Origin of the sequence: Actinomadura sp. NPDC023710, assembly GCF_040639875.1 — a bacterium.
GTDB lineage: Bacteria > Actinomycetota > Actinomycetes > Streptosporangiales > Streptosporangiaceae > Spirillospora > Spirillospora citrea.
In genome coordinates, this window is the sequence record NZ_JBFAGB010000002.1 from 280505 (window position 1) to 336144 (window position 55640).

The 55640-nt window shown below is 70.6% G+C and carries 55 protein-coding genes and 1 riboswitch (2 of these 56 running past the window's edge); of the genes, 18 read left to right on the forward strand and 37 right to left on the reverse strand.

From position 1 onward, the window contains the following. The 6 genes in view from AB0H37_RS03375 to AB0H37_RS03400 are tightly spaced (each overlapping or abutting the next) and all read right to left on the reverse strand, a layout consistent with a single transcriptional unit that may run on beyond the window. A protein-coding gene (locus tag AB0H37_RS03375) for an MCE family protein (RefSeq protein ID WP_329086414.1) crosses the window boundary here: on the reverse strand, nucleotides 1–281 show its 5' end (the start). It extends 793 nt beyond the left edge of the window; the window shows 281 of its 1074 coding nt (coding positions 1–281); it begins with the start codon at nucleotides 279–281; the stop codon falls past the left edge of the window. Continuing rightward, entirely contained in the window at nucleotides 281–1303 is a 1023-nt protein-coding gene (locus tag AB0H37_RS03380; protein ID WP_329086412.1) for an MlaD family protein, read from the reverse strand. The genes AB0H37_RS03375 and AB0H37_RS03380 overlap by 1 nt, the downstream gene beginning before the upstream one ends. Continuing rightward, entirely contained in the window at nucleotides 1303–2382 is a 1080-nt protein-coding gene (locus tag AB0H37_RS03385; protein ID WP_329086411.1) for an MlaD family protein, read from the reverse strand. Before AB0H37_RS03385 ends, AB0H37_RS03380 begins: the two co-directional genes overlap by 1 nt. After that, on the reverse strand, nucleotides 2379–3482 hold the full coding sequence (locus AB0H37_RS03390) for an MCE family protein (RefSeq protein WP_179837143.1): 1104 nt from the start codon (nucleotides 3480–3482) through the stop codon (nucleotides 2379–2381). The genes AB0H37_RS03385 and AB0H37_RS03390 overlap by 4 nt, the downstream gene beginning before the upstream one ends. Continuing rightward, a complete protein-coding gene (locus AB0H37_RS03395; protein WP_179837144.1) occupies nucleotides 3479–4333 on the reverse strand; it encodes an ABC transporter permease in 855 nt (284 codons plus the stop codon). The genes AB0H37_RS03390 and AB0H37_RS03395 overlap by 4 nt, the downstream gene beginning before the upstream one ends. Continuing rightward, nucleotides 4333–5136, reverse strand: a complete 804-nt coding sequence (locus AB0H37_RS03400) for an ABC transporter permease (RefSeq protein WP_179837145.1) — start codon at nucleotides 5134–5136, stop codon at nucleotides 4333–4335. The genes AB0H37_RS03395 and AB0H37_RS03400 overlap by 1 nt, the downstream gene beginning before the upstream one ends. A gap of 323 nt (nucleotides 5137–5459) precedes the next feature. On the opposite strand from AB0H37_RS03400, the gene AB0H37_RS03405 reads away from it, so the two are divergent. The 3 genes from AB0H37_RS03405 (at nucleotide 5460) to AB0H37_RS03415 (ending at nucleotide 7679) form a co-directional block, all read left to right on the forward strand. Then, entirely contained in the window at nucleotides 5460–6002 is a 543-nt protein-coding gene (locus tag AB0H37_RS03405; RefSeq protein ID WP_360611070.1) for a MarR family transcriptional regulator, read from the forward strand. Between the two features lie 72 nt (nucleotides 6003–6074). Next, entirely contained in the window at nucleotides 6075–6971 is an 897-nt protein-coding gene (locus AB0H37_RS03410) for a lytic transglycosylase domain-containing protein (RefSeq protein WP_360611072.1), read from the forward strand. A 36-nt stretch (nucleotides 6972–7007) separates the two neighbouring features. Further along, a complete protein-coding gene (locus AB0H37_RS03415; protein WP_179837148.1) occupies nucleotides 7008–7679 on the forward strand; it encodes a TetR/AcrR family transcriptional regulator in 672 nt (223 codons plus the stop codon). 69 nt (nucleotides 7680–7748) lie between these two features. Here the strand turns inward: AB0H37_RS03415 and AB0H37_RS03420 are convergent, their stop codons facing one another. The 21 genes from AB0H37_RS03420 to AB0H37_RS03520 form a co-directional block, all read right to left on the reverse strand. After that, nucleotides 7749–8531 carry a hypothetical protein gene (locus AB0H37_RS03420; protein ID WP_360611074.1) on the reverse strand — a complete coding sequence of 261 codons (783 nt, stop codon included), beginning with the start codon at nucleotides 8529–8531 and terminating at the stop codon, nucleotides 7749–7751. Nucleotides 8532–9080: 549 nt separating this feature from the next. Next, nucleotides 9081–10322 carry a helix-turn-helix domain-containing protein gene (locus AB0H37_RS03425; RefSeq protein WP_329086401.1) on the reverse strand — a complete coding sequence of 414 codons (1242 nt, stop codon included), beginning with the start codon at nucleotides 10320–10322 and terminating at the stop codon, nucleotides 9081–9083. Between the two features lie 251 nt (nucleotides 10323–10573). Beyond that, nucleotides 10574–11773 (reverse strand): helix-turn-helix domain-containing protein, encoded by a 1200-nt coding sequence (locus AB0H37_RS03430; protein WP_360611076.1) that lies wholly within the window; start codon nucleotides 11771–11773, stop codon nucleotides 10574–10576. A 454-nt stretch (nucleotides 11774–12227) separates the two neighbouring features. Beyond that, entirely contained in the window at nucleotides 12228–12374 is a 147-nt protein-coding gene (locus AB0H37_RS03435; protein ID WP_329086397.1) for a hypothetical protein, read from the reverse strand. Nucleotides 12375–12431: 57 nt separating this feature from the next. Further along, nucleotides 12432–13232, reverse strand: coding sequence for a hypothetical protein (locus tag AB0H37_RS03440; protein ID WP_329086395.1), 801 nt, complete (start codon nucleotides 13230–13232; stop codon nucleotides 12432–12434). 495 nt (nucleotides 13233–13727) lie between these two features. Then, nucleotides 13728–15839, reverse strand: a complete 2112-nt coding sequence (locus AB0H37_RS03445) for a DUF6801 domain-containing protein (RefSeq protein WP_360611079.1) — start codon at nucleotides 15837–15839, stop codon at nucleotides 13728–13730. An 80-nt stretch (nucleotides 15840–15919) separates the two neighbouring features. Next, on the reverse strand, nucleotides 15920–16603 hold the full coding sequence (locus tag AB0H37_RS03450) for a hypothetical protein (protein WP_329086392.1): 684 nt from the start codon (nucleotides 16601–16603) through the stop codon (nucleotides 15920–15922). 448 nt (nucleotides 16604–17051) lie between these two features. Then, on the reverse strand, nucleotides 17052–17729 hold the full coding sequence (locus tag AB0H37_RS03455) for a hypothetical protein (protein ID WP_360611082.1): 678 nt from the start codon (nucleotides 17727–17729) through the stop codon (nucleotides 17052–17054). 80 nt (nucleotides 17730–17809) lie between these two features. Beyond that, complete coding sequence (locus AB0H37_RS03460; protein WP_360611084.1) at nucleotides 17810–18361, reverse strand: hypothetical protein; 552 nt, start codon at nucleotides 18359–18361, stop codon at nucleotides 17810–17812. 19 nt (nucleotides 18362–18380) lie between these two features. After that, entirely contained in the window at nucleotides 18381–19139 is a 759-nt protein-coding gene (locus tag AB0H37_RS03465) for a hypothetical protein (RefSeq protein WP_329086388.1), read from the reverse strand. 19 nt (nucleotides 19140–19158) lie between these two features. Next, nucleotides 19159–19752: a hypothetical protein gene (locus tag AB0H37_RS03470; protein WP_360611086.1), complete on the reverse strand. Its 594-nt coding sequence runs from the start codon at nucleotides 19750–19752 to the stop codon at nucleotides 19159–19161. Continuing rightward, nucleotides 19749–20306, reverse strand: a complete 558-nt coding sequence (locus AB0H37_RS03475; RefSeq protein WP_329086382.1) for a hypothetical protein — start codon at nucleotides 20304–20306, stop codon at nucleotides 19749–19751. The genes AB0H37_RS03470 and AB0H37_RS03475 overlap by 4 nt, the downstream gene beginning before the upstream one ends. Then, a complete protein-coding gene (locus tag AB0H37_RS03480) occupies nucleotides 20303–21553 on the reverse strand; it encodes an MlaD family protein (RefSeq protein ID WP_329086380.1) in 1251 nt (416 codons plus the stop codon). The genes AB0H37_RS03475 and AB0H37_RS03480 overlap by 4 nt, the downstream gene beginning before the upstream one ends. Nucleotide 21554: 1 nt before the next feature. Further along, a complete protein-coding gene (locus AB0H37_RS03485; protein WP_329086378.1) occupies nucleotides 21555–22859 on the reverse strand; it encodes an MCE family protein in 1305 nt (434 codons plus the stop codon). Further along, a complete protein-coding gene (locus tag AB0H37_RS03490; protein WP_360611089.1) occupies nucleotides 22859–24097 on the reverse strand; it encodes an MCE family protein in 1239 nt (412 codons plus the stop codon). Before AB0H37_RS03490 ends, AB0H37_RS03485 begins: the two co-directional genes overlap by 1 nt. Before the next feature lies 1 nt (nucleotide 24098). Continuing rightward, nucleotides 24099–25259 carry an MCE family protein gene (locus tag AB0H37_RS03495; RefSeq protein WP_360611091.1) on the reverse strand — a complete coding sequence of 387 codons (1161 nt, stop codon included), beginning with the start codon at nucleotides 25257–25259 and terminating at the stop codon, nucleotides 24099–24101. After that, on the reverse strand, nucleotides 25256–26314 hold the full coding sequence (locus AB0H37_RS03500) for an MCE family protein (protein WP_329086373.1): 1059 nt from the start codon (nucleotides 26312–26314) through the stop codon (nucleotides 25256–25258). Before AB0H37_RS03500 ends, AB0H37_RS03495 begins: the two co-directional genes overlap by 4 nt. Then, nucleotides 26311–27588, reverse strand: a complete 1278-nt coding sequence (locus AB0H37_RS03505; RefSeq protein ID WP_329086372.1) for an MCE family protein — start codon at nucleotides 27586–27588, stop codon at nucleotides 26311–26313. Before AB0H37_RS03505 ends, AB0H37_RS03500 begins: the two co-directional genes overlap by 4 nt. 48 nt (nucleotides 27589–27636) lie before the next feature. Continuing rightward, complete coding sequence (locus AB0H37_RS03510) at nucleotides 27637–28473, reverse strand: ABC transporter permease (protein ID WP_329086370.1); 837 nt, start codon at nucleotides 28471–28473, stop codon at nucleotides 27637–27639. 1 nt (nucleotide 28474) lies between these two features. Continuing rightward, the gene (locus AB0H37_RS03515) at nucleotides 28475–29263 is read right to left on the reverse strand and encodes an ABC transporter permease (protein WP_329086369.1); all 789 of its coding nucleotides are present in this window, start codon (nucleotides 29261–29263) and stop codon (nucleotides 28475–28477) included. 68 nt (nucleotides 29264–29331) lie between these two features. Further along, entirely contained in the window at nucleotides 29332–30321 is a 990-nt protein-coding gene (locus AB0H37_RS03520; protein ID WP_360611095.1) for an ATP-binding cassette domain-containing protein, read from the reverse strand. Nucleotides 30322–30796: 475 nt separating this feature from the next. On the opposite strand from AB0H37_RS03520, the gene AB0H37_RS03525 reads away from it, so the two are divergent. Beyond that, nucleotides 30797–32005 carry a helix-turn-helix domain-containing protein gene (locus AB0H37_RS03525; RefSeq protein ID WP_329086365.1) on the forward strand — a complete coding sequence of 403 codons (1209 nt, stop codon included), beginning with the start codon at nucleotides 30797–30799 and terminating at the stop codon, nucleotides 32003–32005. Between the two features lie 106 nt (nucleotides 32006–32111). After that, entirely contained in the window at nucleotides 32112–32759 is a 648-nt protein-coding gene (locus AB0H37_RS03530; protein ID WP_179837169.1) for a TetR/AcrR family transcriptional regulator, read from the forward strand. A gap of 49 nt (nucleotides 32760–32808) precedes the next feature. On the opposite strand, the gene AB0H37_RS03535 is transcribed toward AB0H37_RS03530, so the two are convergent. Together AB0H37_RS03535 and AB0H37_RS03540 are read right to left on the reverse strand one after the other, a co-directional pair. Further along, nucleotides 32809–33189 carry a nitroreductase family deazaflavin-dependent oxidoreductase gene (locus AB0H37_RS03535; RefSeq protein WP_329086363.1) on the reverse strand — a complete coding sequence of 127 codons (381 nt, stop codon included), beginning with the start codon at nucleotides 33187–33189 and terminating at the stop codon, nucleotides 32809–32811. Nucleotides 33190–33275: 86 nt separating this feature from the next. After that, nucleotides 33276–34739, reverse strand: coding sequence for an NAD(P)/FAD-dependent oxidoreductase (locus AB0H37_RS03540; protein WP_179837170.1), 1464 nt, complete (start codon nucleotides 34737–34739; stop codon nucleotides 33276–33278). Nucleotides 34740–34821: 82 nt separating this feature from the next. Between AB0H37_RS03540 and AB0H37_RS03545 the strand changes: the two genes are divergently transcribed. After that, nucleotides 34822–35463 carry a TetR/AcrR family transcriptional regulator gene (locus tag AB0H37_RS03545; protein ID WP_360611098.1) on the forward strand — a complete coding sequence of 214 codons (642 nt, stop codon included), beginning with the start codon at nucleotides 34822–34824 and terminating at the stop codon, nucleotides 35461–35463. On the opposite strand, the gene AB0H37_RS03550 is transcribed toward AB0H37_RS03545, so the two are convergent. Then, nucleotides 35414–36088 (reverse strand): TetR/AcrR family transcriptional regulator C-terminal domain-containing protein, encoded by a 675-nt coding sequence (locus AB0H37_RS03550; RefSeq protein ID WP_179837171.1) that lies wholly within the window; start codon nucleotides 36086–36088, stop codon nucleotides 35414–35416. The genes AB0H37_RS03545 and AB0H37_RS03550 overlap by 50 nt on opposite strands. A gap of 124 nt (nucleotides 36089–36212) precedes the next feature. Here AB0H37_RS03550 and AB0H37_RS03555 point away from each other — a divergent pair, with 124 nt between their 5' ends. The 3 genes from AB0H37_RS03555 to AB0H37_RS03565 are packed head-to-tail and all read left to right on the forward strand — an operon-like array spanning nucleotide 36213 to nucleotide 39256. After that, entirely contained in the window at nucleotides 36213–37322 is a 1110-nt protein-coding gene (locus AB0H37_RS03555) for a ferritin-like domain-containing protein (protein WP_329086359.1), read from the forward strand. Nucleotides 37323–37367: 45 nt separating this feature from the next. Next, complete coding sequence (locus AB0H37_RS03560; protein WP_179837173.1) at nucleotides 37368–38228, forward strand: SDR family NAD(P)-dependent oxidoreductase; 861 nt, start codon at nucleotides 37368–37370, stop codon at nucleotides 38226–38228. 56 nt (nucleotides 38229–38284) lie between these two features. Further along, on the forward strand, nucleotides 38285–39256 hold the full coding sequence (locus tag AB0H37_RS03565; RefSeq protein ID WP_360611101.1) for a diiron oxygenase: 972 nt from the start codon (nucleotides 38285–38287) through the stop codon (nucleotides 39254–39256). Between the two features lie 338 nt (nucleotides 39257–39594). Here the strand turns inward: AB0H37_RS03565 and AB0H37_RS03570 are convergent, their stop codons facing one another. Beyond that, nucleotides 39595–40344 carry a hypothetical protein gene (locus tag AB0H37_RS03570; RefSeq protein WP_360611103.1) on the reverse strand — a complete coding sequence of 250 codons (750 nt, stop codon included), beginning with the start codon at nucleotides 40342–40344 and terminating at the stop codon, nucleotides 39595–39597. 123 nt (nucleotides 40345–40467) lie between these two features. On the opposite strand from AB0H37_RS03570, the gene AB0H37_RS03575 reads away from it, so the two are divergent. Continuing rightward, the gene (locus tag AB0H37_RS03575; RefSeq protein ID WP_360611105.1) at nucleotides 40468–42027 is read left to right on the forward strand and encodes an ATP-dependent DNA ligase; all 1560 of its coding nucleotides are present in this window, start codon (nucleotides 40468–40470) and stop codon (nucleotides 42025–42027) included. A gap of 23 nt (nucleotides 42028–42050) precedes the next feature. Here the strand turns inward: AB0H37_RS03575 and AB0H37_RS03580 are convergent, their stop codons facing one another. Beyond that, nucleotides 42051–43184: a hypothetical protein gene (locus AB0H37_RS03580; protein ID WP_229809968.1), complete on the reverse strand. Its 1134-nt coding sequence runs from the start codon at nucleotides 43182–43184 to the stop codon at nucleotides 42051–42053. Nucleotides 43185–43265: 81 nt separating this feature from the next. Between AB0H37_RS03580 and AB0H37_RS03585 the strand changes: the two genes are divergently transcribed. Next, nucleotides 43266–44366 (forward strand): PLP-dependent cysteine synthase family protein, encoded by a 1101-nt coding sequence (locus AB0H37_RS03585; protein ID WP_179837179.1) that lies wholly within the window; start codon nucleotides 43266–43268, stop codon nucleotides 44364–44366. On the opposite strand, the gene AB0H37_RS03590 is transcribed toward AB0H37_RS03585, so the two are convergent. The 4 genes from AB0H37_RS03590 to AB0H37_RS03605 form a co-directional block, all read right to left on the reverse strand. Continuing rightward, a complete protein-coding gene (locus AB0H37_RS03590; protein ID WP_329086347.1) occupies nucleotides 44356–45654 on the reverse strand; it encodes a site-2 protease family protein in 1299 nt (432 codons plus the stop codon). The two genes, AB0H37_RS03585 and AB0H37_RS03590, sit on opposite strands and share 11 nt — an antisense overlap. Before the next feature lie 417 nt (nucleotides 45655–46071). Further along, nucleotides 46072–46644 carry a dihydrofolate reductase family protein gene (locus AB0H37_RS03595; protein WP_329086345.1) on the reverse strand — a complete coding sequence of 191 codons (573 nt, stop codon included), beginning with the start codon at nucleotides 46642–46644 and terminating at the stop codon, nucleotides 46072–46074. Nucleotides 46645–46799: 155 nt separating this feature from the next. Then, complete coding sequence (locus tag AB0H37_RS03600; protein WP_360611108.1) at nucleotides 46800–47537, reverse strand: SRPBCC domain-containing protein; 738 nt, start codon at nucleotides 47535–47537, stop codon at nucleotides 46800–46802. Next, entirely contained in the window at nucleotides 47534–48205 is a 672-nt protein-coding gene (locus tag AB0H37_RS03605) for a helix-turn-helix domain-containing protein (RefSeq protein ID WP_360611110.1), read from the reverse strand. The genes AB0H37_RS03600 and AB0H37_RS03605 overlap by 4 nt, the downstream gene beginning before the upstream one ends. A 277-nt stretch (nucleotides 48206–48482) precedes the next feature. On the opposite strand from AB0H37_RS03605, the gene AB0H37_RS03610 reads away from it, so the two are divergent. From AB0H37_RS03610 to AB0H37_RS03630, 5 genes are all read left to right on the forward strand, one after another. Continuing rightward, a complete protein-coding gene (locus AB0H37_RS03610) occupies nucleotides 48483–48830 on the forward strand; it encodes a hypothetical protein (RefSeq protein ID WP_360611112.1) in 348 nt (115 codons plus the stop codon). Nucleotides 48831–49277: 447 nt separating this feature from the next. After that, nucleotides 49278–49373: riboswitch (glycine riboswitch) on the forward strand. Nucleotides 49374–49540: 167 nt separating this feature from the next. Continuing rightward, entirely contained in the window at nucleotides 49541–50635 is a 1095-nt protein-coding gene (gcvT, locus tag AB0H37_RS03615; protein WP_329086340.1) for a glycine cleavage system aminomethyltransferase GcvT, read from the forward strand. A gap of 58 nt (nucleotides 50636–50693) precedes the next feature. Continuing rightward, on the forward strand, nucleotides 50694–51083 hold the full coding sequence (gene gcvH, locus AB0H37_RS03620; RefSeq protein ID WP_179837186.1) for a glycine cleavage system protein GcvH: 390 nt from the start codon (nucleotides 50694–50696) through the stop codon (nucleotides 51081–51083). Then, nucleotides 51080–52336 carry a serine hydroxymethyltransferase gene (gene glyA / locus AB0H37_RS03625; protein WP_329086338.1) on the forward strand — a complete coding sequence of 419 codons (1257 nt, stop codon included), beginning with the start codon at nucleotides 51080–51082 and terminating at the stop codon, nucleotides 52334–52336. The genes gcvH and glyA overlap by 4 nt, the downstream gene beginning before the upstream one ends. Nucleotides 52337–52391: 55 nt before the next feature. Continuing rightward, entirely contained in the window at nucleotides 52392–53765 is a 1374-nt protein-coding gene (locus tag AB0H37_RS03630; protein ID WP_360611115.1) for an L-serine ammonia-lyase, read from the forward strand. Between the two features lie 9 nt (nucleotides 53766–53774). Here AB0H37_RS03630 and AB0H37_RS03635 read toward each other — a convergent pair whose 3' ends face one another. Then, the gene (locus tag AB0H37_RS03635) at nucleotides 53775–54236 is read right to left on the reverse strand and encodes a nuclear transport factor 2 family protein (protein ID WP_179837189.1); all 462 of its coding nucleotides are present in this window, start codon (nucleotides 54234–54236) and stop codon (nucleotides 53775–53777) included. 89 nt (nucleotides 54237–54325) lie between these two features. Here AB0H37_RS03635 and AB0H37_RS03640 point away from each other — a divergent pair, with 89 nt between their 5' ends. Together AB0H37_RS03640 and AB0H37_RS03645 are read left to right on the forward strand one after the other, a co-directional pair. Next, complete coding sequence (locus AB0H37_RS03640) at nucleotides 54326–54901, forward strand: TetR/AcrR family transcriptional regulator (RefSeq protein WP_360611117.1); 576 nt, start codon at nucleotides 54326–54328, stop codon at nucleotides 54899–54901. 36 nt (nucleotides 54902–54937) lie between these two features. Next, a protein-coding gene (locus AB0H37_RS03645; protein ID WP_360611119.1) for an SDR family oxidoreductase crosses the window boundary here: on the forward strand, nucleotides 54938–55640 show its 5' portion. 47 nt of this gene lie beyond the right edge of the window; only the first 703 of its 750 coding nucleotides appear in the window; its start codon is at nucleotides 54938–54940; the stop codon falls past the right edge of the window.

Genomic DNA, 55640 nt, shown 5'->3' on the forward strand with positions numbered 1-55640 from the left:
TCCCGGCGCAGATGGAAGGTGACCTTCACCCGGTCGCCCTGGTTCTCGACCTTGTCGACGAGCCCCACGTCGGCGCCCATCACCTTGACCTTCGACTCCTCGTAGAAGGAGCGGGCCTTCGGGACGTAGACGACCATGGTGCGCTCGCCGCCCGCGGACGGGGCGAGCGAGCAGCCGCCGAGCGAGGCCGTCAGGGCGAGGCCGAGCGCGACGGCCACGCCGCGCAGCCGGCCGCCGCCGGGACCTCCGGGGGGCCGTCCCCCCGTGCCGTCGCCGCTCATCAGTTGCCTCCCTGCGGTCGCCGCGTGGAGATCGGACCGGCCGGCTGCAGCGGGCCGAGCCCGGTGAGCAGGCCCTCGATGTACTGGCCGTTGCCCTTGAGGTTGGCCACCTGCTGGAACGTCGGGCCGAGCAGCGAGAAGTCGGTGTTCAGCGCGTCCATGTTGGGCGCGAGCCGGGTCGTCAGCAGGTGCAGGTTGTCCAGCAGGGTGTCGAGCTCCTTCTGGTTCCTGGAGATCACGTTGGACAGCGTCCGGACGGTCTCACTGCCCTGCCCGATCGCCGCCGCCAGTTCGTTGCGGCGCCGGACGAGCGACTGCAGCAGCACCTGGCTGGCGTCGATGATCTGGCGCAGCTCCTGGTCCTTGCCCGCCAGCGTGCCGGTGATCGTCTTGCTGTTCTCGATCAGCCGCTGGATCTCGGGATAGGAGTCGTTCAGCGTCCGGGACAGCTCCTGGATGTTGACCAGGATGCGGCGCAGCTTCACCGCCCCCGGCGACCTGATCTTGTTGATCTCGGTGAGCAGCTTGTCGACGCTGCGCTGGTCGAGCTTGCCCACGATGTTCTGCGCGCTCTCCAGGGCCTCCGGCACGGTGAACGGGACGCTGGTGCGCGACAGCGGGATCCGCCGCCGCGACTCCGGCACGTCCGCCAGGTAGGGCTTGGAGACCGGGCCGGACAGCCGCAGGTACCGGCCGCCGAGCAGGGTCGTCGTCTGGATCTCGGCACGGGTCTTCGGACCGAGGTCGATCCCGGCGTTCACGTGCCAGGAGACGATGACCCTGCCGTGGGCGAAGTCGGGCTCCACGGCGGTGATCCGGCCGGACTTCACCCCGGCGACCCGCACGTCCTGGCCCTTCTTCAGCCCGGCGGTGTCGCTGAACTCCCCGCTCATCGTGTAGCCGCGGTCGAGCAGGTGCAGCTGGCCGAGGGCGAACGCGAACACGCAGCCCGCGCCGAGCGCGGCCAGGGTGACGATCGCGACGATCTTGTGGTTGACGTCGCGCAGCGACTTCAGCGCCATCAGCCGCCACCCCCCAGCAGCATCTTCCTGAGCTTGGTGAGGTCGTCCTTGCTGGGCTGTCCCGCACCGGGCGACTTCGGCAGCTCCATCGGGAACGGGCAGGGGCCCTGGACGACGTTCAGGCAGAGCGCGTTGGTGCGCAGGTAGTGGCCGCCGTTCGCGGACGCGAACAGCTGCCGGAGGGTCAGCGGGAGCTGCTGCACCATCTTCTCCAGCTGGTCGACGTTCAGCCGGAACGTCTCGCTGAACCTGCCGAGGTTGGTGATGATGCGGGCGAGCTGCGCGTCGTTGCCCCCGAGCACCTGGTTGAGGTTGGTGGTCACGCCCGAGATCTCCACGACCGCGCTCTCCAGCAGCTTGCGGTTGTTGGCGAAGACCCTGGTCAGCGACTCCAGGTTGTCGGCGCTGGCGGCGATCTGCCGGTCCCGGGTGGCGATCGCGTCGCTCACCGTCTCGTAGTCGTCGATCATCCCCTTGATCGTCTTCTTCCGGGCCGCGAACGTCTGCAGCAGCATGTCCAGGTTGTCGGTCAGCAGCGAGATGCTCTGCTCGTTGCCGTCCAGCGCCTGGGAGAAGGCGAAAAGGATCTTGTTGAGCTGGTTCGGGTCCAGGTTGCGGGTGAGCGGGCCGAGGCTGTTGACGATGTCGCCGAGGTCCACCACCGACCTGGTGTGCGGGACGCGGTCGCCGTCGCCCAGCCTGCCCTGGCTCGACCCGGGCTCCAGGTAGACGACCCGCTGCCCCATCACGTTGCGCCAGCGGATCGCGGCGGTGGAGTCGGAGGGCAGCCGGACCTCCTTGTCGACGGCCATCTTCACCACGGCCTTGCCGCGCACCACCTTGATGCCCGCGACCTGGCCGACGGGTGTGCCCGCCACCTTCACGTCGTCGCCCTCCAGCAGGCCGGTGACGTCGTCGAACGTGGCGGACAGCCGGTAGCGGGACTTGAAGCTCGTGCCGAGGATCTGCTGGCCGATGTAGAACGTGAGCAGCCCGGTCAACGCCACGAACACCAGGAACTTCAGGATCGTGGAGTACTCGGGCCCGCGCGCGGTCTTGCCGCGCAGCAGCGGGCTCACGGCCGCGTCCCCGTCGCCGTGCGGCCCTGCCCGCCCCGCCCGCCGCCCGTGCCGGGGAGCGGCACGTCGAACGCGGTCGCCTTGGGCTTGACCGCGCAGACGTCGATGAGGATCTGGCAGATGTCCAGCGGGAGGTCGTCGCGTGCCTGGGCGATCAGGGTGCCCTCCGGTCCGGGGATGCGGATGATCTGCGCCAGCAGGCCGAAGAACCCGGTCAGGCTGTCGAGCAGCACCGGGACGTTGCGGCGCTGCCCGTTGAACACCCGCACGACCTGGCCGCCCGAGTCGATGATCCTGCCGAGGTTGCGGCCGTGCTGCTCCAGGTTCGTGCCGACGGTCTGGCCGAGCCGGGTCGACTCGTCCAGCAACTGGGTGACCTTGTCGGGTCGCTCGTTGACGACCTGGGAGAGCCGGTTGAAGTCCCCGGCGAACCGGGTGAGGGTGTCGCCGCGCGACTCCAGCGTCCCGGACAGGCCGTTGATGTCGTTCAGCAGCGACTGGATCGCGGCGCGGTCCTTGTAGGTCGCGTCGACGACGATCGCGCCGTTGTCGATCGTCCGGCGCAGCGCCGGCCCCTGCCCGGAGAGCCCGGCGCCGAACGTGTGCAGGAGGGTCGCCACGTCGTCGGGGTTGATCGCCCGCGTGAGCCGGTAGGTGGGCCAGGCCGTGTCCGACAGCTCCTTCGGGTCGTTGGTCTTCGCGATCCGCCCGCCGTCCTTCAGGTAGGGGCCGGTCAGCTCGTGCGCGCCGAGGTCGAGGGCGAGGTCCTTCGGGCCGAACACCGAGACCGGCTCGACCGTCGCGACGGCCGTGTCGGCCACCCTGACGCCCTTGTCGACCCGGAGCCGGACGGTGACCCTGCCGTTGCGGTCGAGCTTGACCTCCTCGACCGCGCCGACCGCGATCCCGCGGACCTTCACATCGGACTTGCCGGGGTCGAGGCCCTGCCCGGCGCGGCCGAACGTCGCGTCGTAGTAGGTGGAGCCCGCGTGGGACGGCGTGGAACCGATCGCGACGAACGCCGCGGCCGCCGCGATGACGCCGGCGCCGACCAGCCCGAAGACCGTCCGGGACCGGCTGGACAGTGATTCGTCGCTCATCCGGTCAGCCTCACCGTGCTGCCGTGGCCCCAGAAGATGTACGACAGGACCAGGTTCATCAGGATCATCAGGATGGTCGACTCCCGGATGGCGCGGCCGGCGGCGACGCCGACGCCGACCGGACCGCCCGCCGCGTAGTAGCCGCGGTAGCAGTGGATGAACATGATGATGAAGGCGAACACCGCGACCTTGATGACGCTGTAGAACACGTCGATCGGCGGCAGGTAGAGGTGGAAGTAGTAGTCGTAGATGCCGGGTGAGAGGCCGAAGTACTGGATCGTGATGAACCTCGTGGCGAAGAACGCCATGAACAGCGAGACCAGGTACAGCGGCACCAGCGCGATGACGCCCGCGGCGACCCGGGTGCACACCAGGTAGGCCAGGGAGTTGATGCCCATGACCTCCAGCGCGTCGATCTCCTCGGAGATCCGCATCGCGCCGATCTCGGCGGTGAACCCGGTGCCGACCTGCGCGACCAGCGCGACGCCCGCGATGATCGGGGTGACCTCGCGGACGTTGGAGTAGCTCGCGACCAGTCCGGTGAACGCCTCGGCGCCGATGCGCTCCAGCCCGGGGTAGCCCTGGAGGCCGACCATGGCGCCGGTGGCGAGCGACATCGTCGCGATCACGAAGATCATGCCGCCGCCGATGACGAGCGCGCCCACGCCGACGGTGATGTCGCTGACCTGCTTGGCGAGGGTCTTGCCGTACTTGCGGCGGATGATGATGTCGACCAGGAGGTGGTACAGGACACGGCCGAGGAACACCGGCAGGTCGGCCGACGCGGCGAGGCCCGCGGTGCGGCCCCTGACGGCGCGGCCCAGCTTGCGGACGGGGAATATGGCGACCATCAGAACCTCGGGGGGAAGAGGACCTGGTAGATCATGGTGAGGATGTAGTTCGTCGCGAACACCACGATCGAGGTGACGACCACGGCCCGGTTCACCGCGCGGCCGACGCCGACGGGTCCGTAGTCGCAGTTCATGCCCATGTAGCAGGCGACCGCGGCGGCGATGAATCCGAACACCCACGCCTTGAACAGCGTGATCATCAGGTCCGAGAACTGCAGCAGGGTGGTGGCGCCGTCGAAGAACGCGCCGGGGCTGACGCCCTGCTGGATGACGTTGAAGTAGTACCCGCCGATGACGCCCGCGAGGATCACCACCGAGCAGAGCAGTCCGGACACCATGCTCGCCGCCCACAGCCTGGGGGTGACCAGGCGGTGGATCGGGTTGATGCCCATGACCTCCATCGCCGCGAGTTCGTCGCGGATGTTGCGGGCCCCCATGTCGGCGGTGATGGCCGACCCGCCCACGCCGGAGACCAGCAGCGCCGCGGCCAGCGGCGCCACCTGCTGGATCATCGCCGCGGTGAGCAGCGCCCCGGTGCCCGACTGCGCGCCGAGCTGCCGGGCGATGTCGCCTACCTGAAGCGAGATGGTCGCGCCGAGCGGCACGGCGATGAGCATGACCGGCACGCTCGTGACGCGTGCGAGGAACCAGCACTGCTCGACGAATTCGCCCCACCACTGGCGCAGGTCCCAGGTGCGGCGCAGCCCTTCGAGAAGGGTCACGCACAGCAGTCCGGTCTCGTCGAGTGCTCTCCCGACGCGTCTGCGTGCCAGGTCCGGGGCCTTGTTCAGGCTCAGGGCCATCAGCCGGTGCCCTCCCCCGGGGCGGGGATGAGAAGGGTCACTCCAGCCTCCTTCGTGCTCGGACGTCGGCGCCCATCCGAAACACCGGATCCTGCCGGTACCGCGGGGGCGCCCTCGTCATGCTCGTTCGCGCGCCACAGCGGTCTCGGCCGAGACCGGTTACCACACGCGACTCCGCGCACCCTCAAGAGCACACGGGCTCCGCCTGTGATTTGAGGCACTCTATTGGAAGAAGGTCTAAGAAGCGAGTACTTACATCTGGTTTTGTCCGAAGCTACGATCAGCCGGTGCAGACCGAGGCGCGACGAGGCGTAGAAGACGAGATGGACGACGGCGTGGACCCGCTGGTCATGGGCGTGCGCGACCGCTGGGAGGGCCAGGGGCTGCTCGGCGATCCGTGGCCGTTCCTGGCGATCTGTTCGGTCGGGCGGCTCAACCAGTTGCTCAAGAAGGCCCTGGACGTGGAGCTGAAGAGGCTGGATCTCACCCAGACCGGCTACTTCCTGCTGACCACGCTCGCGCTCACCGTCCACGGCCGGGCACGGCTGAGCACGCTCGGCCGGATCCTGATGATGCACCCGACCACGGTGAAGCTCACCGTGGACCAGCTGGAGGCGGCCGGGCTCGTCGGCCGGACCCCGCATCCCCGCGACCGGCGCGCCACGCTCGTCGAGATCACCGCGGCGGGACGGGAGCGGGCCAACCAGGTGAGCCAGGCGCTGGAGGCGCCCGGCGGCGCGCTCGCGGCGTTCGACGGGATGCACCGCGACCTCTTCGAGGCGCTGCAACCCGCGCGTCTGGCCGCCGGCGACGTGGAACTGCTGAACCCCGGCGGGGGGCGCGGCCGTGGACGACAGGCCGGGTGAACCGGGTATCGTCCGGCCTGCGTACTTGCTCTTCGAGAGCACCACACCCGGGCGATAAGGCAGTCTTCTCCTATGCCACAGAGTCACGGCACGCGCAGACGTCCCGCGGAGGAAGCCGGAGGCGCTCAAGGGAGCGCCGGGGGGCGTCGCGGCTCCAGGAGGGCCGGCACCAGGCGCGCCACGCGCGTTCCGGAACCCCGCACGTCGCCTGACGGCCGCGACGCGGGGGGACCCTACGGACCGGAGTTCCTGGAGTCGGACGGCTCCCGCGACCCGTACGAGGAGCCGGAGGCGCCCCGGGAGCGCGAGGGCGGGCGGCGCGTCCGGCGGGTGCTCACCAGCAACGTCACCATCACGATCGCGGCGATCGGCGTGCTCGGCGGTGCGTTGACGGTGGTCGACCTCGGCAGCTTCGTCGACGACGCGAGCGAGCCGCCCAAGGCCGCGAGCGCGGGCCTGTCCACCAACGACATGCTCGCGAAGCTGACCTCGGCGTCCGACATGGACAAAGTCGCGGCCGACGCGGTCGCGGTCGCCAAGAAGCGCGCCTACGAGGAGCACCAGCGGGAGCTGAAGCGGCTCAAGGAGAAGGCCAAGCGGGACGCGGCGGCGCGGGCGAAGCTCAAGGCCGAGCAGGAGCGCGAGCGGCTCGCCAAGTCGAACCCGAGCGCCGGTCAGAACAAGGCGTTCGGCAAGAAGATGAACGCGATCAAGGGATGGGACCGCTGCTGGCCGTCCCTGCTGACGCTGTGGAACCACGAGAGCGGCTGGAACGAGCGGGCCGAGAACCCCTCCAGCGGCGCGTACGGCATCCCGCAGGCACTGCCCGGCTCCAAGCTGGCGAGCGCGGGCGCCGACTGGCGCACCAGCTCCCCCACCCAGATCGCGTGGGGCCTCGGCTACATCAAGGCGCGCTACAAGGACCCCTGCGGCGCCTGGGCCTGGTGGCAGGCGCACAACTGGTACTGAGCCCAACCGGGCGGCCCGGCCTGGCACCATGGTGTGATGCGGACGAGCAGGGCGCGCCGCGCCGGCGACGAGCGGGCGAACGGCACGGGTGAGGGCGCCGGAGCCGAGGGCGGCGGGGGCCGTCAGTGGGCCCGCGCCGACGCGACCCGCCAGGCGCTGCTGACCGCGGCGCTGCGGGTCTTCGCCGACCGCGGCTACGCCGACGCGGGCATCGCCGAGATCGTGGAGCGGTCCGGTATCAGCGTCGGCAGCCTCTACCACCACTACGGCGGCAAGGCCGGCCTCTACGTGGCGCTGTGGGAGGACCTCACCGAGGAGCAGGAGGCGAGCGCCGCGCAGGCGGTGTCCGCCGCCCGCAAGGACGGCGAGTCCGACCCGATCGCGCTGTTCATCGCGGGCGCCCGCGCCTACCTTCGGGTGTGCTGGGAGCGGCGCGAGGCGGCCCGGCTCTTCCTCGCCGGCGAGGGCCCGTCCGGGTCGTCGCTGATGCGCCGCAGCCGCGCCCAGCACTGGATCGCGCAGAACACCAAGCTGCTGCGCGGCCCGTCCGGCGACGCGCCCGCCGGACGTCCCGAGCAGGTGCTGAGCCTCGTGCTGACGACGGTGATCGGCGAGGCCGGGCGGGAGATCGCCACCGCCGAGGACGAGGCGGAGGCCGCCGAGATCATCGACGAGGTGTGCCGCATCCTGATCCGGCTGGCCCGCTGACCTCCGGGCGCAGGGCCTCCGCCGGCGCCGTGGCGGACTCCGGAAGCCGTTTCCCGGCGGACGCGGTGGTCAGGAGCGGGCGGTGTGGACCCGGCGGACGGAGAGCCGGATCGGGGGGGCCGGCTGGAGCGGGCGCGGATTCCGGGCGCGGGCAGGCTGCGGCGGGAGCGTGCGGAGCCGGGCCGCGGTGGGGCGCTTGTCCGCGACTCGCGAGCCGGCGGCGCGCAGGCGGCGGCGCACGGCGAGCGGGACGCGGCCGTCGGAGCGCCGGATCAGCCGCATCCGGAGCAGCAGGAGCACCACCCCGGCCCCCAAGGCGGCGAGGAACCCCGCCTGGAGCGCGGTCAACTCCTCGATGGTGAACGGCTGGGGGGGCAGCCTGCGCAGGTTCGACACCGGGACGAGGGGCCCGGAGGCGGGCGCGATCTGCGGGGACTCGGCGGACACGATCGGCGGCAGCGCCACCTGCGGCCCGGCCATGCCGGCCAGGGGGTCGAAGTCGGGCGGGGTCAGCGGCGGGACGCCGGGCGTCGTCGGGCTGATCCCCGGCGGCAGCGCCCCGGACGCGGATGTGATGATCAGCTTGTAGCTGCGGGACACGCTCCTGGCACTGGCCGCCGAGACGGCCGCACGCAGGGTGATCACGCCGGGCTCCGCATCGGACGGGGCCCGCACGGTCGCGATCGCGGAGGCGCCGCCGGATCCGACACTGCCGAGGGACTGCGTTCGGGGACCGACCGTGGCGCCCGAGGCCGACATCCGCAGGACGATCCCGTTCGCGGTGGCGTTCGCCGACGCCACCCGCACGGTCGCGGTGACCGAGCCGCCGGGCCGCATCGTCGCCGCCGACACCGTCAGCCCCAGGGACAGTACCGGCGTCTTGGGCTTGCCCGGGCCGGCCGGCGGACTCGTCGGCGGATGAGTGGGCGGGTCCGTGGGGGGATTGGTCGGCGGATCGGTGGGCGGATCGGTCGGCGGATCGGTCGGCGGATCGGTGGGCGGATCGGTGGGCGGATCCGTTGGCGGATCGGTCGGCGGATCGGTGGGCGGATCCGTCGGCGGATCGGTCGGCGGATCGGTGGGCGGATCGGTGGGCGGATCCGTTGGCGGATCGGTCGGCGTTTCGGTGACGGTGGTGGTCGGCGTGGGGGCCGGCTCGTCCGCGAGAACCGGATGGACGCCCACCATGCCGATGAGCGTCACCGCTCCGAATCCGGCCAGGAGCGAAGCCGATCGTGAACGCACCCCGAACGCACCTCCACCGCATTGCGATTATTCCGCCGAATTGCACTGGATTGGATGGAAGCATGCGACGATTCAGGGAATCAACCCCGCAGGTCAAGGTTCGTTTCAGGTGCTCAAATCGCGCCGATCGGATATTGGGCGATTATCAGCCGGTGCTCATTCCCGCGCGGCGGCGCCATCCCATGCGGCACTCGTGCCGGGCGGCCGGGCGGCGCGTTCGCGCAACCGCATCGCACGCAGCACGGCCTCGATCGCGAAGCGCGCCTCGCGGTCGGTCAGCCGGTCGCCCAGGACTCCTTCGACCTGCCGCATCCGGTAGCGGACGGTCTGCGGGTGGATGCCGAGCTCCCTGGCGATGTCGTTGGCGGTGCCGCGGGTCACCAGCCAGGCGTGCAGGGTCTCCAGCAGACGGTCACGCTGCCGGGGGCTGAAGCCGTCCATCTCACCGAGGTGGCGGTGCGCGAGCTGGTCGATGAGGGCCTGGTCGGAGAACAGCCAGAGGGTGATGAGGTGCTCCTCGCAGTCGGTCACCGGGGCGTCCTCCAGCACACCCGTCTCCACCAGGCCGAGGGCGCACCGCGCCCAGCGCAGCGAGTCGGCGACGCCCGCGATCGGCACGGTGAGTCCGATGACGAGCTGCCTGTCGGGCAGGACGCGGAGCAGGGATCGCCGGCGCTCCGGGGTCGGCCTTCCGGGAACGACCAGGAACGGCTGGGTGGCGGTGAGGTCGGCGAGCACGTCCTTGTCCAGGACGGCCCGGACGTACCGGGCGCCGGGCGGGGCCACGACGGCGGTCGCCTCGTCCGGCAGCGTCCATCCGGCCCGTTCGGCGGCCTCGGCCAGGACGCGGGACGACACGTCGCGGCGGAGCAGGAGCTCCAGCAGGCGGCGGCGGTGCGCCTCAGCCTCGCCGTCCGGGCGGGCGTCCAGGTAACCCTCCAGCGCGAGCGCGGCCAGTTCGTCGATGTAGGCGAACAGCGCGTCGGCGAGCTGGGCCATCACCTCGGGCGACAATCGCCGGCGCGGCCCGACCTTCATGATGCGCCGCCACGCGACCTGGACGCCGATGCGCAGCGCGGCCTGGAGGGTGTCGAGCGTCCGGCCCTCCTGGGCCTCGAAGCGGCCGAGCCTGCGGTAGGTCTCCTGATGGCGCGCGCTCGGTTCCAGCGGGTTGGCGACCCGGTCGACGAAGTCCGTCAGGGCACGGTCGACCCCGATGCGCAGTGCCTCGACGTAGGGACCCTTGAGGGGCCGCCCGTACTCGGGGATCGACCGGCGCACCTCGTCGATGATCTCCCCAGCGAGGCTGGGCAGTTCCGGGCGCATCAGCAGGGCGAGCCGGCGCGGCAGCCGGCTCGGGCGACTCGCCGCCTCCCGCGTCAACGTCTGCTGTGCCATGGGGTCGGCAAACCTCCAGACACCGCCATCCCGAACGAGGGGAATTCCGGGCGGGGCACCCGGTCGTCCGGATGATCGGCCATATGGCGTCTACGCCGAGGGGGCGCCGAGCGGGGACCCTGCGCACCCTCCGCATTCTGTGAGCTGAAACACGTCGAACTTAGATCATAGGAAATCCAGCAAGGTAAAGGGAAGGTAAATTCAGCAGGCTGTGGCCCTGTAGTTACATTCAGCGTCCAATAGGGGCGGTCTCATTCCAGTGCGGGGCCGCGCTCCCGCAACCGGTACGCGCGCAGCACCGCGTCAAGCACGAAACGTGCCGCCGGGTCGGCGAGCTGCCGGTCGAATTCCGCGCTGATCTGCCGCATCCGGTACCGGACGGTCTGCGGGTGCAGCCGGAGCCTCTGCGCCGCCTCCACCGCGTTTCCTTGCGCGTCCAGCCACGCGCACAGGGTTTCGGTCACGCGCTTACGCCGGGTACGCGGCATTTCCGCCAACGCGCCCAGTTCCCGGCGGGCGAGCTGGTCGAGCAGCGGTCCGTCCGAGAGCAGCCACAGCTCCAGCAGGTGCCGCTCGCACAGTGTGGGGCCGCCATCCTCCAGAAAGCCCGCCTCCACCAGCGCCAGCGCCCGCCGCGCCCAGCGCAGCGAGTCGGCCGCCTCCCCCAGCGGGACGGTCAGCCCCACCGCGGAGCGGCGTTCGGGCAGGGCGCGGCTCAGCATCTCCGCGCGCTCGGCGCCGTATCCGCCGGGGATGAGCAGATGGGGCTCGTTGTCCGCGAGGTTGACGAGCACGTCGCGGTCCATCGCCTCCCGGACGCACCGCGCGCGCGCCGGCATCGCGACCATCGTCACCGTGTGGGGCACCGCCCAGCCGGCGGCCTTGGCGGCCTCGGCGAGCGCGCCGCTCGCCGCGCCGGGCCCGAGCACCATGCGCAGCAGTCGCCGGTGGTCGCCGGGCAGCTCGTCGGCCGACGACCGGACCTCCAGGTAGCCCTCGACCGACAGGGAGGCCAGCTCGTCGATATAGGCGAACAGTGCCTCGGCCAACCGCGTCGTCACCTCCGCGGGCAGCCGCCGCGTCCGCGCCACGGCCGCCACCCGCCGCCACGCGACCTGCACCCCGACCCGGTAAGCCGCCTGCAGCGCGTCCAGCGTGCGCCCCTGGTAGGCCTCGCTGCGACCGAGTTCCCGGCACAGCTCGTCGCGCCGCTCGTAGCCGTCGCCGCCGCCGGAGACCTGGTCGACGAAGGCCGCCATGGCCTGCTCGACGGTGATCCGGTACGCGGCCGGTTCCGGCATCCCCTCGTGCCGCGCGTACTCGGGCACCGACCGCTGGACCTCCTCGAGGATCTCTTCGGCCAGCGAGGGCAGCTCAGCACTCAGAATGGCGATGACCTGTGGCGGGAGAGCTCCGGGACGCCTCCCTCCCCCAACGAGGGCCCTCGTCATTCACTCCTCCCTCGCACCGTTTTCAAGAAATCCTCGACAAAATGTAACCCACACCACGGCCACCGCACATCATTACGGAAGAGATCTCGCTCCTGAATGGCCGCGATACTCACCGGCCGACAAAAATGGCCGGATTGAATGATCAATCGGAGACAATCCGGAGAAGCACCGCGCCCCGGCCGTTGCCGCCCGGCCGCCCCCCAGGCCGCCAATCGCATCCGCATGTCGGCCGGAACTATCGACACAATTCTTTCGTTACGCCACGTAACGACTATCCCTCACCGTAGTCATGTGAACACTTCTGGCGTCCATCTCGTGCCCGCGTCAAACCCCCCGAATACGAATACATCTCGCTTGGATCGGAGTGCTTCAACGACGGGACGACCCTCGCGGCGAACTCGGACGCGGTCTTCCGATCCTGTCGATGCTCGCCAAGTCGTGGGAGTTCGAGCACTCAGTCGGTCGTTGACCGCTCGCCTTCCACGAGGCTCGTCCGCCAGCGGTCCATGGCGATGAGGGCGAGGCCCGCCAGGAGGAGCAGGACGGCGTAAGGCCAGAGGTAACCGGGTTCGCCGGAACAGTTCCGCCGCGCGCTCGTCACGGCGGTCCCGTGCCCGCGGGGTCGCCGCGGGCACGGGCCGGTCGAACGGGCTCAGCTTCAGAGCTGGCTGTAGTTCTTCGACACGAGGTACTCGTTCTGGATCATCGTGTTCTTGCCGGCCGCCGAGGGGAATCCACCCACCTGGTTGACCAGCCAGTCGGCGACGCCGCCGCCGAACAGGCACCCCTTGGCGCCGGGCACCGCGAACGAGTTGCCGACGTGCTTGGCCTGCAGCACCGGCGGCTGCGGGTCCGGCCGCGCGATCGAGAGGCCCTCGCCGGTGATGGGCGTGTTGGGGGCCGGAGGGCTGGTGGTCCCGGTGGTGAGGCTCACCCTGATCGGGTTGCTGTTGGTGCCGACCGTGCAGTTGCTTCCGAGGAACGGGTTGATGAGCCGGACCTTCAGCCCGATGTTGATCTCGAAGCTGCTGCTGACCGGCATCTCGAAGACGCCGGCGTACTCGACCTTGGCGTACACGGCCGACAGGAGCGGGTCACCGAACAGGCCGGGCTGGACGAGCATCTTCGGGGCGTTGATCCCGCCGAAGACCGTCTTGGTCTCGAAGGTGCTGGTGTTGAAGGTGTTCGCCCACGTGATCCTGATCGGCTGCTCGATCTTCTGGTCGAAGTTGCCGACCTTGAAGGTACCGCTGGTGACCACACCCACCCAGCACTGCGAGTAGTCCGGCGAAGCACCGTCCGGGAGGGGCGGGCAGTCGGAGAAGCTGAAGCTCGCCGGGATCGGGTCCGGGTTGGCCGCCGAAGCGGGGGAAGCCAGGCCGACGGTGAGCAGCGCAGCACCGAGCACGGCGGGAAGCGCCAGCCGGGAACTGCTTCTCCGGAAACGAATGGACTTCACCAGTTCGTCCTTTCTTCTTGCCGGGAGAAACGGACACAGAGCGCCGGACAGCCACAGCGTGATCCCAGCCGACGCGGAACCGTGAAGCGGATCCTCAACGAGAGAGATCCTCGATTCCCAATCGGAGAGTAATACTGAAACAATGCCGTTTCAATACGCCGCAAGGCGTAAGCATGGAGATTTTCTCACCTTGTAAGCGAATATCAATGACGGCGGCCCAGGAGAAGCCGGTATTGTCATCGACCGCATATCACTTCGGTTGCCGGGCCCCCTCCGCCCGGCCCCGTTCGCCCAGTCTGCTTCATATGGCGGGGAGCGAGGGGAGCTACCGTACTCGCCGCAGGCCGGCGACGGCCTGCAGCGAGCCGGCCTGGCCCTGCCGTCGCCCGGGGTGGTGCAGGCAACGATGCGGCCAGTCCTGGAGGGCCCGGGGGGACTTCCGGCACGAAATCAGATCGTGCCGGAACGAGAGGCCCATGGCGATGGGAGGTCTGGTCAGGGCGAGGTGATCCGCTGAGTCGGCCGGAAGACGAAATCGCCCTTGTACGAATTGAAGACGCTGGTGAAGTCCGTGAACCCGGGGATTTCGCACGTCGAGTTCCCCGACGGCATCAACGTATGTGAATTCATGGAGAAGGTTCCGTTGTCATAGGAGCCTTCGAGGAGCCCAGGAGCCTCTCGCTGCCCCGGAAGGAAGATTCTTCCCAGGTTGTGGGATATCCGCAGCGTGCACCGACTCCCTCCGCCGACGTCCACGGTCGCGTCGAGCAGCACACCGTTGATCTTCATCGCCGGCCGGCCGGTCGCCACATCGATGGTCATGTTCAGCCACAACGATCCGTCCTGCGTGACCTCGTCCTTCACCTGGTATACGGTGCCGTCCGACGCCTCCACCTCGCAGCCGTCGAGGGACATGTCGCCCTTGCCCAGCCTGAAGCGCGACTGCCAATGCCCCCGGTCGAGATCGAGCCGCATGGTCGCCGACCGGCACCTGAACTCCGCGTTGTCCCCGGCGTACCCCAGGGTGAACGGTTTCGCGACTGCGGTGACGACCCCGCCCGGTTCCACGGTGAAGGTCTGAGGAAGTGCACCGGCGCCGTCCACGCAACGGTTACCAGTGGTGACCTCGCACCAGAGTCCCGATTCGAGATTCGCATAGTTTCCCGCCCCGGAGACGCTCGCGGTAAGGATCGGGCTGAGATCTTCGGTCACTCCGCAACCGGAGAAGGAAGGGATCGTGACGTTCTGGGCGATAAGCGGCTGCCCGCTTTCGTATTGAGTCGTCCCGGTTCTCAGCGTCCCCATGAATCCAGTCGCAGAGAGCGCGGTGGGGCTTGTCATGCATTTGGTACCGAGATCGAGGGGAACTCCGTTGACCTCGGCCTTACCCGCTTTGATGCGCACATAGGCACTGGCTTTGAGTTGTTGCCTGTCGACGGTCGGACCCGAAATATCGAGTTCGGTCGACAACTGCTGGAGAATCCGCATGTTGCCTGTGATCGGACCGGTCCCGCCGGCCCCCGGGGCCCCCACCTGAACAGCTTCCGCCACTGCGCGTGTCGGCATGAAGCCGAAACCCAGCATCGTGGCGGGAGTTGGATAGGTGCGGTTGATGAAATATCCGCGGAAATCCGTCCAGTTCGGTCCGAAGAATATGTTCCCCATATAGCTTTCGGTCAGTGCCCGAACATTGTTCTCGAAAGCAACGGGAGCGGCGTTTCCGACTTTTTTGATGTTGAAGAACCCTGTCGCCTTGAGGCAGTACATCAGTCCATCACCGACGTCGGCGTTCAGGCCGTCCGGATTTTGCGGGGATTCAAAGATCTCCGCTAGTTTGGGATCATCGCTGATGGCGTACCGCGGATCTTGCCCCCGAGCAGGGATCAGCTTGCACAATCCGTCCGGGGAGGCGGTGGGCTGACGGGGTGCCGCGCCGGCCGCGCCGGGGATCGCCGGCTCGCTCGCGCGCTGCACCCGTAGGCTTCCGAGCACCGGCGCCTTCTCCGCCGCGCAACGCAGCGCCAGTTCGGCCGCGTCCTTCCCCGTCGCCGCGTCACCCGGCACCAGCGACAGGTCCACTGCCCCGGCAGACCATGAGAGCTCGCCCGGCGCTTCGGGGACCACCGGCGGTGCCACCCCGCTGCCGGTCAGGTGCACGGCCCCGTCGCCCCGTGGCGGTGCGGCCGCCAGAGCGAAGGCAGGCCACCCGGCGCGCCGGTCGCCACCTGGCCCGTGGACCGCGACCTGGAGCTCCGCGACCCCCCCGAGCGCGGCGGGAGTCGCGGACGATGGGGCGACGCTCGTCGCCGGTGGTGTCGATGCCCCGGCGGGGGAGGTCGCCGAAACTCTTTTCACCAACTCGGGCGGGAGACCGACGTCGATCTTGATGGTGCCCAGCTGGATCGGCTGGCCGACGGTCCCGGTCGACGGGATGGTCGTTTCGATCCGCAGCGCCACATCATGTGTTCCGGACTTGCCGGAGCAGACAAGCCCCGTGTCGAAGCCGATGTCCGCGATCGCCGGCGGGACCGCCACCAGTGCGCCGCCACTCACGGCAAGGCCCGCGACCGCCGCGATCCGCGCGACACTTCGGAACATCCGATGCATTTCACATCCTTGATCGACGGGGAACCGCACCCGGGCGGCCAGCGCCCGGGTGCGGCTTCGGTCAGAGGCGTGCTCTCACATCACGTGCGAACGACGGTCGGGCCCTCCTTGGCGGTGGAGTTGACACCCCTCAGTTTGATCACGCCGGCGAGCGTGGCCGTGTCACCGTTCTTGACGATGTTGGTGGGGCACGTCGCGGAGACGCCGGTCGCGACGAGGTTGTTGGTGGACCCGAACGGCAGCGAGAGGGTGCTGGCGGCTCCCGCGCTCGTCGGGTTGGTGTGCGTACCGTTGATGAATCCGTTGGTACTGGTCGAGCCCTGGAACGTCGCAGAGCACGGGATGCTGGGGATGTTCACCACGATTCTGACGCCGCTCAGCCGACCGGGGGTGGCTCCCGAAGCGGTCAGGCCCGTGGTGGAGAGGGACCACGGCAGATTCTGAGGCGTCACCGTGGCGACCTGGCTGGAGACCGTGCAGTTGCTGAACGTCAGACCGGTCACCGAGCCGATGGGGTCCGTGACGCCGGTCCCGACCTTCACCGTTCCGGTGGCCGTCAAGGCCTTCGCAGCCCCCGTGTCGACGCAGGTCAGGACCCCGCCGCTACTACTGGCGGCCGCGACGGAACCGCTGTTCTCTCCAGTGACGGCCTGGGTGGAGGGCGAGGGCACGCCGGGCATGGTGACGTTGATACCGGCCGCCCAGGCGGGGGTCGTGGTGAGAGCGCCGGCGGTGGCCGTGACCGCGGTGACGGTCAGGGCCATTCTCGTGATTTTTCGCATGTCAGTCCGCTTTCCCTTCACGGGGGTGGTTTCTTCTTCTCGTAGGGACACTGACCGCGTTCTACAGGTCGAACTCCTCCGGGTTGACGAGCGCAGAACCCCAAAAGCCGAACTTCTTCGACTTCACCACAAGACCACCCAGTCCTGCCGTACCAATATCGAAATATACCCGCCAGTAGTGCACTTCTCAAGAGACTGTTCGACTTCCCTTTAAAGCGCCCCGGCGATCCTTGCGAGATTTGTCATCGGATTAGTCTTCGATCAAGCCAGATTTATCATCGGATTCGGGTCTCGTGACGATTCAGGGCTCGCGGCCGATCGCGGCGTCCCCCTCGCTCGCACTCAGCTCCGCAAGGGGAGGTGCTGCCGCCTGGGCGGGGCCGTCGAGGTGGCGAGCGCCCGGGGGGCGGTTTTGGTCAGAGGCGTGCTCTCACGTGATGGTCGGGCCCTCGTTCGCGGTGGAGTTGACACCCCTCAGTTCGATCACGACGCCGAGCACGACCAGGTCACCCCACCTGACAATGCTGGAGGGGCACGTCGCGGAGACGGCGGTCGCGCTGAGGTTGTTGGGGGACCCCAACGGCAGCGAGAGGGTGCTGGCGGCTCCCGCGCTCGTCGGGTTGGTGTGCTTACCGTTGATGTATCCGTTGGAACTGGTAGAGCCCTGGAACGTCGCGGAGCACGGGATGCTGGGGATGTTCACCGTGAACTTGACGCTGCCCAGTTGAGCGGCTGTGACTCCGGAAGCAGTCGGGCCCGGGAGGGAGAGGGACCACGGCTGAGGCGTCACCGTGGCGGCCAGGCCGGAGATCGTGCAGTTGCTGAAAAACTGACCGGTCACCCAGCCGGTGGGCGGGGGGTCCGGGACGACGGTGCCGACCCTCACCGTTCCGGTGGTCGTCAAGGCCTTCGAAGCGCCCGTGTCGACGCAGGTCATGACCCCGCCGCTACTGGTGGCAAGCGCGATGGAACCGCTGCTCTTTCCAGTGACGGGCTGGGTGGAGGGCGAGAGCACGCCGGGCATGAAGACCTTGTGACCGGCCGCCCAGGCGGGGGTCGCGTTGAGAGCGGCGGCGGTGGCCGTGACCGCGGTGGCGGTCAGGGCCATTCTGGCGATCTTTCCGAGTAACACCGTTGACTCCATTCCAGGACCACCCATTCCTGCCATTCTCTTTGGCCCGGGTGCGGTCACGCGCCGAGGGTGTCGATGGCGGAGATCTTCCATGTGCCACCGGCGTACAGGGCGTCGACGGCGAAGACGGCCGCGGAGTAGCTCGTCTTGTTCGTGTCGGTGCGGGTGTTGCGCTGGTCGGCGAAGACGAGGAGGCGGGCGCGGTCGCCGGTCAGGGATTTCACCGCCGAGTCGGTGACCGCGGTGGTGAGTACCTGCTTCTGCTGCGGAGCCTGCTTGCGCACCAGGGCGAAAAGCTGGTTGTACTGCTGGACGGCCTTTCCGGTGAGCAGTTCCTGCGCCGCCTTCTCCGTCTTGGCCACGTCGGCGTAGTTGTAGGAGAACACCGTGTTGACGGCCGTGGTCACCTGGCCCTTGACCTCGGCGGTACGGCCATTGTCACCGAGGGCGTCGTTCTGTGCGGATGCCGCGCCCGTCAGGTCGCGCTCCTGAGCGTTCGACCAGGCGGCCACTCCACCGAGCGCTATTGTCAGGGCCCCAAGGAGAATGACCAGGCGGGTGCGCGCGGTGCCGGGGACGAACCGTCCGGCCGAAGTGATCGCTGCCATTTCGCTTTCTCCTCCCCGATCAGGGCGTACCGGTGGGGGCCTGGCCGAGCGCCGAAAGTTTCCAGCCGTCCGAGGTCCGGGTGAGCTGGCCGGCGAACCGGCGGGTGTTGTCGACCGGCCTGCCGTCGGCACCGGTGATGGTGATGCGGACGGCGGCGATGACGGCCGCCTTGCCCGCGCGGGAGTCGAGTTCGGTCAGCCCGGATTCGAGGATCTTCGCGGTGCTGGTCGTCTTCGCCTTCTGCACCTCGGTCTTCAGCCGGCCCTGGCCCTGGACGATCTGGTCGTAGAGCTGCGCGGTCGCCGAGTCCTGCCACACCTTGAGGCCCGTGTCGACCTGGCGGTAGTCGAGGGTGTTGAGGTTGACGATCTCCTGCCCCGCGACGGCGAGCACCCGGTCGCGTTCGGCGGCGTAGCCGATCGCGTCGTCGCCGGACGCGGCGTGGTACGACCAGCCGAACCACGCGGCGGCACCGGCCGCGATCAGCGTCACGAGCGACGCGATTCGGATCAGCGGATCCTTGGAGAGGCGGCGCCGGGGCCGGTCGGCCGCGTCCTTCGCCGGCGGCCCCGCGGTCGGCGCCTCACCGGTCTCCTCGGACGGCGACGGCTCCGGGTCCTCGGCGGCCTCCTCTCCCGCGGGATCTGGAGCCTCGGCCGCGTGGTCCGCGGACGGTTCCGGTTCGAGCGGTTCGCCGGCCGGGGTCTCGGGCTCGTCCGCCCGCGCCTCGTGCTCGCCGGCCGCCGGGTCGGCGGTCTTGGTCCTGGTCTCGGTCACCTGAGTCCACCCCTTCTTTTCAGGCGGCCCGGAGGTCGCTGATGCGCCAGCCGTGGTCGTCGCGGGCCGTGACGATGAGCTGGGCCGCGACCGGCGGACCGGTCGCCTTGCCGCCGCGGGTGGCCTGCTGGTCGAGCAGGACCAGCAGGACCGCCGTCCCGTCACGGGAGAGTCTGATCAGCCCGGCCTTCGCGACCTTCGTGGTGAGGGCGAGCTTCATGACCGGCGCGTTCTGCTTCACGAGGCCGAACAGTTCGCGGTAGTCGCCGACGGCGCGGCCGGTGAGGACGTCGTTCGCGGCGCGTTCGGTCGCCGCCGGGTCGGTGTAGGTGAAGGTGAAGATCCGCGCGATCTTCGCCGAGACGTCGGCGACGGCCGCACCGGTCCGGGCCTTGTCGACGAGTGCGCGGTTGGCGGCCGGTGACCGCTCGCTTCGCCTGCCGGCCCAGCCGTCGACGGCGAGGGCGGACAGGCACAGCGCCAGCGCGAGGGCCGCCGGCCATCCCAGCCCGGCCGCCCGCCTGAGTCCGGAGACGAGCGTGCGCTGGGCGGTCCTCCTCTTCTTCCGCGGGGCGGGGTCGCGGCGCGCGGGTCGCTCCTCGGTGATGCTCACGGGCCGCTCCCCCCGGGCGCCAGCGCCTTCAGCGAGCTGATCTTCCACACGCCACCGACCCTCTGCATCCCGACCTCGTAGCGTTTGCGCTGCTCGGTGCCCTGGGCGGCGTCACCGGCGGGCTCGGTGAAGATCCGGACGGAGGCGAGGACGGTCGCCTCGCCCGCCGACCGGTCGAGTGCGGTGACGGCGAGTGCGGTGACCCGTCCGTGCGAGGGGGCCTTCTGCCCGGCGAACCTCGCGCGTGCGCCCGGGATGTCGCGTTTCAGCGCGTCGGCGAACGGGCCGGTGGCGACGTCCAGCCAGTGCGTCATGTCCAACTCCGCCACCTTGGGGTCGATGCTGTTGATCAGCGCCAGATCGCGGACGGTGGTCCGGCTCACGTCGTCCCGCGCGGCGGCGAGGTCGTGGTCGGCGCCCCGCCCGGACTGGAACAGAGACCAGAGCGACAGCAGCAGGAGGACGGCGGCGGCGGCCGTGAGGGCGTAGCCGGCCGGACGGATCCAGCGGATCATCCAGGTCGGCTTGCGCAGCACGGCCGCCACGACGGTCACGGCGCGCCTCCGAGTCCGAGCAGGGCGGCGAGGTCGCCGGACGGCGCCTGCTGCTGCGCCAGCCCGGCCAAGCCCAGCGAGGCGAGCAGGCCGGTCGCCTCCGGGCCGCTCAGCGTGCCCGGCTTGGCCGGCGCCGGGACGCCCTTGCGCGGCGCGTTGGCGGTGCCGCGCACGTTGATGCCGGTGCTCGGGCTCTCCGCGCAGTGCGCGTCGGTGTTGAACGGCGCGGGCGACAGGGTGAGGCCGTCGCGGTACCTGGTCTTGCCGTAACCGCGCGTGCAGGGCTGCGGGTTGAAGAACGTGGTGACCAGGCCCATCCGGAGCTTGCCCCCGTCCACGATGCTGGGGCCGATCGCCGCGACCCGCGGGAGATTGGCCAGCATCTCCTCGATGGCGGCCTGGCGCGGCTCGGCCACGCGGGCGGTCGTGAGGAGGTTCGCCAGCAGCACGCCGAGGCTCGGGTCCAGGTCGTGGAGCAGGCCGGAAAGCTCGGCCGCCGCGCCGGGCCCGGCCGTGATCAGCTCGCGCAGATCGGCGTCGGAGTCGCGGAGCTGCCGCGCGAGCAGGCTGGAGTTGGCCGCGAACGCCTTGAACGCCCCCGACATCTCGTTCTGCGTCCGCAGCACCGCCTCCCCGTTGTGGATCAGAGCGCGCGATTCGGGGAACGCCGCGTCGGACGCCGAGATGAACCGGGCGCTCGTGTCGAGGAGCTGCTGGAGGTGCGGGCCCTGCCCGGCGAACGCCAGCCCCAGCTCGTCGATGAGGATCCTGGTGTCGTTCAGCGGTAGCGAGGCGGTGAAGTCGTTGACGCTCTTGAGCGTCTCGTCGACCGGCGCCGGGGTGGTGGTGACGCTGCGCGGGATCGTGGTGCCCTGGGCCAGATAGGGCCCGGCGTCGGCGCGGGGCCGCAGGTCGACGTACTGCTCGCCGACCGCGGAGCGGTTCGCGACGATCGCCTGGAGGTCGCGCGGGATGTCCGGCGCCGAGTCGTCGATCCGGAGTTCGGCGATGACGCCGTCCTGCGTCAGGTCGAGCTTGCCGACCTTGCCGACGGTGACGCCCCGGTAGGACACCGCGGACCCTTCGAAGAGGCCGCCGGTGCTGGGCAGGTCGAGCCGGACGGTGTAGTAGCCGCGCAGCCCGACGTAGCGGCCGACGTCGGCGTAGGTGATGCCGATGTAGGCGACCACGACGATCGCGATGACGACGAACACGGCGATCTTGATGCGGGTGACCAGGGTCAGCATGTCAGTCCCCCTCCCCGAGCGTCGGCAGCGGAAGGGCCGGCTCGCTGCTCGGGCTCTCGTTACCGGGTGCCTGGCTCGGCGTCACCGGTTGCGGCGTCCCCGTGGTGGGGGTCCCGGTGGTCGGAGTCCCCGTGGTCGGAGTCCCCGTGGTGGGAGTCCCGGCGCCGGGCACGGCGGCTCCGGAGCCGCGACCCGCCGCCGTGTCCGGGCAGGGCGCGGGCTGCGGGCCGGGGACCGTGGGCGTCGCGGCGAGTGCGCGCGCCCGCGCCTCCTCCTCATCGTCGAGGCCGTCGAACGGCCCCTCCTCCTTCACCGGCGGCATGACGCAGTCGAAGCCCTCGGCGGCGATGACGGTGACGTAGCCGTTGAGGTAGTCGCCCTTGATCGCCTTGAGCGCCTCGTCGGTGAACGGGTAGGTCAGCAGGATCTCCAGGGACTTCGGCAGGTCGCGGCCGGAGTCGGCGAGCTTGCGCAGGACGACCGCCAGTGAGCGCAGGTTCGCGGCCGTGTCCTCCTTGCTGGCGTTGATCGTCTTGACGGCGACGTCCGAGAGCCTCTCCAGCCGGCGCAGCATCTCGACGAGCCGACCGCGCTGCTCTTCCAGTACCTTCAGGCCGGGCGACAGGTCGTCCAGGACGGTCCCGACCTGCCCGTTGCGGGCTCTGACCGTGGACGACAGCCGGTTCAGCCCGTCAAGCGCGTTCACGATCGACTGCCGGTTCCGGTTGAGCGTGCTGGTGAAGGTGTCGAGGTTCCGCAGCGCGGACCGGACCTTGTCCTCGCGCCCGTTGAGCGCCTGGTTCAGTTCCCGGTTGATGGTCCGGATCTGCGGGAGCCCGCCGCCCGACAGCAGCAGCGACAGCGCGCCGAACACCTCCTCGGTGTCGGCGTTGCGCGTCGTCCGGGACGCCGGGATCACGGCGCCGTCGGAGAGCCGCTGCGGGGACGGCGCCGTCGTCGGCGCGGCGAGCTTGACGTACTTCTCCCCCAGCAGGCTCGACTGCTCCAGGTTGGCGGTCGCGTTCGCGGGCAGGTGCACGTCGCCGTTCACGGCGAGCGTCACCTCCGCCTGCCACGCCCCCGTCGGCAGCGACACCTTCTTCACCCGCCCGACCGGGACGTCGTTGACACGGACGGCGGCCTGCGGGACCAGGTTCAGCACGTCCTCGAACCGCACCTTCACCGTGTAGGGGTGGTCGCCGAGGTCGGCGCCGCCGGGCAGCGGGACGTCCTCCAGCCGCACCGAGCAGCCCGCCGTCAGGACGACGCCGGCGGCGAGGGCCGCAACGAGCTTGGGCGTGCGCATCAGCGGTCCGCCTTCCCGCCGGTGCCGGCGTAGATCTTGCCCGCGGGCGGCAGCGGCAGCGCCGGCAGGCCGGTCTCCCGGGTCGGGGCCACCGCGACCAGCCCGCCCCTCTTCAGCCGGTCGCACTGCTCGCGGAGCGTCTGCGTGGCGGACGCCGCCGCGGCGCACACCGGCCGCTGGTCGGCGGCGATCGGGTCGACGCCCGGCTGGTCCAGGCTGCCGAACGCCTTGGTGATCTCCAGGAGGTCGCCGCGCGCCATCAGCGTCCGGGTCTTCGGGTCGTAGGCGTTCAGGGCGTTCTGCGTCACCAGCGGCGCGGTGTCGATGAGCTCGGCGAGGGACGCCCGCTGGTCGACCAGGACCTGGGTGACGTCCGTGAGCTTGCCGACGTTGCGTTTCAGCGCCGCGCGGTTGTCCTGGATGAACCCCTTCACCTCGGCGAGCGCCCGCGCGAGGTTGCGCAGGGCCGCGCCGAGCTCGTCGCGGTCGGCGGCGAGGAACCCGCTCACCTCGGCGAGCTGGTTCTCGGCAAGGCGGATCTGCCCGTCGTTGGCGCGGAGCATCTCGCTGAACTTGTTGAGGTTGGCGACGGTCGCGTACAGGTCGCCGCTGTTGTCGGCGAGCGTCTGCGACGCCTTGCCGAGGTCGGAGATCATGGTGTTGAGCGCCTGCCCGTTGCCGCCGAGGTTGGCGGCGCCGACCCGGATGACGTCCGACAGGGCGCCCTGCGCGTTCAGCCCCCGCGGGCCGAGGTCGCCCGAGATCTTCCGGACCGCGGCGTAGAGCTGGTCGAGCTCCAGCGGGGTCGCGGTGTTGCTCACATCGATGGACGCGCCGTCGGCCATCTTCGGGCCGCCGTCGTAGGCGGGGTCGAGCTGGACGTACCGGTCCGACACCAGGTTCGGCGCGATGACGATGGCGCGGGCTCCGGCGGGGACGTCGACGTCGTCGTCCACCCGCATCTCGACCTTGACCTTGTCGCCGAGCGGTTCGACGGAGTCGATCGAGCCGACCTTCACGCCGAGGACGCGGATGTCGGAACCGGGGTAGACGCCGATCGCGGTGGCGAAGTACGCGGTGATCCGGTGCGCCGGCCCGCCGCTCACGAAGGGGACCAGCGCGATCGCGACCAGCAGGACGAAGACCGTGATGAGCGCTTGCAGCACCCGCGTCCGGTGGTCGCGGATCGGCGAACCGAGCTTCGGCAGCTTCACCGGGCGCGTCGAGGAGGACGCCATGTCACCGTCCTCCCGTCAGGTGCGGCGGCTTGCAGCGGTCCGGGTCCTCCGGTTGCCACCTGCCGTTCACCAGGTACTCCTCGGGGACGGTCCCGCACAGGTAGCCGTCCACCCAGCGGCCGTTGCCCGTCGCGTTGCCGAGGACGCGGATGTAGGGGGTGGCCGTCGTCAGGACGCGCTCCAGGTTCTTCTGGTTGCGTTGGAGGACGCCGACGACCCGCTCCAAGGACGCGAGCGTCGGGCCAAGCGTGCGGCGGTTGTCGTCGACGAGGCCGACCAGCTCCGTGCCGAGCCGCTGCGTGCCGACGAGCAGCGCGTGGATGGCGTCGCGTCGCCGGCGCAGCTCGCCGAGCAGCAGGTTGCCGTCCTTGAAGAGCGTCTCGAACTGGGAGTTCTGCGCGGTGATCGTGCCGGACAGCTGCTTGGTCCCGGCGAGCAGCCGGGACAGCTCGGCGTCCCGCGACGCGATCGTGGTGGACAGCGCCGACAGGCCGTGCAGCGCGACCCGGACGCTGGCCGGGGTGTCCTCGAACGTCGTGGAGATCGTCTCCAGGCTCTGCGCGAGCCTGGTCGTGTCGAGCTGCTCGAACGTCCGGCCGAGGTCCTGGAACGCCGTCGTGACGTCGTAGGGGGCCACGGTCCGGTCGAGCGGGATCGGCTCCCTCGGGTTCTGCCTGCGGTAGCCGAGCGGGTCCAGCTGGAGGTACTTCGACCCCAGCAGCGTCTTGATCATGATGGTGGCGCGGGTCGCGTTCCCGACCCAGGTGTCCTTCACCCGGAACGTGACCTTGACCTTGTTCCCCTTGAGCGAGACGCCGGTGACCTTGCCGACCTTCACCCCGGCGACACGGACCTCCTGGCCGGGGTCCAACCCGGCGGCCTCGGAGAAGTACGCGCTGTAGGTCGTCCCGCCGCCGACGAGCGGCAGCCGGTCGGCGCGGTAGGCGAGCGCGCCGAGCACGAGCAGGATCACGATGCCGACGGCCGCCACCCCGATCGGGTCGCGGTCGCGCAACGGCTTCAGCCGCGGCCGACCCCGCTTCGGGCGCGGCAGGGCGCGCGGCAGGGGGCGCGGCAGCGGCGGAGGCGGCCCGCCCGCCGGGGGGACGGGGGGCGGGCCGCCGGGAGGGGGGCCGCCCGGGGGCGGGGTCGGGGGCGTCATCCGCGGCACCTCGCGTCCTTGATGGGCAGGCCGGTCGGCGGCGGCTGGTTCGACAGGTCGGAGCCCGCGTAGCTGACGCCGATCAACTTCACCTCGCACTGGTAGAAGTTCACCCACGAGCCGTAGGAGGCCAGGCGGCCGAAGGTCGCCATCTTCCCGGGCGAGCGCTGGAGGAAGCGCGTCAGCAGCGGCTCGTCGCGGTTGAGGTTGTCGCTGAGCCGGCCGAGCTGGACGATGTCGTCCTTCAGCGGGTCCCGCGTGACCTGGAGCAGCCCGGCGGTGGCGGTGGTCAGGTCGGCGACCGACCCGAGCGCCTCGCCGATCGGGACGCGGTCGGTGGCGAGGCCGGAGGTGAACCGACGCAGCGTGGTGACCAGGTCGACGAGCTGCCGGTCCCGCCCGTTGATGGTCTGGACGACACTGTCGAGGTTCGCGATGAGCTGGCCGATCACCTTGTCCTTGGCGGCGAGCGTGCTCGTCAGCTCTCCGACGGTGCGCAGCAGGCTCTCCACGGTGCCGCTCTCGCCCTGGAGCACCTTGACGACCGACTCCGAGAGCTTGTTGGCGTCCCCGGGCGACAGCGCCTGCATGAGCGGCTGGAACCCCTGGAACAGCTGGGTGAGGTTGAGCGTCCCGGCGGTGTGCTCGACCGGGATCGTCCCGCCGGGCTTCAGTACCTGGCCGGGCGAGCCGGTGCCCTGGCCGAGGGAGACGTACCGTCCGCCGACCAGGTTCAGGTACTTGACGGCGGCGGTCGCCGACGCGGGGATCCGCCGGTCCCGGTCGACGGAGATCTTCACCCGGGCGAGCCGGCGGTCGCTGACCTTGATCTCCTCGACCTGGCCGACCTCGACGCCCGCGATCCGCACCCCGTGCCCCGGATGGAGCCCGGCCACGTCGGTGAACTTGGCGTAGTAGGTGACGCGGTCGCCGCTGGTGGCGCCGGTGATGCTGGACGCCAGCAGCGCGGTCGCCAGCACCGTGACCACGATGAAGATCAGCGAGCTGACGAGGGGGAAGCCCATGCCCTTGATCCCCTGACCGGTGAGCCTCACTTCACCGTCACCTCCGTGCCCCGGTAGATCGGCCCGACCAGCACGCTGGACCAGTCCGGCAGCTCCTCGGGTACCTCGTCCAGCGGCGCCCCGGCGAGCTCGTTGATCAGGTCGTTCTCCGACGCCGAGTTCGCGGGGCCGAGGCCGCTGCCGGCCGCGCCGCCCTGGCCGGGCGCGCCGCCGGCGGGCAGCACCCGCACCCCGTCCCCGGTCCCGAGGTAGGGGACGCCCGGGCAGCGCGGCCCGCCGCCGCCGTCGTAGCGGGGGGCGTCCTTGCCCGGGACGTAGCGGCCCTTGCTCGTGACCGGCACGACCACGCCGTGGACGCCGTGCTCGTCCGTGCCCTTGCCGAGGACCTTGTTCATCGTCGGGATGAAGCCGGCGAGCGCGCGGAACGTGCAGGGCGCGGCCGGGGCGTAGCGGCGCATCAGGTCCAGGCTCCCCCGGCTCTCGGTCGCCAGCGCGATGATGTTGCCGGAGTTGGCGCGCAGGAAGTCCTCAAGGTCGGCGGACGATCCCGACACCGCGTCGTACAGGGTCGCGAGGGCGGTGCGCTGGTCGACGATCGTCCGGCTGGTGACCGTGAAGTCCGTGAGCGCCTGAAGCAGGTCGGGCGCCGCGTCGGACGCGTGCTGGGTGAACGTCGCCAGCTCCTGGAGGTTGCGGGCGAGCGCCGGCACCTCCGGGTTGAGCCTGGTCAGGAACGCGTCGAGCTGCTCGAAGTTGCGGCCGATCTGGTCGCCGCGCCCTTCCAGCGCCTGTGCCATGGCGTTCAGCGTCGCCGAGAGCTTCGCCGGCTGGATGGTGTCGAGCAGGTCCATCGTGTGGTTGAGGACCTCCGACAGCTCCACCGCGTTCCGGCTGCGGTCCTCGGAGATCACGTCGCCGTCGGCGATCGGCCGTCCCGCCGACCCGGCCGGCGGGACGAGCGAGACGAACCGGGCGCCGAACACCGTCGTCGGCAGCAGCCGCGCCTGGACGTCCGCCGGGATCCGGTCGGTCAGCCCCGGTTTCAGGGCCAACTCCAGCTTCGCGCCGGCCCCGTCCGCCGTGATGGACCGGACCTCGCCGACGACGACGCCGCGGACCTTCACGTCCGCCATCGCGTGCATCTCGTGCCCGGCCGTCGAGGTGCGCAGCGTCACCATCGTCGCGTCGGTGAACTGCTTGTCGTAGATCGCGATCGACAACCAGACCAGCAGCGCCGGGACGAGCAGGAACGCCACCCCGGTGAGGCGCTGCCCGACCACGTGCCGGGTGGTTCGCCGGGCCATGTCAGATCCACCCCATGTCAGATCCACCCCATGTCAGTTCGGCCCATGTCAGCCCGTCACCTTCACGGTGGTCGTGGCACCCCAGATGGCGAGGCTGGCGAAGAAGTCCGTCACGCTGATCAGCACGATCGCGGTGCGGACCGCGCGGCCGACGGCGACGCCCACGCCGGCGGGGCCGCCGACCGCGCGGTAGCCGTAGTAGCAGTGCGCGAGCACCACCATCACGCTGAAGATCAGCACCTTGGCGAACGAGAGCAGCACGTCCTCCGGGGCGAGGAAGATGTTGAAGTAGTGGTCGTAGGTGCCGGCCGACTGCCCGTTGAACCAGAGCGTCACCTGTCTGGAGGCCAGAAAGGAGCTGAGCAGCCCGATGCCGTACAGCGGGACGATCGCGACGGTCCCCGCGATGATCCGGGTGGTGACCAGGTAGGGCACCGACTGGATGCCCATGCCCTCCAGCGCGTCGATCTCCTCGTTGATCCGCATCGCGCCGAGCTGCGCGGTGAACCCGGCGCCGACCGTCGCCGACAGCGCCAGCCCGGACACCAGGGGGGCGATCTCGCGGGTGTTGAAGTACGCCGACACGAAGCCGGTGAACGCCGCCGACCCGATCTGGTCGAGCGCGGCGTAGCCGGACAGGCCGACGACGACGCCCGTGAACACCGTCATGCCGATCATGACGCCGACGGTGCCGCCGATGACGGCGAGCGCGCCGCTGCCGAACGCGACCTCGCCGAGCAGCCGCAGCGTCTCGCGCAGGTAGCGGCGCAACGCGCGCGGCGTCCACAGCAGCGCCCGGACGTAGAAGCCGAGCTGGTCGCCGGGCTGGTCCAGCCAGGAGACCAGCTTCACCGGGCGGAGGCGGCGAACCCCGGAGACCGCCATGTCACGCTCCCTTCGGGGCGACGACCTGCAGGTATATGGCGGTCAGCACGAGGTTGACGAAGAACAGCATCAGGAACGTGATGACGACCGACTGGTTGACCGCGTCCCCGACGCCCTTCGGGCCGGCATTCGGGTTCAGGCCGCGGTAGGCGGCCACCACGCCGGCGATGAATCCGAAGATCAGCGCCTTGAACTCGCCGATGTACAGGTCGGGCAGCTGCGCGAGCGCGGAGAACGAGGCGAGGTAGGCGCCGGGCGTCCCGTCCTGCAGCAGCACGTTGAAGAAGTAGCCGCCCGCGACCCCGACGACGGAGACCAGGCCGTTCAGCAGCACCGCGACCGCCATGCAGGCGAGGACGCGCGGGACCACGAGGCGCTGGACGGGCGAGACGCCCATCACCTCCATCGCGTCCATCTCCTCGCGGATCGTCCGGGAGCCGAGGTCCGCGCAGATCGCCGACCCGGCCGCGCCGGAGATCAGCAGCGCCACGATCAGCGGGCTGGCCTGCTGCACGACGGCGAGGACGCTCGCCCCACCGGTGAGCGACTGCGCGCCGAGCTGCTTGGCCAGCGACCCGACCTGGAGCGAGATGACCGCGCCGAACGGGATGGACACGAGCGCGGTCGGCAGGATCGACACCGACGCGATGAACCAGAACTGCTGGACCAGCTCGCGGAGCTGGAACGGGCGCCGGAACGACAGCGCCAGTACCGTCGCGGCGAGCGCGAAGAGCCGCCCGGTCTGGCGCAGTGCGCCGGCGCCGGGAACGGCGGAATCAGGTGCCGCCACGCGCGTCTCCTTCCTCGGGCACGCGCGCGTCGCCGCGCGGTGCGGTCGGCTCGTCGGTTCGAGGGCGGTCAGTTCGCATCGGGGACGCCGCCCTCCGGCACGTGCCTGCGGTTGGCGTAGATCGCCTGCTGCGCCCGGCGGGAGAGGCGCGGCATCATCTCGTCGAGGCGCCGCGCGTGCCGCAGCTCGCCCTGCCGGGGCGGCGCCCCGGGCGTGGGACGCAGCTGCGGCGGGATCTCCAGGGTGCGTTGGAGGGGCACGGGGCCGGCGGCCTCGGCGGCGAGCAGCGCGGCGTCCTTCTCCTCCGACATGCCGATCGGTCCGCGCGTGTCGCCGTGCAGGAACTGCAGGACGGCCGGCTCGTCGCTGGTCAGCAGCGCCTCGCGGGGGCCGAACGCGATGAGGTCGCGGCGGTACAGCATCCCGATGTTGTCCGGGACGGTCGCGGCGATGTCGATGTTGTGCGTGACGATCAGCATCGTCGCGTCGATCCGCGCGTTGACGTCGATCAGCAACTGGGAGATGTGCGCCGTGCGGACGGGGTCCAGGCCGGAGTCGGGCTCGTCGCACAGAATGATCTCCGGGTCGAGGACGAGCGCGCGGGCGAGGCCGGCGCGCTTGCGCATGCCGCCGGAGATCTGGCCGGGCAGCTTGCGCTCCTCGCCGGTGAGGCCGACCATCTCCATCCGCTCCATCACGATCCGCCGGATCTCGGACTCCTTCTTGCGGGTGTGCTCGCGGAGCGGGAACGCGATGTTGTCGAACAGCGGCAGCGAGCCGAAGAGCGCGCCGTCCTGGAACATCAGCCCGAACCGCTTGCGCGCCTCGAACACCTCGCGGTCGCGGTCGTTGACCATGTCGACCCCGCCGATGAGGACGCGGCCCTCCTCCGGCTTGAGCAGCCCGACGAGCGACTTGAGGAAGACGGTCTTGCCGGTGCCGGAGGGGCCCAGCAGCACGCTCACCTCACCGGGCGGAAGAGTGAGCGTGACATCACGCCAGATCGTCTGCCGGCCGAAGACTTTCGTCAGCCCCTCGACGACCACTTCAATTCCCACGACACCACCGCTCGCACTAGGAAGGGAGGTTTCGAGGACATTACGGCGCACTAGACGCAGCACTCAATAGGAGATCGCAGGCTCTTCGGCACAATTCGGTAAATGGCCTCAGAAATTTGTCACCGACTTAGGCTTCTCCCGCCCCGAAACCGTCACCAGTTGACTACCCTTCGGTAACATAGAGTCGGCCGGCGGCACGCTCGCCCGTGCGGACAAACAGTTTCATCACCGGCCCAGCAACCGAACGTCGTTCTTGTCACATCACGCGCAAAGACGCACCGCCGTGCGGCCGATCGAACCGAAGACCCTTGCCACCACCGACTGGCGACTTTATGTTCACGGTGTTACCGATTTCATTCCAGGGTGTTCGCCTCCCGTCCGGCACACCCCGGTCCAGCGCCGCCGCCAGGACGGCGCCACGGCGCCCGGCCGGCTCGATGTGGAGGTTCGCTTTCCCATGTCGCAGGCATTAGAATTGTCTGAACACGACCGGAGTCAGACTGACTTCCAAGAATTCCTCGGCCTGCTGCGCGCGGAACTGTCCGACGTCACGAACGAGGTCGTCACCGAGATCAAGCGGAGCATCCCGGAGTACGACCGGCCCGATCCCGCCTACGACCAGACCCTCCGGCTCTGCGCCGACATCCTGCTGCCGACCTTCCTGGACCGGATCTCCGATCCGGACGCCTCCACCGACCAGCGCGACGAGACCTGCCGCGCCCTCGGCCGCTTCGAGGCCATCGAGGGACGCAGCCTCGACCACCTCCAGGCCGCGGCCCGGATCGCCTTCCACGTCGCGTGGCGCCGGACGGCCGTCCTCGCCGAGCGCGCGCAGGTCCCCACCTTCGTCGTGTCCGCCGCCGTCGACGCCATGCTCGTCTACCTCGAGGAATCCGTCGCACAGGCCCGCCTCGGCTACCAGCAGGCCACCGGGCACGCCGACCTGCGCCGCCGCGAGGAGCGGCGCCGGCTGCTGCATCTGATCCTGCAGCGGCCGGCCGTCGTCCCCGAGGCCATCGAGGACCTCGCCAAGTCCACCGGCTGGTGGCCGCTGCCGGCCGAGGCCACCCTCGTCGCCGTCCACCCCGAGGCGCCCTGCACCCGCTCCGCGCTCGACACCGACATCCTCACCGACTTCGACTCGGCGGAACCGTGCCTGCTCGTCCCCGGGCCGCTCACCGCCGACCGGGGGACCATGCTGCGCGCCGCGCTGCCGGACGCCAGCTGCGTCCTCGGCCTCACCCTGCCGCTGGAACGGGCCGCCCACTCGCTGCGCTGGGCCCGCCGCGTCCTCGACCTCGCCGAGGAGGGCATCATCCCGGACGGCTCCCTCATCCCCTGCGAGGACCACCTGATGACCATGTGGCTTCTGTCCGATCCGCCGCTGGTCGAGGAGCTCACCCGCCGGCACCTGGAACCGCTGCAGGACGTGTCGGACGGGCAGCGCAAGCGCCTCGTCGAGACGCTCACCGAATCCGTCACCACCCGGGCGACCGCCGTCGACATCGGGGAGCGTCTGAAGATCCACCCGCAGACCGTCCGCTACCGGCTCCGCCAGTTGGAGGGCTACCTCGGCGACAGCCTTGAGAACGCGGACGCCCGGTTCTCCCTGGACGCCACCCTCCGCGCCGCGAGTCTGTACCGTCGCCGGCGCGCCCGCCGGGGCCAGCCCGGCGCACGGTGACCAGGACTCGCCGGGGGCGCGGGTGACGTTCGGGTCACAGGGGGTGCGACAGACCGTTATCCTGACCTCCTGGTTACCGGTTCCTGACGGAAAGTCGAAGGGGTCCATGCCGACGTCGACCTGGTTCCGCCTCAACGTCGCCAAGCGCGAACGCGTGCTCGAAGTGGCGATGCGCGAGTTCGGGGAGCACGGGTACTCGACCGGCAGCCTCAACACGATCGCGCGCGAGGCCGGGATCGCGAAGGGCTCGCTGTTCCAGTACTTCAGCGACAAGCTGGAGTTCTTCGCGTTCGTGTGCGACGAGGCGTCGCGCCGCATCCGCGAGGAGATGGAGCGCCGCATCGAGCGGATCGACTTCGACCAGCCCTTCGACGAGTGGCTGGTCGACGTCCTGTGCGACTGGACCGAGTACATGGCCGACCACCCGCTGGAGCGCGGCGTCACCGCGGCCACGAACTTCGAGCTCGACAACGGCGTCCGGTCCGTCGTCCGCGACACGGCCAACCAGCACTACCTGCTGGTCATCCACCCGACGCTGGAGCTGTGGAAGGCGCAGGGCGCCATCGGGGAGGACGCCGACCTGGAGGTCCTCGCCACCTGGCTGATGATGATCCTGCCGTTCCTCGCGCTCGCCCCGTACTACGACGGCCTCGACCCGATCCACGACCTGCGCGGCCGCACCCCGGACCAGCAGCGCCCGGTGATCCGCCAGCTCGTCGCGGGCTTCCGCCCGATGTTCACGCCCGGCAAGTGACGCCCCCGAGGAGGACGTGACGGGCATCCCCGCGCCGTCGCGGATCCGATCAGTCCTCGATCTCGGCCACCAGAAGGTCCATGTGGCGGGCGGCCCTGCGGGCGGGGGGCGGGAGCTCGGCGGTGTCGGCGGCCGTCAGCACGCGCGGACGGCCGAGCCTGCGGACGCGGCCGAGCCGTTCCACGCCGCCGCGGCCCTCGGCGAGCAGGTTGCGGACCCAGTCCGCGTCCCGCCCGTACGGCAGCCCGACGATGAGCCGGTCGCCGCTGCGGAACGCGGTCACCGGCGTCCGGTACTCGCGCCCCGACCTGCGGCCCCGGTGGACGATCATCGCGAAGGGCGGGAGGTAGGGCGCGTAGACGCCCTGCACCCGGTTCGTGACGACCTTGTTGAAGCGGGCGACCGATCTCGGCATCAGCGGTTTCACCATGCCTCCTGACTAGCACGGCCCTTGACCCACCGCCGCCCATAACCAACATGTCCTCCCGCCGGGCATGGCCTCCCGCCAGGTCCCGCTCAATGGGTGAGGACGAACTCCTCGGGCCTGGCCTTGCGGGAGCCGGCCCAGAACTCGAACGTGTGGCCCGGCCAGAGGGTGCGGTTGACGCCCTGGTCGTCGAGGTACCAGCTGTTGCAGCCGCCCTCGTTCCAGACGGCGCGGCGCAGCCGCCGCTGCAGGCGGTCGTTGAAGCGGCGCGCGGCCTCCGGCTTCGGCTCGATGGCGTCGGCGCCGGTCTCCTGCATCAGGCGCAGGCAGCTCAGCACGTGCTGGATCTGCACCTCGATCATGAATACGACGGAGGTGTGGCCGAGGCCGGTGTTCGGGCCGAGCAGCATGAAGAAGTTCGGCAGGCCGGGGATCGTCGTGCCGCGGTGCGCCTCGATGCCGTCCGCCCAGATCTCCTGGAGCTTGACGCCGTCCCGGCCGGTGACGCGCAGGTCGGTGAGGGCGTCGGTCACCTTGAAGCCGGTGCCGTAGATGATGCAGTCGACCTCGTACTCGCGCCCGTCCTCGGTGACGACCGAGTTCTCCCGCACCTCGGCGATGCCGGAGGTCTCCACCTCCACGTTGGGACGGGAGAGCGCCGGATAGTAGTCGTTGGACAGCAGGATCCGCTTGCAGCCGATCGTGTAGTCCGGCGTCACCTTGGCGCGCAGCCCGGGGTCGGCGACCTGGTTGGCGATGTGCCGGCGGGCGATCTTCTCCTGCGGGGTGGACAGCCGCGGGTCGATCGTGAAGCCGACCGCGCGGGCCTCCAGCGCCCAGTAGATGCCGCCGCGGAACGCGCGGGCGGCGCCCGGCACCTTCCCGAACACCGCGCGGACGGGCGCGGGGATGGGGACGTCGGGCTTCGGCTGGATCCACGGCGGCGTCCGCTGGAAGACCACGAGCTCGCCCGCCCGCTTGGCGATCTTCGGCACGAACTGGATCGCGGACGCGCCCGTGCCGATGACGGCGACGCGCTTGCCGGTGAGGTCGTAGGAGTGGTCCCACTCGGCGGAGTGGAAGGCCGTCCCCTGGAACCGCTCGACGCCCGGCAGGTCCGGGAACGACGGGACGTGCAGCGCGCCGATGCCGGACACGACGGCCTTCGGGGTGAGGACCGTCCCGTCGGCGAGCGCCACCTTCCAGCGGCGGGCGTCGTCGTCGTACTCCATGGAGTCGACCGCCGCCCCGAACCTGATGTGCTCGCGCACCCGGTACTTGCCGGCGGTGCGCTCCATGTAGGCGCGGATCTCCGGCTGCGGCGCGAACATCCGCGTCCAGCCCGGGTTCAGCTCGAAGGAGAAGGAGTACATGTGCGACGGGACGTCGCAGGCGCAGCCCGGATAGGTGTTGTCGTGCCAGGTCCCGCCGAGCGCCTCGCTCTTCTCCAGCACGACGAAGTCGTGGAAGCCGGACCGCTTGAGCCGGATCGCCATGCCGAGGCCGGCGAAGCCGGAGCCGATGATGACGATCGCCGGGGCGCGCTCGCTCATGACCCCTCCTCTCAGATAACCTACTCGCAGTAAGTTACCGGGAGTAGGTTACTGACGGTAGGTCCAACAGAGGGGTTCTCCTGTGAGTGGCGCCACACCCCCGCCCCGCCGCCGCCGGATGTCGCGCGCCGAGCGCGAACGGCAGATGCTGGACGTGGCGGAGCGGGTGTTCGGCGAGCGCGGCTACCAGGCCGCCTCCATGGACGAGATCGCCGAGCTCTGCGGGGTCTCCAAGCCGATGCTCTACGAGTACTTCGGCTCCAAGGACGGCCTGCTCGTGGCGTGCGTGAGCCGCTCCAAGGCCGAGCTGTTCGACGTCACCCAGAAGGCGATGGCGGGTGCCACCACCCCCGAGGACATCCTGTCGCGCGGAATGGTCGCCTACTTCCGTTTCATCGACGAGCACAGCAGGTCGTTCGCGATGCTGCTGCGCGAGCCGATGGCCGCCGCCCCGGAGGCCATCCAGGCCATCGACGAGACCCGGCGGCAGCAGAGCGAGCTCATCGCCGGAGTGCTCGGCACGTTCGCGCCGTCCGCCCCGGCCGGGGCGGTCGAGGCGTACACGCAGATCATCATGGGGGCGAGCGAGCGGATGGCGCTGTGGCAGACGGGCCGTCCCGACGTGTCGGCGGAGGACGCGGCCCGCTACATGACCGACTTCTGCTGGAACGGACTCAGCCCCTACCTGGCGCCCGCCGGGGAAGCGCGTCCAGCGCCCCGATGAGCAGGTCGAGGCCGAACTCGAAGTCGGTCTCGGCATCGAAGTCGGCCAGCGCCGGGCCATAGGCGATCACGTGCGGGAACTCGTCCGGGTCGAGGCGCGTCCACGACTCGGCCCCCGTCTCGGCGAGGTGCCCCAGCATCTTCGCCATGCCGATCTCGCGCATCTGGGCGCCGAGCGCGTAGGCGATGAGCGCCCGCATGATGCGCACGGCCGTCTCGCCGTCGAACCCGGCCGCGTCGGCGAGGGCCAGGGCGCGCTCGGCCGGCCGCAGTCCCACCGGGGTGTCGACCTTGTGGGTGAGGACGATCGACATGCAGCGCGGGTTGTCGTGGGCGACCTTCCGGAACGCCCGGACGAGCGCCCGCGCACGCTCCTGCCACGGCTCGGACGGGTCGTCGGACAGTTCCAGTCCCGCGACGACGTGCTCGGCCACGCCCTCCAGCAGCGCGCCCTTGTTCGGGACGTGGTTGTAGAGCGACATCACGGCGACGTCCAGCTCGGCGGCGACCCGGCGCATGGACAGCGCGTCCGCGCCCTCCCGCTCGATGAGCTCGACCGCCGCCTCCACGATGCGCGTGCGGGTCAGGCCCGGCCGCGGGGTGTCGGAGGTCACACGCCTCGCCATCGCTTCCGCTCCTCCTCGCCGTTGACACCCGTAAGTGTGTCATGACACGGTACGTACATTGTACGTAAGACGTACAGCGTACGTACCAGCGGGCGGCGCACGCCCGCGCTCGGGGAGGACGCCCATGTCGACCCACGATCTGTACACCGACTCCGTCCCGTCCGAAGCCTGGACCGTCCCGATGACCGGCGACGCCAGGTTCTCCTGGGAGTACGACGACGGCCGCGACCGTCTCCTCGCCCTCTACCAGAAGGGCAAGGACAAGCAGTGGGACTCGGTCAAGCGCATCGACTGGGACCTGGAGGTCGATCCGCACGACGTCCTCGGCGTCCCCGACCAGTCCCTCGCCATCTACGGGACGAAGTACTGGGACATGATGTCGGAGAAGGAGCGCGGTGAGCTGCGGCAGCACTCCACGTCCTGGCAGTTCTCCCAGTTCGTGCACGGCGAGCAGGGCGCGATGGTCACCGCCGCCCGCATCGTCGAGTCGGTGCCCGACCTGGACTCCAAGTTCTACTCCGCCACCCAGACGATGGACGAGGCCCGCCACGTCGAGCTGTTCACGCGGTTCCTGCACGAGAAGGTCGGGATGGTCTACCCGATCAACACCAAGCTGCAGGACCTGCTGAACGAGACCCTCACCGACCCGCGCTGGGACATGCCCTACCTCGGCATGCAGGTGCTCATCGAGGGCCTCGCGCTCGCCGCGTTCGGCGTCATCCGCGACATCACCACCAAGCCGCTGCCCAAGCAGATCCTCGCCTACGTCATGCAGGACGAGGCGCGCCACGTCGCGTTCGGGCGGCTGGCGCTGCGCGACTACTACAAGCAGCTCTCGCAGGCGGAGCTCCGCGAGCGCGAGGATTTCGTCATCGAGGGCTGCTACCTGATGCGCGACCGCATCCGCGGCCGGGAGATCTGGACCAACTTCGGGATCGACCCGAAGGAGGTCGACGAGATGGTCGAGAACTCGCCGTACATGCGGATGTTCCAGAGCCTGCTGTTCAGCCGCATCGTGCCGTGCGTGAAGGACATCGGGCTGTGGAGCGACCGCATCCGGCGCGCCTATGACGACATGGGCGTCCTGGACATGTCCAAGGCCGATCTCGACGCCCTCATGCACCAGGACGAGGAGATCGCCGAGAAGGTGGACGCCGAGCGGTTCGCCGCCGAGGAGACCGCCCGCAAAGCGGAGGTGGACACCGTCATCGCCGACGCGGCGGCGGCGGGCTGAGTAACGTTCAGATCATTCGATCCGCCGCACACCTCGGAGGTCTGGATGCCCCTCGCGCACTTCGACGGAGCGCTCGCCGTCGTCACCGGAGCCGGCAGCGGCATCGGCCGGGCCGTCGCCCTCGCCCTGGCCGGGAACGGCGCCACCGTCGTCGCGGCGGACATCGACCTCCCCGCCGCCGAGAACACGGTCACCCTCGCCAAGACGCTCGGCGCGGGCGGCACCGCCTACGAGGTGGACGTGGCGGACGAGGCCGCGATGGAGGACTTCGCCGCCCGGGTGAAGGAGACCCACCGCGTCCCCGACATCGTCGTCAACAACGCCGGCATCGCGGTCACCGGCCCCTTCCTGGACACCGGGGTCGAGGACTGGGAGCGCATCCTCGGCGTGAACCTGTGGGGCGTGATCCACGGCTGCCGGCTGTTCGGCCGCCAGATGCGCGACCGCGTGGACGCGCTGCCCAACAAGCCCGACAAGCCCAACCTCGGCGGCCACATCGTCAACATCGCGTCGGCCGCCGCGTTCGCGCCGTGGCGCGGCATGCCCGCCTACTGCACGACGAAGTCCGCCGTCCTCATGCTCAGCGAGTGCCTGCGCGCCGAGCTGGCCGGCTCGCGCATCGGCGTCACGGCCGTCTGCCCCGGGTTCGTCAGCACCAGCATCGTCGACAACGCCGTCCACCTGGAGGGCGACGCCGAGGCCCGCGCACGCCTCCGCGAGCGCGGGCAGCGTGCCATCAAGCTGCGCAACTACCCGCCGGAGAAGGTCGCCGAGCGGGTCGTCCACGCCATCATCAAGAACAAGCCCGTCGTGCCCGTCAACGCCGAAGGGCACCTCCTGCACGCCCTGTCCAGGGTGTCCCCCGCCTCCCTGCGCCTGCTGGCCAGGATTCCCGCCCGGGGCTAGCGCCCGCCCGCCGGGCGCGGCCCCCGACTCTCCCCGCGGTGAGAGGAGAAGGATCGATGCCCCCCGATGTCCTGCTGAGCGACGGCCGTCCCCGGAACTGGACGGCGCGGATCCGGTGCGGCGACGGCGACCACACGCTGGAGCTGACCCATCGGGAGGTGGTCGCCGAGCGGCTGCTGCGCGCGTCCCGCAAGCACTCCTTCGACCCGGACGCGGACGTCGACTGGGACGCCCCGCAGGACCCGGACGTGTTCTACTTCCCGCCCCAGCTCACGTCGATCTACGAGACGCCGCTGTGGGACGGGCTGACCCACCGGCAGCGGGTGGAGCTGACCAAGCGGGAGATGTGCAGCATCGCCTCGTTCGGCATCTGGTCGGAGATGCTGCTGATGCAGTCGCTGGTGATGCACGCCTACCGGCACCGCTACGACAGCGACCACGTGGCGTACGCGCTGACGGAGATCGCCGACGAGTGCCGCCACTCGAAGATGTTCGGCCGGATGGTGCGCGCCTGCGGGCTGCGCACGCACCGGCCGCGGGCGCTGGAGTTCCACTTCGCCAAGCTGTTCGGCGCCGTGTACGACCCGATGCCGATGTTCGCCGGGACGCTGATCGTGGAGGAGTTCACCGACGCGTTCCAGCGGCTGACGTTCCCGGACGAGGACGTCCAGCCGGTGATCCGCCAGGTCACCCGGATCCACGTGGTCGAGGAGGCCCGGCACATCAGGTACGCGCGGGAGGAGCTGAAGCGGCTGGTCGCGGAGATCCCCCCGGTGCGGCGGCGGATGGTGGCCTACGGGATGGCGCAGGCCACGCGGCTGATGGCCGCGCAGCTCGTCCACCCGTCCTGCTACACGGCGGTGGGGCTCGATCCGGAGCTGGCACGGCGCGTGGCGGCGCGCAGCCCGCACCGGCGCGCGACGATGGCGTGGTCGTTCCGTAAATGCACCGCGTTCCTGGACGAGGTCGGTTTCCTGGACGGCCGGGCGCGCGACGTATGGGTCCGGGCGGGGCTGCTGGAGCTGTGACCGATACATCGGGCCGCCATTCGTACCATTGTCGAACCGATGATTAGAAAATGGTTCGGTAATGGTGCGAAAATGGACCTGGGGCGAGCGAGGGAAGGGCCGCGGAGCAGGGACCACTCCGCGGCCCGAGGGCAAGTAAGGGCTGCTAGCCCCGGATGTCACGCACCCAGGACACTCCGAGCGATGGCATGGTCACGACGTGGACCCCTCCTCCCCAGGCCTCGCCGCGCACCGATCACCCTGCCTGGCGCAAATGCTCGATCGGCGCGCTCCCTCCCCTTTACCGGTTCACCTTAGAAGGTGCCGGCAGAGGTGAAGCCATGATCGGCCGATTCAGGTCAGGAATGATTCAGTGCGGTGAGGACTTCGTGGGCGACGGCGGTGGCGGTTTCGAGGCAGGCGCGCTCCCGGGCGCCCGCCGGCCCCTTGCGCGGCGTCTGCTCGCTGTAGCTGACCGTGAAGACCGCGTTGCGGATCCGGGCCGTGACCTGCCCGACCACGGTCGGCTGCCCCTCGTCGGTCTTGAACCAGCGGAACGCCTCGTCCCCGATGCCGCCCCGGCGCTCCAGGGTCGCGGTCCGCACGAGCGGCGCGTCGTGCGCCTGCGCCCACTGCGCGTCGTAGTAGCCCTCGGCGTCCTGGACGGGCGTCGCGGTGTCGCCCGGCGCGTACAGGTGCGCCTCCACCCGCAGCCAGCGGAACCCCGAGCCGGTCGAGGAGTACGTGCACGTGGTGAGCGTCGAGTTCGCGCTCTGCCGCCGCGTCGCCTTCGGGACGGCCCGCTCGACGGTGCCCGCCGCGACCGTCCCGCACGGCGCCGGGAGCACGTTGATCACCTTCTGCCGCGGGCCCGGTGACCCGGACGGGCGGCCCGGCCTCTGCGACGGGCCGTCCTGCGGCGTCCGCCGCGGGGCGGCCTCCTGCTCGCTCCCCCCGGACATGACGAGGACGACCACGACCGTCGCCGCGGCGAGCGCCACGGCCGCCGCGATCAGTGCGAACAGCCTGCGCGGGCGGCGGCCCGGGGCCGGCGGCTCCGGGCCGGAGTACGGCCGGTGGAACGGCTCGACCGGACGCTGAAGGCCCACTCCGCGCTCCTCACTCCCGTCCCGTCGACCGTTCCCGCCATCTGCCAACGTAACCAGGGCCGCGGCACCTGACCAGGGACCCTGACGGTGCCGTTCGTCAGACCCGGTGGTCACAATGAAGGGATGCTGCTAGCGGACATCGCACGGACCTCGAAGGCGGTCGCGGGCACCTCGGGCCGCAAGGCCAAGGTGTCCGCGCTCGCGGAGTGCCTGCGCGCGGCCGACCCGGGCGAGGCCGCGACCGTCGTCGCCTACCTGTCCGGCGAGCTGCCACAGCGCCAGATCGGGGTGGGGTACGCCGCGCTGCGCGACCTCCCGCCGCCCGCCGCGGAGCCGTCCCTGACCGTGCCCGGGGTGCACGAGGCGTTCGGCGAGATCGGCGCCGTGTCCGGGCCCGGCTCGGTCGCCCGGCGGCGCGAGTTCCTCGCGGCCCTGTTCGGCCGCGCCACCGCCCCCGAGCAGGGCTTCCTCGTCAGGCTGCTGGCGGGGGAGCTGCGTCAGGGCGCGCTGGACGGGGTGATGGCCGAGGCGATCGCGGCGGCGGCCGGGGTGCCCTCCGCCGAGGTCCGGCGCGCGTTCATGCTGCGCGGCTCGCTCGGCCCGGTCGCGACGACCGCCCTCGCGGAGGGGGTGGACGGGCTGCGCGCGTTCACGCTGGAGGTGGGGCGGCCGGTCAAGCCGATGCTGGCCTCCGCCGCGCCGTCGGTCGACGAGGCGTTCGCCAAGCTCAGGGGCGAGGCGGCCGTCGAGTGGAAGCTCGACGGCATCCGCGCGCAGGTGCACGTGTCCGGCGGCGGGGTCCGGGTGTTCACCCGGACGCTGGACGAGATCACCTCCCGGCTGCCCGAGGTGGTGGAGGCGGTGCGGGGGCTGCCCGTCCGCGAGGCCGTGTTCGACGGCGAGCTGATCGCTCTGCGGCCGGACGGCACTCCCCACCCGTTCCAGGTCACCTCCGCCCGCACGGCGACGCGCACGGCGAAGGACACCGAGCCGGTGCCGCTGGCCGTCTTCCTGTTCGACGTGCTGTACCTCGTGGAGGCCGGCGACGCCCCTCCGCAGGGCGCGCGCGGCGAGGACCTGCTCGACGCGCCCGGGGCCGAGCGGTACGAGGCGCTCGCGCGGGTCGTCCCCGAAGAACTGCGGATGCCCCGGGTGGTCACCGGCGACCCCGCGAAGGCCAAGGAGGTCTTCGACGAGGCGGTCGCGCGCGGCCACGAGGGCGTCGTCGTCAAGGCGCTCGACACCCCGTACACCGCCGGGCGGCGCGGCGCCGGCTGGATCAAGGTCAAGCCCCGGCACACCCTCGACCTCGTCGTCCTCGCCGTCGAGTGGGGGCACGGCCGCCGGCAGGGCCTGCTGTCCAACCTGCACCTCGGCGCCCGCGACCCCGACACCGGCGGCTTCGTCATGCTCGGCAAGACCTTCAAGGGGCTCACCGACGAGCTGCTCGCCTGGCAGACCGAGAAGCTGCGCGAACTGGCCGTGCGCGAGGACTCCTGGACGGTGCACGTCCGGCCCGAACTGGTCGTCGAGATCGCGTTCGACGGCGTCCAGCACAGCCCCCGCTACCCCGGCGGCATCGCGCTGCGCTTCGCCCGCGTCCTGCGGTACCGGCCCGACAAGTCCGCCGCCGAGGCCGACACGATCGACACCGTCCGGGCCGTCGCGCCCGTCATGGACTGAGCCCCGTCACGGGCTGAGCCCCGTCACGGGCTGAGCTCGGGGGCCTCGGCCGGCGGCTGGTCCCCGGCCTGCGGCTCCTCCCCGCGGCCGCGGGCCCGCCGGGTGGACGCGGCGCGGGTCCGGATCCGCGAGCCGGTCCGCCCCCGCACGCGCGACAGGCTGCGGCGCCGCGCCCGTGCCGCGGCCTCCCGCTGGGCGCGCGCCGCGGCGTTGCGTTCGGCGCGCGCGACGGCCTCCCGCTCGGCCCGGACGGCCGCGCGGCGCGCCGCCCGGCGCTCGGCGCGGCGCGCCCGGCCGCGTTCGGCCCGGCGCTCGGCCCAGCGCTCGGCGCGGGCGGCGGCACGGGCCAGCTTGCGGCGGCGGATCCGCTCGGCGGCCTCGGCGCGGCGCTGCAGCAGCTCGGGCGGGATGAGGTCGTGCCGGCCCGCGATGAACTCCTGCACCCAGATCTTGGCGCGGATCAGCGGCCGCCGGAGCCGCGTCTCGCGCCGGACGGCCCGCTGGTACCGGCGCGAGGCGGGGTCGTAGCGCCAGCGCGACCAGGGCGAACCGGGCCGCGCCACCCGGATCGCGCCGACGATCAGCAGCGCGGGCATGAACAGCCCGATCAGCCCCGTCCAGATCTTGCCCTTCAGCAGCGTGATCACGGCGAGGACGAGGTTGACGGCCAGGGAGGCGACGTAGACGCGGGTGATCAGCCCGGTGCCCGGGTCGGGCGCGATGCCCTCGTAGCCGAGGGGGCGGATGCCGAGCAGCAGCAGCCCGGTCACCGCCATGGCGACGAACACGGCGTCGAGGGACGCGCGGCCCTTCTCCGTCCAGTAGACGTCGCTGAGGTGCAGGATCAGCGCGAACTCGTCCAGGACGAGGGCCGAGCCCATCCCGAACACCACCGCCGCCGCCAGGTCGAGGCCGACGTAGGCGTCCGGGACGGCGAGGCTCGCCACACCGCCCATCAGCATCAGCACCACGCCGAACACGACGTGGTGGATGTGCACGTCCCCCGCCTTCACGTTCCGGAACCACCAGCGGACGTCCGCGCGGATCAGCCGCACGTTCACCCGCGTCAGCACGAACGTGATCATGAACGCGACGAAGAAACCGAACAGCGGCAGCCGCCCGGTCGCCATGATGCGTTCGTCGAACATCTCGATCATCTGCCCCCCGCCCACTCAATGATGCACCGTGACATGCGCGGATATCGTGGGACCCTGCCGACGATCAAGGAGAGAACCGTCATGAGCCGCATCGTGGACCGCTGCGATCCCGGGTACCGGGCATGGATCGCCGAGGCGATCCGGCTCGTGGACGCCGACGCCAACCGCAGCGCCGACACGCACCTGCACGTGTTCCCGCTGCCACCGGAGTGGGGCATCGACCTCTACCTGAAGGACGAGTCCGTCCACCCCACGGGTTCCCTGAAGCACCGGCTCGCGCGGTCGCTGTTCCTGTACGGGCTGGCCAACGGCTGGATCCGCCGGGACACGACGATCATCGAGGCGTCCAGCGGGTCGACGGCGGTGTCGGAGGCGTACTTCGCGCGGCTGCTGGGCCTGCCGTTCATCGCGGTCATGCCGGCCTCCACCAGCCCGGAGAAGATCCAGCTCATCGAGTTCCACGGCGGCCGCTGCCACCTGGTGGCCGACCCGTCGGCGATCTACGAGGAATCGCGGCGGCTCGCGGCCGAGTGCGGCGGACACTTCATGGACCAGTTCACCTTCGCCGAGCGGGCGACGGACTGGCGCGGCAACAACAACATCGCCGAGTCGATCTTCGAGCAGATGCGGCTGGAGCGGTTCCCCGAGCCGTCCTGGATCGTGGTCGGCGCGGGCACCGGCGGGACGTCCGCGACGATCGGCCGGTACGCCCGCTACCGGATGTTCCAGACGCGGCTCGCGGTGGTCGACCCGGAGGGGTCGGCGTTCCACGGCTCGTTCGCCGACGGCGACCCCGGGCGCACCGCGGCGGGCTCGCGGATCGAGGGCATCGGCCGCCCCCGCGTCGAGCCGTCGTTCCTGCCCACGGTGATCGACCGGATGATCCGGGTGCCGGACGCGGCGTCCATCGCGGCGATGCGCTGGACGAGCGAGGTCAGCGGCCGCAGCGTCGGCGGCTCGACCGGCACGAACATGTGGGGCGCGGCCGAACTGATCGCGCAGATGCGGGCCCGCGGCGAGCGCGGCAGCGTCGTCACGCTCCTGTGCGACGGCGGCGAGCGCTACGCGGGCACCTACGGGTCGGACGCGTGGCTGGCCGGGCAGGGCCTCGACATCGCCCCCTACCTGGCAGCGCTGGACGGCTTCCTGAAGACCGGCACGATGCCGGACGTCACCCGGTGACGCGGATCGGGTTGAACAGGTCGGCGTAGATCAGCAGGCCGCCCATGACGATCAGGACGACCGCCATCACGTACGTGACCGGCAGCGCCTTGGCGACGTCCACGTAACCCGGGTCGGGCCTGCGGAAGATCCGGGCGAACGCCTTCTTGATCGCTTCCAGCAGCGCGCCGGCGATGTGCCCGCCGTCCAGCGGCAGCAGCGGGATGAGGTTGAACAGCCCGACCGCGAGGTTCAGCGAGCCGAGCAGCATCACGAAGAAGGAGACCTTCTGCGTGCCGGTGAAGTCGTCGGACGCGGCGACCTCGCCGCCGATCCGGCTGACGCCGACGACGCCGATCGGCCCGTTCGGGTCGCGCTCGTGGCCGCCGAAGGCCGCGTTCCACACGCCGACCATCTTCTGCGGCATCCGCACCAGCGCGCCGACGGTGCGCGCGGTCAGGTCGCCCATCGTGCTCGCGACCGCGCCCGGCCCCTGCCGCTCGATCGCGCTGGACGGCGTGATGCCGAGGAACCCGACGTTGACGACCTTGTCCTCGTCCTTGAGGTCGTACATCTGGTTGCGGGTGATGGGGACGTTCAACCGCACGTCCCTGCCGTCGCGCCGGACGGTCATCGGCACGGTCTTGCCGCCGTCCCTGCGGATCATGCGCTGCAGCTGCCCGTAGTCGTCGACCTTCCGGCCGTCGAACGCCACGATCCGGTCGCCGGCCCGCAGCCCGACCTGCCGCGCGGGCGTCGGCGCCGCGTTCGCCGGGCACGCGGCGACCTTGGCGCTCGCCGGCACCATGCACTCGGCGACCTCCTTGATCACCGGCTGCGGCTGGTTGGTCCCGATGCCCATCAGCAGGATCGCGAAGAACATCACCGAGAGCAGCAGGTTCATCGCGGGCCCGCCGAACATGATGAGCAGCTTCTGCCACCACTTCTTGGCGTAGAACACGCGGTCACCGTCGCCGGGGCCGACCTCCTCCAGCGAGGCTCCGCGCGCGGACTCGATCAGCCCCTGCCACGGCCCGGTGCTGATCCGCCGCACCTGCCCGGGCGCGTCGCCCTTGCGCGGCGGCAGCATGCCGATCATGCGGATGTAGCCGCCGAGCGGGATCCACTTGACGCCGTACTCGGTCTCGCCCTTGTGCCTCGACCACATGGTGGGCCCGAATCCGACCATGAACTGCGTGGTCCGCACCTTGAACAGCTTGGCGAACGAGAAGTGCCCGAGTTCGTGCAGCGCGATGGAGACCAGCAGGCCGAAGAAGAGGATCAGCGCTCCAGCCAGGTAGTAGACCATGCGGCGTGCCCTCCGGGTCCGTCCACCCCACGCACCCGGGGGTGATCTCCGACAACCAATTCAGAGTACGTTACGGCCCGCGATCCGGTTGAGGCGAACGGGGAAGCAGCACGCGCCGCACACCGCTTTGATGCGCGGCGCCAACCCGACCGCGCGTCATGGGCGACCCCACCCGCCCCACGGAGCGGCCCTGGCCGGATGCGGTGGCTCCGACGGCGAGGCAGACAGGTCCTGGTCCAGCAGCTCCCTGAGACGTTCGCCCCCGGCCCGGGGCAGGCCGAGCTCACCGGCCAGGCTCGCGAGCTGGTGGCCGCGCTGTTGCTGCCAGACCAGGATGCGCGGTCGGCACTGGCTCTTAACCTGGACGACATCCCGCTCCCGCGATCGCGGTGAAGAGCGAGATGCCGGAGCACATCGTCAGTGGATCACGTCGAAGATCTGCTTTTGCAGGCCGTTGGCGTAGACGTCGTGCTCTACCAGCTTCAGTTTCTGGGTGTCCTTGTCCGTGGTACTGAACAGTCGCTTGCCGGCGCCGAGCAGCAGCGGGAAGACGAGCAGGTGGTAGCGGTCGATCAGGCCGGCGTCCGAGAAGCCGTGGTTCAAGGAGGCGCTGCCGTGGACGATGATCGGGCCTCCCTCGGTCTGCTTGAGAGCGGTGACCTGGTCGAGTGAGCGCAGGATCGTGGTCTCGCCCCAGTTCGGGACCAGGTCTTCTTTGGTGAGGGTGGTGGAGAGGACGTACTTCGGCAACGTGTTGTAATGCGCGAATTCCTGCATGTTCGGCCAAACTGGGCTGAACACCTCATAGCTGATCCGGCCCATCAGGATCGCGGTAGCTTCCATCTGCTCCCGCCCCTTGATCTCGTAGGCCTCGGGGAGGAACTCGACGTCCTTGAAGGTCCATCCGGAGTTCCGGTAGCCCGGTTCGTCGCCCGGGGCCTCGACGACGCCGTCGAGCGACATGAAGGCAGTGCTGATCAGGGTACGCATTGAAGACTCCTTGGTCTTTCGTGTGTGTATTCAGGCTGTTCGGTGCACGCTTGGGCCGCGTTGGAGCGGAGCGCGGTCGTTCCGCGGCGCCGGGAGCGGTCCAGTCCCCGGTGGCCCGACGGCGCCGTCGGCGTACGGGCGTACCTGGGGGGCTCTCAGGCGAGGAGCCCGATCAGCCACTGCCGCCAGGCCGCCTCGGCCCCGTCCGTGTCCGGCCCAAAGAGGTGATGGAACACCAGCACCGCGCCGGTGATGTGGAGGAAGGTGTAGATCCCGTCCGCGGTGCGGACCTTGATGCGCTCGTCGTCCGACCAGACCACTTCGCCATCAAGTGGCGGCAGCTCCGCGGGTTCGGCGTGCGCCCGCGCGCCCACGGCGACCGGGGTCGGCAGGGACAGCCCGCGGGTGAGCGCCTCGTGAACCTCCTGCGCCGAGCGTCCGTCCGACGGCGCGACGGCGAAGACGGGGACACCGGCGCGTCCCGGGAAGTGCGTCAGGTACTCGCGGAGTGTGTGGAGGTGGAAGGGCCAGCCGCGGCGCAGCCCGTCGTACTCATCCTGCCAGTCGTCGCCGAGCACGCCGCTGTGAACGACGCGGAGCACAGTGCTGCCGCCGTCCCGTCCCTCGATCAGATACTCGAAGGCCATGAACCGGCCGTCCTCGGCGGTGGCCGTGCGGGTGGCGAAGCGCTTGCCGGGTTCGTAAGTGATGATCATCGCTTCCTCCCGGCGGCCTCCGGTCTCCATGGCGGCGACTCCGCCCTCGCGTGGCTCGACCTCGTTGCGGCCCATGAACCAGGAGTCGATTCCCGGTCCCGTGGCGATCGCCTCCCAGACCTGTTCCGGGCCTGCCGGCAGGGTCGTCTCCAGCTCGATCTCAAAGGGGTGGGTCATCGTCGGTTCTCCTCTCCTGCTTCGGGTTCGCTCGCGTGCGCCCCCGCGTCCACCTGCTGCGGGCCGGGCGCGGTCCTCCGGGCGCCGGGCTGCGCGGGGATCTGGTGGAGCCCGACGACCACCCGGTGGTTCCGGCCCTGCGGGGCGAACTCGTCGTGGTAGCGGCCGACAAGGACGGCCACGGCCTGGGCCAGTTCATCGGCGAAGGCCGACCGGTCGGCCGCGGTGGCGAACCGCACCTCCGCGTCGATGCCGAAGGTGGCGACCTGCCGCCGGGCCCGAGAGGCGCCGGTCAGCAGGGTCCCGACCTCCTGCACCAGCCGGGCCCCCAGCGCCAGCAGCCAGTGGGCGGACATCTGGTCCGGAGACCGGGAGGGGTCGGGACTGACGGCGGCCAGGACGCGGGGAGAGATCACATAGGAGGCGGCGGTAGCGCGGTACACCCGTTCGGTGACGCTGCCCTTGCGCCGCTCCTCGGCGAGTTCGACCAGCCCATGGCGCTCCAATTCCTTCAGGTGGTAGTTGACCTTCTGCCGGGGGAGCCCCAGCCGGGCGGCCAGCATGGCGGCCGAGCCGGGCTCGGCCAGGGCGGCGAGGATCCGTGACCTGATCGGGTCCAGGGACGCCTCGGCCGCAGCGGGTTCTTCGATCACAGCGACTTCCAGCACCGCTCCAGGATCCAACCGACAAAAAATTTTGTCAAGGAAATTCTGGTTGTCGGTGCTGCCGAGCGGCTCATGGAGTGCGGCGTCATCGTGGTTCGGGCCGACCAAGGTCATAGCGGCGCCGGCTCGGCGATGCCCGAGGAAGTCATCGATTCCGTACTGATCAGCTGCGGTCGCGGTGCTAACCCGACCGCGCGTCATTGTCACGAGAGCCCGTATCCCCGAGGAGGGCCGACCGCGCATCATGGGCGGCCCCACCCCGTCCCACGGAGGTTCTCCCTTGAAGCGCGGTCATGTAGCGGTACTGGCGCTGACGCTGGCCCTGGCCGGCTGCGGCGGCTCCGACGACGGCAAGGCGACAAGCGCGTCGTCACCCCCCGCCCCGACCCCCGCGGCCACGGCCCCGTCCTCTCCCGAGCCCGGCCCAGGCAGCGAGACCACGCCCCTCCCCCCGGCCCAGTCCAAGGCGGTCAAGGCCTTCAACGACTGCATGCACAAGCAAGGCGTCCAGATGCCGACCCCCAACCCCACCAGGACCCCCGCCCCCGACGAGCTGCAAAAGATCAGGACCGCCCTACAAACCTGCGTAAAGTCCATGTCCGCCTCCCCCGGCACGTCCCCACGCTGACGCCCGCCGGAACCGGCCGAAGCGCACCCGAGCATCCCCCAAGGGCGCTCAAGACCTGTCGCCCCCGTTGCCGCAGCACACAGCCAAGCCGCCGCGGGCACCCGCCAGGCCAAGCACAAGCCAGAGCGCGAGGGACGCCGCGCCAAGGGGGACCGAAATGGCCGCGGGCGGCAGCACCGTCCAACGAAGCAACCTCAGCCGTCTGACGAAGCAACCTCAGCCGTCTGACGAAGCAACCTCAGCCGCCACCTGAGCCCCGCGACCACCTGAACCCCCGCGATCGCGTCCGAAGGCAGATCCGAGCGAAGCAAGGATCTGATCGCGAAGCGAGCCGCAAGGCGAGCCGGAGCGATGCAGCGATCGCACGCGTTTCCCCAGGGTCGGGGCCCCCAAGGCCCCGACCCTGGGGAAACGCAATGAACACTGCTAGCCTTCTGCGACAGCCGATGATCCCGTGCGGGAGAGTCCCTCGCAGCCGGTGGGGGACGCCGAAGGAGCAAATCCTCCCCGGAACCTCTCAGGCCCACGGACCGCACGGGCCAGGCGACCTCTGGAAAGCGGGGACTCCGGTCCCCCGCCGAAGGTGAAAGCCCGCCGTGCCGCGGTGGGTGAAGCTCTCAGGCGCCGATGACAGAGGGGGAGGCACCGATACGCCCGGTGCGCGAGTGGGACGATGGACCATGCGCGCCCGTGACGAAGGAGCCGAGCCCATGTCCGCCGATCCGACCGCGAAGAAGACGCCGCTGCACGACGTCCATGAGGACCTCGGCGCGAACCTCGTCGACTTCGCCGGCCACCTGATGCCGCTGCGCTATGCGAGCGAGACCGCCGAGCACCAGGCCGTCCGCACGGGTGCGGGGCTGTTCGACCTGTCGCACATGGGGGAGATCTTCCTCTCGGGGCCGGGCGCGGGGGCCGCGCTCGACTTCGCGCTGGTCGGCAACCTGTCGCCGATGCCGGTCGGCAAGGCCCGCTACACGATGATCTGCGGCCACGACGGCGGCGTCCTGGACGACCTGATCGTCTACCGGCTCGCGGACGAGACGTGGATGGTGGTGGCGAACGCCGCGAACGCCGCCGTCGTCCGGGAGGCGCTGATCGAGCGTGCCGCGGAGTTCGAGGCCGCGGTGGACGACCGGTCCGACTCCTACGCGCTGATCGCCCTGCAGGGGCCGCGTTCCCAGGGAATTCTCGAAGGGTTCACGGACGCGCCGCTGGAGGGCCTGAAGTACTACGCGATCCTCGCGGGGCGGGTCGCGGGCGTGGACGCGCTGGTCGCCCGCACCGGGTACACGGGCGAGGACGGGTTCGAGCTGTTCGTGGACGCGTCCGACGCGGTCCGGTTGTGGAAGGCGCTCGCCGCGGTGGAGGGGGTCGTCCCCGCGGGGCTGTCGGCGCGCGACACGCTGCGCCTGGAGGCGGGGATGCCGCTGTACGGAAACGAGCTGACGGCCGAGACGACGCCGTTCGAGGCGGGCCTCGGCCGTGTGGTGAAGCTGGACAAGCCTGGCGATTTCGTGGGGAAGTCCGCTCTGGCGGCGCAGGCGCAGACCCCGCCGGGCCGTAGGCTCGTGGGACTGGTCGCGCGGGGGCGTCGCGCGCCCCGCAAGGGGTACCAGGTCGTCACGTCCGGCGGCGCGCCGTGCGGCATCGTGACGAGCGGCGCCCCGTCGCCCACACTGGGCACGCCGATCGCCATGGCGTACCTCGACAGCGGCGTCGAGGAGACGGGCCTGGCCGTGGACGTCCGCGGCCGGCACGAGCCGGTGGACGTGGTGGCCCTACCGTTCTACAAGCGTTCCTGAACAAGTTGTCCGGCGGTGTGGGGGCGCGCGCCCCCACAGGGGAAAGAGAGAAGTGATCGTGAGCGTTCCGGAGGAGCTCCGCTACAGCGAGGAGCACGAGTGGGTGTCGGGCCTCGGTGGCGAGGACGGCATCGTCACGGTCGGCATCACCGCGCACGCCGCCGACGCCCTCGGTGAGATCGTCTACATCGAGCTGACGCCGTCGGAGGGCGACGCCGTCGAGGCGGGCGAACCGTGCGGCGAGGTGGAGTCGACCAAGTCGGTCAGCGAGCTCTACTCCCCCGTCAGCGGCGAGATCACCGCGATCAACAGCGCGGTGGTGGACGAGCCGAAGGTCATCAACGACGACCCGTACGGCGAGGGCTGGATCTTCAAGGTGCGGATCTCGGTGGAGCCGGGCGACCTGCTCGACTCCACCGCCTACGGCAAGCTGGTCGAGGAATCATGAGCTTGGACGACTCTCTCGCGACGGCCGATCCGGAGGTCGCCGAGGCCGTCGCGGCGGAGCTGCGGCGCCAGCAGAGCACCCTGGAGATGATCGCGTCGGAGAACTTCGCGCCCGTCTCGGTGCTGGAGGCTCAGGGGTCGGTCCTGACGAACAAGTACGCCGAGGGGTATCCGGGGCGCCGGTACTACGGCGGCTGCGAGTTCGTCGACGTCACCGAGCAGCTCGCGATCGACCGGGCCAAGGCGCTGTTCGGCGCCGAGCACGCGAACGTCCAGCCGCACAGCGGGGCGCAGGCCAACACGGCCGTCTACTTCGCGCTGCTCCAGCACGGCGACACGATCCTCGGCCTCGACCTCGCGCACGGCGGGCACCTCACGCACGGGATGCGGCTCAACTATTCCGGCAAGGTGCTGAACGTGGTGCCCTACCACGTCCGCGCCGAGGACGGCCTGGTCGACATGGACGAGGTGGCCTCGCTCGCGGCCGAGCACCGGCCGAAGATGATCGTGGCGGGCTGGTCGGCGTACCCGCGGCAGCTCGACTTCGCCGCGTTCCGCCGGATCGCCGACTCGGTCGGGGCGCTGCTCATGGTCGACATGGCGCACTTCGCGGGCCTGGTCGCGGCGGGGCTGCACCCCTCGCCCGTCCCGCACGCCGACATCGTGACGACCACGACGCACAAGACGCTCGGCGGACCGCGCGGCGGGCTGATCCTCGCCCGCGAGGAGTTCGGCAAGAAGATCAACTCAGCGGTGTTCCCCGGCATGCAGGGCGGGCCGCTGGAGCACGTGATCGCCGCCAAGGCCGTCGCCCTGAAGATCGCCGCGTCGGAGGAGTTCCGGGCCCGGCAGGCGGCGACGGTGCAGGGCGCGAAGCTGCTGGCCGAGCGCCTGCTCGCCGAGGACTCCGCCAAGGCCGGCGTCAAGGTCCTGACCGGCGGGACGGACGTCCACCTCGTGCTGGTCGACCTGGTGGACTCCGAGCTCACCGGGCGGGACGCCGAGGACCGCCTGCACGACATCGGCATCACGGTCAACCGCAACGCGGTGCCGAACGACCCGCGCCCGCCGATGGTCACCTCCGGCCTGCGGATCGGCACCCCGGCCCTGGCGACGCGCGGCTTCACCGCCGAGGACTTCGCCGAGGTCGCGGACGTGATCGCGCTGGCGCTGCAGCCGTCCTTCGACCGGGACGGGCTCGCGGCCCGGGTCGAGGCGCTGGCCGACCGGCACCCCCTGTACCCGAACCTGTGACGTTCCGGCGCCCCCTCCCCTCGCGGGGAGGGGGCGCGGCTACAACGAGGTAGCGATGGCCATCAGCGTTTTCGACCTGTTCAAGATCGGTATCGGACCGTCGTCCTCCCACACGGGGGGCCCGATGGCCGCGGCGCACCGGTTCGCCAGGGGCCTGCAGCGCGACGGGCTGCTGGAGAAGACCGCGTCCGTCGCCGTCACCCTCTACGGGTCGCTCGGCCTCACCGGCAAGGGCCACGGCTCCGACAAGGCCGTCATCCTCGGCCTCGAAGGCGACAAACCCGAACTCGTCGACGTCGACCGGGTGGACGAGCGGCTCGCCGCCATCCGTGAGCGCGGGGCCCTGCGCCTGTTCGGCGACCACGACGTCCCGTTCGTGGTCAACGAGCACCTGGTCTTCGAGCGCAAGGAGTCGCTGCCCGGCCACCCCAACGGGATGCGCTTCACGGCCCTGGACGCCTCGGGCGAGGAGCTGCGCGCCAAGGTGTACTACTCGGTCGGCGGCGGCTTCATCCTGGACGAGAACGCCACCGGCGCCGACCGCATCAAGCCCGACGACACCGTCCTGCCGCACCCCTTCGACACGGCCGCCGAGCTGCTCGAACGCTGCCGGGAGACGGGCCTTTCGATCTCCGCGCTGATGCTGGAGAACGAGAGGGCGTTCGGCCGCGACGCCGCCGAGATCCAGGACGGCCTGCTCGAACTCTGGCAGGTCATGCGGGCCTGCGTCGTCCGGGGCTGCACGCGCGAGGGCCTGCTGCCGGGCGGGCTCAAGGTGCGCCGCCGCGCTCCCCAGCTGCACCGCCAGCTCTCCGTCGAGAAGGCGTCCGACCCGCTCCACGCGATGGACTGGATCACCCTGTTCGCCCTCGCCGTCAACGAGGAGAACGCCGCGGGCGGGCGGATCGTCACCGCCCCCACCAACGGCGCCGCGGGCATCATCCCGGCCGTCCTGCACTACTACGACCGGTTCATCCCCGGCCGGGACGACGAGGGCGTCGTGCGGTTCCTGCTGACGGCCGGGGCGATCGGCGTGCTGTTCAAGCAGAACGCCTCGATCTCCGGCGCCGAGGTCGGCTGCCAGGGCGAGGTCGGCTCGGCCTGCTCGATGGCCGCCGCCGGGCTCACCGAGGTCCTCGGCGGCACCCCCGAGCAGGTGGAGAACGCCGCCGAGATCGGCATCGAGCACAACCTGGGGCTGACCTGCGATCCCGTCGGCGGCCTGGTCCAGGTCCCCTGCATCGAGCGCAACGCCGTCGGCGCCGTCAAGGCCATCAGCGCCGCCCGGATCTCCCTGCGCGGCGACGGCCGCCACTTCGTCTCCCTCGACAAGGCCATCAAGACCATGCGCGACACCGGCCGCGACATGCTCGACAAGTACAAGGAGACCTCGCGCGGCGGCCTCGCCGTCAACGTCATCGAATGCTGAGCGCCCGCGCTATCGGAGCGGGACGTCGAGTCCGTGCTCGCTCGCGGGGCGCGGGCCGTGGATGCGCCGGTCGGCCTCGCCGATCGCGACGTCGTTGATGCTCGCCTCCCGCCGCCGCATGAGGCCGCGCTCGTCGAACTCCCACAGTTCGTTGCCGTAGCTGCGCCACCACTGCCCGCCGGCGTCGTGCCACTCGTACTGGAAGCGGACGGCCATGCGGTTCTCGCGGAATCCCCACAGGCTCTTGCGCAGCGCGTAGTCGAGCTCCCGCTCCCACTTGTCCGTCAGGAACGCGATGATCTCCTCCCGTCCGGTGACGAACCGGTCCCGGTTGCGCCAGACCGAGTCGGGCGTGTAGGCCTGCGCCACCAGGTGCGGGTCGCGGGTGTTCCACGCGTCCTCGGCCGCCTGGACCTTCTGCCCGGCGGTCTCCAGGGTGAACGGCGGGTAGGGCGGACGGTCGTCGGGCACAGCGGCCTCCTCAAGTTGAGAACGAGCGTTCTCTGTCTATTCCGCTACGATAGGGAACGCCCGTTCTCAACGTCAAGCCAGGAGCGTCGATGCCGGCCGCGATCACCGAGGAGCAGCAGGACCGGGACCGCCAGGGGCTGCTGGACGTCGCGGAGCGCCTCTTCTACCGGCAGGGCGTCCAGGCGGTGGGCATGGACGAGCTGCGAACCGTGTCCGGCCTGCCGCTCAAGCGCATCTACCGGCTCTTCCCGACGAAGGAGGCCCTCGTCGTCGCGATGCTGGACCGCCGCGACCGCCGCTGGCGGGCGAGCCTGGCCGCCCACCTGGACGCCGAGCCCGACCCCCGGCGGCGCGTCCTCGCCCTGTTCGACTGGCTCGGCGCGTGGTTCGCCGAGCCGGGCTTCCGCGGCTGCGCCTGGGTCAACGCCCACGGGGAGCTCGGCTCGTCCTCCCGGCCGATCGCGGACGCGGCCCGAGCCCACAAGCAGGCCTTCCGCGACCAGGTCGTCGCCCTGGTCTCGCCCGTCGACGCGTCCGCCGCCGAAACCGTCTACCTGCTCGCCGAGGGCGCCATCGTGGTCGCCGGAATCCACGGCGACCCCACCGCCGCCGCCCGCGCCCGGACGGGCGCCCGGCTCCTCCTGGACAGGACCGGCCAGGGTTGACCCTGCCGTTGGCGGCAGGGTTCCAGGCTGGGGGGCATGAAGACGAAATCGCAGGACAGGGTCGTCCTGGTCACCGGCGCGGGAACCGGGATCGGACGCGCCACGGCGCGCATGTTCGCGGCCGACGGAGCCCTGGTGGTGGCCGTCGGGCGCCGCGCGGACCCCCTGGCCGAGACCGCGCACGGGCACCCCGGCATCGAGCCCCTCGCCGCCGACGTCACCGGCGACGGCGCGGCGGCCGAGATCGTGCGCAGGGTGACCGACGTGCACGGGCGGCTGGACGTGCTGGTCAACAACGCGGCGATCGTCCGGAGCGGGACCCTGGAGACCCTCACCCCGGAGACGATCGCGCCGCAGCTCGCCACGAACCTGGTGGCGCCCGTCCTGCTGACCCGGGCGGCGCTGCCCGCGCTGGAGGGCGGCGGGGTGGTCGTCAACGTCAGCACGTCCGTCGGGCAGCGGGGCTGGGCGGGCAACGCGTTCTACGCCGCCACGAAGTCGGCGCTGGAGACGCTGACGCGCGGCTGGGCGGTGGAGCTCGCGCCCCGCGGCATCCGGGTGGCCGCCGTGGCGCCCGGCGCGATCGCCACCCCGATCGGCGAGCACCAGGGCCTCTCCGCCGAGCGCCTGGCGGCGCTCCGGCAGTGGCAGATCGAGCACACCCCGCTCGGCCGTGTCGGCCGCCCCGAGGAGGTCGCCTGGGCGATCACGCGGCTGGCCTCGCCCGCCGCCTCGTTCG

Excerpts from the sequence above, each read along its gene's own strand:
- AB0H37_RS03485 (WP_329086378.1), bottom strand. The coding sequence starts at position 22,859 with ATGCGCACGCCCAAGCTCGTTGCGGCCCTCGCCGCCGGCGTCGTCCTG.
- AB0H37_RS03550 (WP_179837171.1), bottom strand. The coding sequence starts at position 36,088 with ATGGCGAGGCGTGTGACCTCCGACACCCCGCGGCCGGGCCTGACCCGC.
- AB0H37_RS03430 (WP_360611076.1), bottom strand. The coding sequence starts at position 11,773 with ATGACGAGGGCCCTCGTTGGGGGAGGGAGGCGTCCCGGAGCTCTCCCG.
- AB0H37_RS03405 (WP_360611070.1), top strand. The coding sequence starts at position 5,460 with ATGGACGACGGCGTGGACCCGCTGGTCATGGGCGTGCGCGACCGCTGG.
- gcvT (WP_329086340.1), top strand. The coding sequence starts at position 49,541 with ATGTCCGCCGATCCGACCGCGAAGAAGACGCCGCTGCACGACGTCCAT.
- AB0H37_RS03630 (WP_360611115.1), top strand. The coding sequence starts at position 52,392 with ATGGCCATCAGCGTTTTCGACCTGTTCAAGATCGGTATCGGACCGTCG.
- AB0H37_RS03530 (WP_179837169.1), top strand. The coding sequence starts at position 32,112 with ATGCCGACGTCGACCTGGTTCCGCCTCAACGTCGCCAAGCGCGAACGC.
- AB0H37_RS03505 (WP_329086372.1), bottom strand. The coding sequence starts at position 27,588 with ATGGCCCGGCGAACCACCCGGCACGTGGTCGGGCAGCGCCTCACCGGG.
- glyA (WP_329086338.1), top strand. The coding sequence starts at position 51,080 with ATGAGCTTGGACGACTCTCTCGCGACGGCCGATCCGGAGGTCGCCGAG.
- AB0H37_RS03585 (WP_179837179.1), top strand. The coding sequence starts at position 43,266 with ATGAGCCGCATCGTGGACCGCTGCGATCCCGGGTACCGGGCATGGATC.
- AB0H37_RS03380 (WP_329086412.1), bottom strand. The coding sequence starts at position 1,303 with ATGGCGCTGAAGTCGCTGCGCGACGTCAACCACAAGATCGTCGCGATC.
- AB0H37_RS03575 (WP_360611105.1), top strand. The coding sequence starts at position 40,468 with ATGCTGCTAGCGGACATCGCACGGACCTCGAAGGCGGTCGCGGGCACC.
- AB0H37_RS03460 (WP_360611084.1), bottom strand. The coding sequence starts at position 18,361 with ATGGCAGCGATCACTTCGGCCGGACGGTTCGTCCCCGGCACCGCGCGC.
- AB0H37_RS03410 (WP_360611072.1), top strand. The coding sequence starts at position 6,075 with ATGCCACAGAGTCACGGCACGCGCAGACGTCCCGCGGAGGAAGCCGGA.
- AB0H37_RS03560 (WP_179837173.1), top strand. The coding sequence starts at position 37,368 with ATGCCCCTCGCGCACTTCGACGGAGCGCTCGCCGTCGTCACCGGAGCC.
- AB0H37_RS03390 (WP_179837143.1), bottom strand. The coding sequence starts at position 3,482 with ATGAGCGACGAATCACTGTCCAGCCGGTCCCGGACGGTCTTCGGGCTG.
- AB0H37_RS03450 (WP_329086392.1), bottom strand. The coding sequence starts at position 16,603 with ATGGCCCTGACCGTCACCGCGGTCACGGCCACCGCCGGCGCTCTCACC.
- AB0H37_RS03490 (WP_360611089.1), bottom strand. The coding sequence starts at position 24,097 with ATGGCGTCCTCCTCGACGCGCCCGGTGAAGCTGCCGAAGCTCGGTTCG.
- AB0H37_RS03580 (WP_229809968.1), bottom strand. The coding sequence starts at position 43,184 with ATGATCGAGATGTTCGACGAACGCATCATGGCGACCGGGCGGCTGCCG.
- AB0H37_RS03565 (WP_360611101.1), top strand. The coding sequence starts at position 38,285 with ATGCCCCCCGATGTCCTGCTGAGCGACGGCCGTCCCCGGAACTGGACG.
- AB0H37_RS03540 (WP_179837170.1), bottom strand. The coding sequence starts at position 34,739 with ATGAGCGAGCGCGCCCCGGCGATCGTCATCATCGGCTCCGGCTTCGCC.
- AB0H37_RS03595 (WP_329086345.1), bottom strand. The coding sequence starts at position 46,644 with ATGCGTACCCTGATCAGCACTGCCTTCATGTCGCTCGACGGCGTCGTC.
- AB0H37_RS03400 (WP_179837145.1), bottom strand. The coding sequence starts at position 5,136 with ATGGCCCTGAGCCTGAACAAGGCCCCGGACCTGGCACGCAGACGCGTC.
- AB0H37_RS03415 (WP_179837148.1), top strand. The coding sequence starts at position 7,008 with ATGCGGACGAGCAGGGCGCGCCGCGCCGGCGACGAGCGGGCGAACGGC.
- AB0H37_RS03555 (WP_329086359.1), top strand. The coding sequence starts at position 36,213 with ATGTCGACCCACGATCTGTACACCGACTCCGTCCCGTCCGAAGCCTGG.
- AB0H37_RS03535 (WP_329086363.1), bottom strand. The coding sequence starts at position 33,189 with ATGGTGAAACCGCTGATGCCGAGATCGGTCGCCCGCTTCAACAAGGTC.
- AB0H37_RS03480 (WP_329086380.1), bottom strand. The coding sequence starts at position 21,553 with ATGCTGACCCTGGTCACCCGCATCAAGATCGCCGTGTTCGTCGTCATC.
- AB0H37_RS03600 (WP_360611108.1), bottom strand. The coding sequence starts at position 47,537 with ATGACCCACCCCTTTGAGATCGAGCTGGAGACGACCCTGCCGGCAGGC.
- AB0H37_RS03445 (WP_360611079.1), bottom strand. The coding sequence starts at position 15,839 with ATGCATCGGATGTTCCGAAGTGTCGCGCGGATCGCGGCGGTCGCGGGC.
- AB0H37_RS03640 (WP_360611117.1), top strand. The coding sequence starts at position 54,326 with ATGCCGGCCGCGATCACCGAGGAGCAGCAGGACCGGGACCGCCAGGGG.
- AB0H37_RS03495 (WP_360611091.1), bottom strand. The coding sequence starts at position 25,259 with ATGACGCCCCCGACCCCGCCCCCGGGCGGCCCCCCTCCCGGCGGCCCG.
- AB0H37_RS03425 (WP_329086401.1), bottom strand. The coding sequence starts at position 10,322 with ATGGCACAGCAGACGTTGACGCGGGAGGCGGCGAGTCGCCCGAGCCGG.
- AB0H37_RS03395 (WP_179837144.1), bottom strand. The coding sequence starts at position 4,333 with ATGGTCGCCATATTCCCCGTCCGCAAGCTGGGCCGCGCCGTCAGGGGC.
- AB0H37_RS03510 (WP_329086370.1), bottom strand. The coding sequence starts at position 28,473 with ATGGCGGTCTCCGGGGTTCGCCGCCTCCGCCCGGTGAAGCTGGTCTCC.
- AB0H37_RS03455 (WP_360611082.1), bottom strand. The coding sequence starts at position 17,729 with ATGGCCCTGACCGCCACCGCGGTCACGGCCACCGCCGCCGCTCTCAAC.
- AB0H37_RS03590 (WP_329086347.1), bottom strand. The coding sequence starts at position 45,654 with ATGGTCTACTACCTGGCTGGAGCGCTGATCCTCTTCTTCGGCCTGCTG.